Origin of the sequence: Enterocloster aldenensis, assembly GCF_003434055.1 — a bacterium.
Taxonomy (GTDB): domain Bacteria; phylum Bacillota; class Clostridia; order Lachnospirales; family Lachnospiraceae; genus Enterocloster; species Enterocloster aldenensis.
The window spans coordinates 230,686-288,356 of the sequence record NZ_QVEX01000005.1 but is presented as its reverse complement, the minus strand read 5'-3'; the positions used below and the strand labels follow the sequence as shown (position 1 = coordinate 288,356).

At 49.7% G+C, this 57,671-nt stretch carries 47 protein-coding genes, 1 tRNA gene and 1 riboswitch (2 of these 49 only partly in view); of the genes, 31 read left to right on the top strand and 17 right to left on the bottom strand.

All coding sequences use genetic code 11. From position 1 onward, the window contains the following. A protein-coding gene (locus tag DWX59_RS13090) for an aspartate/glutamate racemase family protein (RefSeq protein ID WP_117559667.1) crosses the window boundary here: on the top strand, positions 1–109 show its 3' end. Its footprint begins 563 nt before the window's first position; only the last 109 of its 672 coding nucleotides appear in the window; its start codon lies off the left edge, out of view; it ends in the stop codon at positions 107–109. 152 nt (positions 110–261) lie between these two features. Here the strand turns inward: DWX59_RS13090 and DWX59_RS13085 are convergent, their stop codons facing one another. Together DWX59_RS13085 and DWX59_RS13080 are read right to left on the bottom strand one after the other, a co-directional pair. Next, complete coding sequence (locus DWX59_RS13085; protein WP_117559666.1) at positions 262–1,653, bottom strand: MATE family efflux transporter; 1,392 nt, start codon at positions 1,651–1,653, stop codon at positions 262–264. Between the two features lie 185 nt (positions 1,654–1,838). Continuing rightward, positions 1,839–3,167, bottom strand: coding sequence for a sodium-dependent transporter (locus tag DWX59_RS13080; protein WP_117559743.1), 1,329 nt, complete (start codon positions 3,165–3,167; stop codon positions 1,839–1,841). Between the two features lie 291 nt (positions 3,168–3,458). On the opposite strand from DWX59_RS13080, the gene DWX59_RS13075 reads away from it, so the two are divergent. The 6 genes from DWX59_RS13075 to DWX59_RS13050 all read left to right on the top strand — a co-directional run bounded on the left by DWX59_RS13075 (position 3,459) and on the right by DWX59_RS13050 (position 10,376). Further along, positions 3,459–5,012, top strand: coding sequence for a nitrilase-related carbon-nitrogen hydrolase (locus DWX59_RS13075; RefSeq protein WP_117559665.1), 1,554 nt, complete (start codon positions 3,459–3,461; stop codon positions 5,010–5,012). Then, positions 5,009–6,373 carry a dihydroorotase gene (locus DWX59_RS13070; RefSeq protein WP_117559664.1) on the top strand — a complete coding sequence of 455 codons (1,365 nt, stop codon included), beginning with the start codon at positions 5,009–5,011 and terminating at the stop codon, positions 6,371–6,373. The genes DWX59_RS13075 and DWX59_RS13070 overlap by 4 nt, the downstream gene beginning before the upstream one ends. Before the next feature lie 35 nt (positions 6,374–6,408). Beyond that, complete coding sequence (locus tag DWX59_RS13065) at positions 6,409–7,509, top strand: TRAP transporter substrate-binding protein (protein ID WP_165641340.1); 1,101 nt, start codon at positions 6,409–6,411, stop codon at positions 7,507–7,509. Positions 7,510–7,571: 62 nt separating this feature from the next. Further along, entirely contained in the window at positions 7,572–8,096 is a 525-nt protein-coding gene (locus tag DWX59_RS13060) for a TRAP transporter small permease (RefSeq protein WP_117559662.1), read from the top strand. Further along, complete coding sequence (locus DWX59_RS13055) at positions 8,090–9,361, top strand: TRAP transporter large permease (RefSeq protein ID WP_165641341.1); 1,272 nt, start codon at positions 8,090–8,092, stop codon at positions 9,359–9,361. Before DWX59_RS13060 ends, DWX59_RS13055 begins: the two co-directional genes overlap by 7 nt. A gap of 88 nt (positions 9,362–9,449) precedes the next feature. Continuing rightward, the gene (locus DWX59_RS13050) at positions 9,450–10,376 is read left to right on the top strand and encodes a LysR family transcriptional regulator (protein WP_165641342.1); all 927 of its coding nucleotides are present in this window, start codon (positions 9,450–9,452) and stop codon (positions 10,374–10,376) included. 92 nt (positions 10,377–10,468) lie between these two features. Here DWX59_RS13050 and DWX59_RS13045 read toward each other — a convergent pair whose 3' ends face one another. Genes DWX59_RS13045 through DWX59_RS13035 form a run of 3 tightly spaced genes read right to left on the bottom strand, consistent with a single transcriptional unit; the run spans position 10,469 to position 11,602 of the window. Beyond that, positions 10,469–11,080: a manganese catalase family protein gene (locus DWX59_RS13045; protein WP_008723243.1), complete on the bottom strand. Its 612-nt coding sequence runs from the start codon at positions 11,078–11,080 to the stop codon at positions 10,469–10,471. A gap of 14 nt (positions 11,081–11,094) precedes the next feature. After that, the gene (locus DWX59_RS13040) at positions 11,095–11,391 is read right to left on the bottom strand and encodes a spore coat protein CotJB (RefSeq protein ID WP_117559659.1); all 297 of its coding nucleotides are present in this window, start codon (positions 11,389–11,391) and stop codon (positions 11,095–11,097) included. Next, positions 11,384–11,602: a spore coat associated protein CotJA gene (locus DWX59_RS13035; protein WP_117559658.1), complete on the bottom strand. Its 219-nt coding sequence runs from the start codon at positions 11,600–11,602 to the stop codon at positions 11,384–11,386. The genes DWX59_RS13040 and DWX59_RS13035 overlap by 8 nt, the downstream gene beginning before the upstream one ends. Positions 11,603–11,942: 340 nt before the next feature. Between DWX59_RS13035 and DWX59_RS13030 the strand changes: the two genes are divergently transcribed. The 6 genes from DWX59_RS13030 to DWX59_RS13000 all read left to right on the top strand — a co-directional run bounded on the left by DWX59_RS13030 (position 11,943) and on the right by DWX59_RS13000 (position 22,248). Continuing rightward, on the top strand, positions 11,943–13,394 hold the full coding sequence (locus DWX59_RS13030; protein WP_117559657.1) for an aspartate ammonia-lyase: 1,452 nt from the start codon (positions 11,943–11,945) through the stop codon (positions 13,392–13,394). Between the two features lie 274 nt (positions 13,395–13,668). After that, positions 13,669–14,499 carry an AraC family transcriptional regulator gene (locus DWX59_RS13020; RefSeq protein WP_117559655.1) on the top strand — a complete coding sequence of 277 codons (831 nt, stop codon included), beginning with the start codon at positions 13,669–13,671 and terminating at the stop codon, positions 14,497–14,499. Between the two features lie 108 nt (positions 14,500–14,607). Next, complete coding sequence (locus tag DWX59_RS13015) at positions 14,608–17,937, top strand: EAL domain-containing protein (RefSeq protein WP_117559654.1); 3,330 nt, start codon at positions 14,608–14,610, stop codon at positions 17,935–17,937. Between the two features lie 383 nt (positions 17,938–18,320). Next, on the top strand, positions 18,321–19,742 hold the full coding sequence (locus DWX59_RS13010; RefSeq protein ID WP_117559653.1) for an MATE family efflux transporter: 1,422 nt from the start codon (positions 18,321–18,323) through the stop codon (positions 19,740–19,742). A gap of 32 nt (positions 19,743–19,774) precedes the next feature. Next, positions 19,775–21,352: a ribosomal protection-like ABC-F family protein gene (gene abc-f, locus DWX59_RS13005; RefSeq protein WP_117559652.1), complete on the top strand. Its 1,578-nt coding sequence runs from the start codon at positions 19,775–19,777 to the stop codon at positions 21,350–21,352. Between the two features lie 131 nt (positions 21,353–21,483). Next, on the top strand, positions 21,484–22,248 hold the full coding sequence (locus DWX59_RS13000) for a DeoR/GlpR family DNA-binding transcription regulator (protein ID WP_117559651.1): 765 nt from the start codon (positions 21,484–21,486) through the stop codon (positions 22,246–22,248). Between the two features lie 96 nt (positions 22,249–22,344). Here the strand turns inward: DWX59_RS13000 and DWX59_RS12995 are convergent, their stop codons facing one another. The 5 genes from DWX59_RS12995 to DWX59_RS12975 form a co-directional block, all read right to left on the bottom strand. Further along, positions 22,345–23,310 carry a transketolase family protein gene (locus tag DWX59_RS12995; RefSeq protein WP_117559650.1) on the bottom strand — a complete coding sequence of 322 codons (966 nt, stop codon included), beginning with the start codon at positions 23,308–23,310 and terminating at the stop codon, positions 22,345–22,347. Positions 23,311–23,315: 5 nt separating this feature from the next. Beyond that, positions 23,316–24,164 carry a transketolase gene (locus DWX59_RS12990; RefSeq protein WP_117559649.1) on the bottom strand — a complete coding sequence of 283 codons (849 nt, stop codon included), beginning with the start codon at positions 24,162–24,164 and terminating at the stop codon, positions 23,316–23,318. A 64-nt stretch (positions 24,165–24,228) separates the two neighbouring features. After that, a complete protein-coding gene (locus DWX59_RS12985) occupies positions 24,229–25,335 on the bottom strand; it encodes an SIS domain-containing protein (protein WP_117559648.1) in 1,107 nt (368 codons plus the stop codon). A gap of 35 nt (positions 25,336–25,370) precedes the next feature. Next, complete coding sequence (locus tag DWX59_RS12980; RefSeq protein WP_117559647.1) at positions 25,371–26,429, bottom strand: SIS domain-containing protein; 1,059 nt, start codon at positions 26,427–26,429, stop codon at positions 25,371–25,373. Positions 26,430–26,463: 34 nt separating this feature from the next. Beyond that, entirely contained in the window at positions 26,464–26,934 is a 471-nt protein-coding gene (locus DWX59_RS12975; protein WP_117559646.1) for a PTS sugar transporter subunit IIA, read from the bottom strand. A gap of 313 nt (positions 26,935–27,247) precedes the next feature. Here DWX59_RS12975 and DWX59_RS12970 point away from each other — a divergent pair, with 313 nt between their 5' ends. Then, the gene (locus DWX59_RS12970) at positions 27,248–27,562 is read left to right on the top strand and encodes a PTS sugar transporter subunit IIB (protein WP_235845044.1); all 315 of its coding nucleotides are present in this window, start codon (positions 27,248–27,250) and stop codon (positions 27,560–27,562) included. A gap of 50 nt (positions 27,563–27,612) precedes the next feature. Continuing rightward, positions 27,613–28,923 (top strand): PTS ascorbate transporter subunit IIC, encoded by a 1,311-nt coding sequence (locus DWX59_RS12965; RefSeq protein ID WP_117559644.1) that lies wholly within the window; start codon positions 27,613–27,615, stop codon positions 28,921–28,923. A 107-nt stretch (positions 28,924–29,030) separates the two neighbouring features. On the opposite strand, the gene DWX59_RS12960 is transcribed toward DWX59_RS12965, so the two are convergent. From DWX59_RS12960 to DWX59_RS12940, 5 genes are all read right to left on the bottom strand, one after another. After that, positions 29,031–29,501, bottom strand: coding sequence for a hypothetical protein (locus DWX59_RS12960; RefSeq protein WP_235845043.1), 471 nt, complete (start codon positions 29,499–29,501; stop codon positions 29,031–29,033). Beyond that, positions 29,498–29,707, bottom strand: a complete 210-nt coding sequence (locus DWX59_RS29285) for a hypothetical protein (RefSeq protein WP_235845041.1) — start codon at positions 29,705–29,707, stop codon at positions 29,498–29,500. Before DWX59_RS29285 ends, DWX59_RS12960 begins: the two co-directional genes overlap by 4 nt. A gap of 178 nt (positions 29,708–29,885) precedes the next feature. Next, positions 29,886–30,530 carry a hypothetical protein gene (locus DWX59_RS12950; protein WP_117559642.1) on the bottom strand — a complete coding sequence of 215 codons (645 nt, stop codon included), beginning with the start codon at positions 30,528–30,530 and terminating at the stop codon, positions 29,886–29,888. A gap of 96 nt (positions 30,531–30,626) precedes the next feature. Further along, a tRNA-Arg gene (locus tag DWX59_RS12945) sits at positions 30,627–30,700 on the bottom strand. A 78-nt stretch (positions 30,701–30,778) separates the two neighbouring features. Beyond that, positions 30,779–31,657, bottom strand: coding sequence for a DUF3881 family protein (locus DWX59_RS12940; RefSeq protein ID WP_117559641.1), 879 nt, complete (start codon positions 31,655–31,657; stop codon positions 30,779–30,781). 318 nt (positions 31,658–31,975) lie between these two features. Between DWX59_RS12940 and DWX59_RS12935 the strand changes: the two genes are divergently transcribed. The 14 genes from DWX59_RS12935 to lpdA all read left to right on the top strand — a co-directional run bounded on the left by DWX59_RS12935 (position 31,976) and on the right by lpdA (position 53,480). After that, positions 31,976–33,061 (top strand): type I phosphomannose isomerase catalytic subunit, encoded by a 1,086-nt coding sequence (locus tag DWX59_RS12935; RefSeq protein WP_117559640.1) that lies wholly within the window; start codon positions 31,976–31,978, stop codon positions 33,059–33,061. A gap of 177 nt (positions 33,062–33,238) precedes the next feature. Continuing rightward, the gene (locus DWX59_RS12930) at positions 33,239–34,129 is read left to right on the top strand and encodes a carbohydrate ABC transporter permease (protein ID WP_117559639.1); all 891 of its coding nucleotides are present in this window, start codon (positions 33,239–33,241) and stop codon (positions 34,127–34,129) included. A 17-nt stretch (positions 34,130–34,146) separates the two neighbouring features. Continuing rightward, positions 34,147–34,995 carry a carbohydrate ABC transporter permease gene (locus DWX59_RS12925; protein ID WP_207660431.1) on the top strand — a complete coding sequence of 283 codons (849 nt, stop codon included), beginning with the start codon at positions 34,147–34,149 and terminating at the stop codon, positions 34,993–34,995. Between the two features lie 14 nt (positions 34,996–35,009). Then, on the top strand, positions 35,010–38,096 hold the full coding sequence (locus DWX59_RS12920; protein ID WP_166460218.1) for an alpha-mannosidase: 3,087 nt from the start codon (positions 35,010–35,012) through the stop codon (positions 38,094–38,096). 16 nt (positions 38,097–38,112) lie between these two features. Beyond that, positions 38,113–39,453, top strand: coding sequence for an ABC transporter substrate-binding protein (locus DWX59_RS12915; protein WP_166460217.1), 1,341 nt, complete (start codon positions 38,113–38,115; stop codon positions 39,451–39,453). A 201-nt stretch (positions 39,454–39,654) separates the two neighbouring features. Next, on the top strand, positions 39,655–41,358 hold the full coding sequence (locus DWX59_RS12910) for a cache domain-containing sensor histidine kinase (protein ID WP_166460216.1): 1,704 nt from the start codon (positions 39,655–39,657) through the stop codon (positions 41,356–41,358). A 22-nt stretch (positions 41,359–41,380) separates the two neighbouring features. Next, a complete protein-coding gene (locus tag DWX59_RS12905; RefSeq protein ID WP_166460215.1) occupies positions 41,381–42,898 on the top strand; it encodes a response regulator transcription factor in 1,518 nt (505 codons plus the stop codon). 9 nt (positions 42,899–42,907) lie between these two features. Beyond that, on the top strand, positions 42,908–46,078 hold the full coding sequence (locus tag DWX59_RS12900) for an alpha-mannosidase (protein WP_117559634.1): 3,171 nt from the start codon (positions 42,908–42,910) through the stop codon (positions 46,076–46,078). A 113-nt stretch (positions 46,079–46,191) separates the two neighbouring features. Beyond that, a riboswitch (glycine riboswitch) is annotated at positions 46,192–46,304 on the top strand. Positions 46,305–46,444: 140 nt separating this feature from the next. After that, entirely contained in the window at positions 46,445–47,557 is a 1,113-nt protein-coding gene (gcvT, locus tag DWX59_RS12895) for a glycine cleavage system aminomethyltransferase GcvT (RefSeq protein WP_117559633.1), read from the top strand. 28 nt (positions 47,558–47,585) lie between these two features. After that, the gene (gcvH, locus tag DWX59_RS12890) at positions 47,586–47,966 is read left to right on the top strand and encodes a glycine cleavage system protein GcvH (RefSeq protein ID WP_117559632.1); all 381 of its coding nucleotides are present in this window, start codon (positions 47,586–47,588) and stop codon (positions 47,964–47,966) included. A gap of 34 nt (positions 47,967–48,000) precedes the next feature. Further along, complete coding sequence (gene gcvPA / locus DWX59_RS12885; protein WP_117559631.1) at positions 48,001–49,368, top strand: aminomethyl-transferring glycine dehydrogenase subunit GcvPA; 1,368 nt, start codon at positions 48,001–48,003, stop codon at positions 49,366–49,368. Next, complete coding sequence (gene gcvPB / locus DWX59_RS12880) at positions 49,365–50,855, top strand: aminomethyl-transferring glycine dehydrogenase subunit GcvPB (RefSeq protein WP_117559630.1); 1,491 nt, start codon at positions 49,365–49,367, stop codon at positions 50,853–50,855. The genes gcvPA and gcvPB overlap by 4 nt, the downstream gene beginning before the upstream one ends. Positions 50,856–51,045: 190 nt before the next feature. Further along, complete coding sequence (locus DWX59_RS12875) at positions 51,046–52,029, top strand: lipoate--protein ligase (protein WP_117559629.1); 984 nt, start codon at positions 51,046–51,048, stop codon at positions 52,027–52,029. A 62-nt stretch (positions 52,030–52,091) separates the two neighbouring features. Further along, entirely contained in the window at positions 52,092–53,480 is a 1,389-nt protein-coding gene (gene lpdA, locus DWX59_RS12870) for a dihydrolipoyl dehydrogenase (RefSeq protein WP_117559628.1), read from the top strand. A gap of 18 nt (positions 53,481–53,498) precedes the next feature. Here the strand turns inward: lpdA and DWX59_RS12865 are convergent, their stop codons facing one another. Then, positions 53,499–54,143 carry a GntR family transcriptional regulator gene (locus tag DWX59_RS12865; protein ID WP_117559627.1) on the bottom strand — a complete coding sequence of 215 codons (645 nt, stop codon included), beginning with the start codon at positions 54,141–54,143 and terminating at the stop codon, positions 53,499–53,501. 268 nt (positions 54,144–54,411) lie between these two features. Here DWX59_RS12865 and DWX59_RS12860 point away from each other — a divergent pair, with 268 nt between their 5' ends. After that, entirely contained in the window at positions 54,412–55,953 is a 1,542-nt protein-coding gene (locus tag DWX59_RS12860) for an alanine/glycine:cation symporter family protein (protein ID WP_117559626.1), read from the top strand. Between the two features lie 18 nt (positions 55,954–55,971). After that, positions 55,972–57,378, top strand: coding sequence for a tyrosine phenol-lyase (locus DWX59_RS12855; RefSeq protein WP_202048801.1), 1,407 nt, complete (start codon positions 55,972–55,974; stop codon positions 57,376–57,378). Between the two features lie 75 nt (positions 57,379–57,453). Here DWX59_RS12855 and DWX59_RS12850 read toward each other — a convergent pair whose 3' ends face one another. Next, positions 57,454–57,671: the 3' end of a creatininase gene (locus tag DWX59_RS12850; protein ID WP_207660430.1), read on the bottom strand. 547 nt of this gene lie beyond the right edge of the window; only the last 218 of its 765 coding nucleotides appear in the window; its start codon lies beyond the right edge, outside the window; it ends in the stop codon at positions 57,454–57,456.

Genomic DNA, 57,671 nt, shown 5'->3' with positions numbered 1-57,671 from the left:
TACCACCATTGGAATCGCCGGGGAGATTGAGGACGAGGTGGGGATACCTGTCATTGACCCGGTGCTGGCAGAAGGATTATTTGCTTATTTTGAGTCCATCCGCAGATAGGATATTGACTTAGCAAGCACTGTCCGTGAGGCAGGATAAAAAGAAAGGACGTGTGCAGTCCCATGGCCGGGAATGGCCTGGGACTGTACCGTCCTTTCTTTTTTATACGACCGGCCATCCGGGCCTTGCCGGCAGGTCCCAACCGGTATGGATTACCCTTCTGCCTGCTGCAGCTGTTTCATCTGGGACAGCTCCCTGACCACGAACAGCGCGGCAAGGGCAGCTGCCATCAGATCGGCCACAGGCGCAGAGTACATGACACCTTCAATGCCGAAAATCAGGGGCAGGATTATGATCAGGGGCAGGAGGAAGATGATCTGCCGGGTAAGGGAGATGAAGATGCCCTTGGCCGCCTTACCGATGGAGGTAAAGAAATTGGCCGTAATGGGCTGAAGCCCGTTCAAAAAAGTGAAGAACAGGAAAATCCGGAAGTACTGCTCTGCAAAGTGGAAATATTCCTCGCTTCCCGAACCGAAAATGCCGATGATCTGGCGGGGCACCAGCTGGAAACATAAAAATGAAAAAGTTGATATGGCCGTGGCAATGCATACCGCCTTCAGGTAAGCCTCCCGCACACGCTCATAGTTCCCGGCCCCGTAATTATAGCTGACAATGGGCTGCAGTCCCTGGGAAAGGCCGATGACCAGGGAAAAGAATATCATGTTTACCTTGGTAATGATGCCTGCGCAGGCCAGCGGGATTTCGCTGCCATAGTGGGACTGCGCGCCGTAATACCGCAGGGTATTGTTCATCACAATCTGTATCACCATCATGGCCATCTGGTTAAAGAACGGGGCCATGCCCAGTGCCGCAATGGCCTTTATATGGGAAGGCAGCGGCCGCAGGGATCGCAGGGACAGGTACACGGTCTTAAAACGCGTCAGATATCCAATGACCATGAGCCCGGATACAATCTGCCCAATAATGGTTGCCAGTGCGGCCCCGGCCATTCCCATATGGAAGCCGAAAATGAAAAGGGGATCCAATATTGTATTGATGACAGCGCCTGCAAGGGTGCATACCATGGAGTATCTGGGGCTTCCGTCCGCCCGCACCAGGTTGGAACCGCCGGTGGCAAGAATCAGGAAGGGGAATCCAAGGCTTGTGATTCCGGTGTAGGTCAGTGAGTAATCCAGCACTTCCGGCGTGGCCCCGAACAGGACCATCATGGGCTTTAAGAAAATCCGTACCACCAGGCAGAGGATCAGGCCGATGGCAAAAAGCAGGAAGATGGAATTGCCTGCGTAACGCCGTGCCTCCTCCTTTTCACCACGTCCCATGGCCAGGTTAAAGTTGGCGGAACCGCCAATCCCGCACATAAGGGATACCGCAGTACAGGTGATGGTCAGGGGAAACGCCACATTGGTGGCAGCATTGCCCAGCATGCCCACGCTTCTTCCGATAAAGAACTGGTCCACGATATTGTACAGCGCGCTGACCAGCATGGCGATGATGCTGGGAATGGCAAAGCGGGCCAGAAGGATGTTGATGGGCACGGAACCCAGGGGATTATTGTCCGTATTCTCTGTTGGTGCAGATGTCATCTCATTACCTCGTCTTTCGTTGGGGATATTGGCAGGAAAACGGAGCCGTATCATGCCCCCATATCCACAGGAATAAAAGTCCCCCTGTCAGAAAGCAGGTGACAGGGAGTCACATATATAGTAAGAAGTATACTACTTTTTTTGAGACAGAGTCAATACGGTATGGGAGAAAAAGATACGGATCCTCACCCAATGCCGCCAAATGAAATACCTAGTATAAATACAAGGACCGTCAATCCGCAGAACACATATCTGGCCATAAAGGAAAAACATTTCCCGGGCCCATGCATACGTCCTTTTCCAACCTCATCCTGAACATAATCCCATCCACACACCCAGAAAAACATGATGCCGGCCAGCGCCGCCCCAAGGGGGCATATATAGATGGACACAAAGTCCATCCAGTCAGCCACCATGCCCTGGATGCAGATTCCTATGACAAACCCAGCGGACACCATGGCTGTTACGGCGGTTTTCCGGCTCATGGATAACTGCTGCTCCATGGTTGCAATCGGCGCCTCAAACAGGTTGATCAGGGAAGAGATTCCTGCAAAGAGCACGGCCACGAAAAATGCGGCAACCAGGATACGGCTTCCTGGCATGGACTTAAACAGGTTTGGAAGGAAGATGAATATCAGTCCGGGACCGCCCTGGTCCAGCCGGGAGCCGGCTGCTGCCATGGCCGGGATGATCACAAAGGCAGCCAAAAGCGCGGCCAGTGTATCAAATAACGCCACTTTCCAGGCAGCGCCCATAACATCCTCGGTATCCTCCAGATAAGAACCGTATATCAATGTTCCATTGCCTGCCAGGGAAAGGGAGAAGAATGCCTGTCCAAGGGCAAATACCCAGGTCATGGGATCCAGAAGCCCTTTCCTGTCAATCCGGAAAATATACCGGTACCCATCTGCTGCATGGGGCTGGAACGCCATATACACGGCCAGCCCGAAAAACAGGAAGAAAAACAGAGGCATGATAAGTTTATTAATCCGCTCAATTCCATTGGAAATACCCAGTACCATGATGATGAAAGTTATGGCAAGCCCTGCTGTCTGCCACCAGTTATTGCCAAAGGCAGACGCCATTGACCCGAAAGCATGGCTGAAACCATCTATGCTGTCAGGCGCAAGGACCGCACCGGTAAATGCGCCCACGCAGTATTTGAGTATCCACCCCACAATCACAGAATAACCGATGGCCAGCGCCAGGGAACCGATTACAGGGATGCAGCCAATGGCCTCGCCTAACCGTCTGTTATTCCAACGCCTGGCCGCCGCATACCCAAAGGCGCCCATGGGGCCGGAACGGGCGGCCCTTCCAAAGGACATTTCCCCGATTACCCCTGAGAGCCCTATGATAATTACAAAAAAGAAATAAGGCAGGAGGAATGTCCCTCCTCCATATCTGGATACCCTGGCGGGAAACATCCATATGTTGCCCATGCCCACGGCAGAGCCGATACAGGCAAGGATGAATCCCCATCTGGATTTCCAGGAATCCCGTTCCGGGTTTATTTGTACGCTGTTCACCTGATACCTCCCTAAAATATTGTCGGATACTTATTGTAGAACAAAATAAATGCATTATCCATGTTATGATAACCCATTTTTATTTAAATGTACGGTAAATGAGTGGAAGGGATTAGGATATGGGTTTCAGACTATGAATTTTGGTAATTATAACGATAAAATAATTGAATTGTTATAATCATTTATCTATATTGACAACAATATTCTTTATGGCTATAATTTTAATTAAATAGTAAACAAACCATAGAAAAAAGTTATTAATAAAAAGGAGGGGCAATGAAACTAACAGTCATACAACTTTTGGCAGATGATATCAACCGTTTTCAAAACACGTCCCACAGGATCCAGCAGAAAATCAGGGAGGCGTGCCAGGAAGGAGCGGATCTGATCCTTTTGCCGGAATGCGCATATCCGGCTTATATGATAGGCCTGGAGAAAGAGCCGGACTCTTTGAGCAATATACCTGATTTTTTATCAAGGATGTCGGAACTTGCAGCTGGGAACCAGGTGTACCTTGCGGTTGGGACAGCCATGTTTGAGGACGGCGTCCTTTATAATGGAGTTGCAGTATTTGACAGAAGCGGGGAAATGATTGCCAAAGCTTATAAATCCAATCTTTGGCATTTTGATGGGAAATGGTTTTCCCAGGGAGAACCGGGGTGCGTATTTGACACGGAGTTCGGGAAAATCGGCGTGATGGTCTGTGCGGACGGGCGCATACCTGAAATCGTCCGGATCCTGAGGTTAAAAGGCGCCGGACTGATCCTGGACGCAGTGAACCTGGTTGCATCTGCATGCACCCCGGACCAGCTCACGAACCAGCAGTACCAATTCATGCTGCAGGCCAGGGCCAAGGAGAACGGGGTATACATAGCGGTCTGTGATAAAGCAGGCATTGAAAGCAGCACCGTCACCTGCCTGGGCCGCAGCATGATTGTGACTCCAGACGGCGATATCGCGGCGGAATGTTCGCCGGATAAGGAAGAGATGCTTACATATGAACTGGAGCTAAAGGAAATGCCGCCTCTTAAAGGACGCAGGCCGGAGCTTTACCGTATACTGGCAGAGCCAATCCGCACACTGCCGGTCACGGCTGTGATTGAGCGTCCTTACAGACTTTCAGACCTGGAGTGTTTTACGGCCGTGATCCGGTTTGACTGTACGGATGAAGCGGATTACGTTAAAAAGGCCGTGGATGGAATCAGGCGCGCTGCAATCCTGGATTCCAGACTGGCAGTATTGCCGGAAATGAAGGAGGGCATGGGTTTTAATGCCGGGTCCATGGAGTACCTTTGCAGCCACATGCCGGATCATATCTGCGCCGTGACAGCGTATGGCACGGATGGAGGGGGAAAAAGGGCAGTGGTATTCAACGCGGATGGCATCAAGGGAGAACTTCCTGCTTCCCATATAGATGGAAGCGGGGATGCGGATGAAATCCGTGTTCTGGAATTGTTCCCTGGCTGCTGTGTGGCCGCTGTATTTGGGGAGGAGATGGAAATCCCGGAGATTGCCCGCGTTGCCATGTTAAAAGGAGCAGATATATTAATCTGGTTTGACAGGAAGAACACTGGGGATACCATGAAGATGATGCAGACACGGGCAGCGGAGAACAAGGTATTTGTCCTGCGCACCACCCCCTGCGGCAGCATGGACTACAGCCTTGGGGTGAACCCGGACGGCGGTAAGCTGTTTACCACATTCTGCACCTTGGAGCAGACTGCTTCCGGCATGATCCATACGTCTCTCAGCAAATCCAAGGAAGTGGTGCCCGGCACCAATATTGTTTATGGAAGAAATCCAAACTATTATAAGGAGCTGACAATATGAACAGAGAGTTATTAATTGCAAATGCACTGGTTGTTTCCTCAAAAAGCTGCACCCCGGCGGACATCCTGGTTTCAGATGGGAAAATAGCGGCTCTGCTGGCGCCTGGCAGCGGCTGTGAGGCAAAAAAGGTAATCGATGTAAAAGGACGTCATGTAATGCCCGGATGTGTGGACGGCCACACCCACATGATGGATCCGGGATATACGGACCGTGAAGAATTTGAGACAGGCACCATGGCGGCTGCGGTAGGAGGCATCACTACCATCGTGGACCATCACCGGACGCTTCCGGCCGTGTATTCCATTGGTCCCCTGCTTGAGAAGATTGATTATCTCAGCGAACGGGCATGCGTGGATTTTGGCCTGAAAGGAGGCATTTCCCCGGATAATGTGGAAGAACTGCAGGCCATGTGGGATGCGGGAATCACGGGATTTAAGACATTTACCTGCAATCTGCACGGGGTAAAGGCCATGCACACGGCGTTCCTCATGCGCAGCTTTACCGAGGTGGCCCGCATGGGCGGCACGGTATTGATCCACTGTGAGGATGACGGCATATGCCAGTACAATGAGGAGGTCTTAAAGGCCGCAGGCCGGACAGACTATCACTCCCAATGGGAATGGCGTTCCAAGCTGGCGGAATATGTTGCGGTCCAGACCGTTATTTCCATTGCAAAGGAAACAGGCTGCAGGGTTGTCATCGCCCATGTGAGCCAGCCGGACCTTCTGACCCAGCTTCGGGATGCCCGTGAGCAGGGGTATGAGATTTATGCGGAAAGCTGTCCCCATTATTTCAACCTTACGGTTGAGGACCTAGAGAAAAAGGGGCCCTGGGCAAAATTTACCCCGCCAATGAATACGGCTGAGAACCAGGCGCTTCTCTGGAAGAAGTTTGACCAGGGTTTTGTGACCACCATCGGTTCCGACCACTGCCCTTATCCCAAGGAGCAGAAGGTGCCGGGAGAAACGGATATATGGGATGCGCCCAATGGGATTCCGGGAATAGAGACATCCCTGCGCCTGATGCTTAACGGAGTCAGCGAGGGAAGGACAAGCATTAACAGGGTAGTGGAATGCATGTGTGAGAACCCTGCAAAAGTCTATGGACTCTTTCCGCAGAAAGGACAGATTGCAGTGGGGGCGGATGCCGATATGGTGGTTCTTGACATGGATAGGGCGGAAATGGTCAGCAATGATAAGATTGTTTCAAAATGTGGATGGTCACCATTTGACGGGAAGATTCTTAAGGGGTTCCCGGAACTGGTATTTGTGCGCGGCAGGCTGGTGGGGGATAACGGGGCCTTTGTTGGCCAGAAGGGTTATGGAAGGTTTGTAAGGCGCATTCAATCCTGTATGAAGTAGTCACATATAAACTTAATAACATGAGGAGGGTTACAATGAAAAAAAAGGTTTTGGCGGTTTTATCAGTTTCTTTAGCAATGACATTCCTGCTGGGTGCATGCGGCGGCAGCGCCAAGCCGCAGACAGAAGCACCGGCATCCCAGGGAACGGCTGCCGGGGGAAGCACTGAAGCAGAGGCTCCGTCCGGAGATAAGATTGTCATGAAAATCAGCCACGTATCATCACCGGGAAGCGCGCGCGACCTGGGGTGCCAGAAGTTGGCAGAGGTGGTGGAAGAGATGACAGGCGGCAGGGTGGAGGCACAGATTTACCCATCATCCCAGCTGGGCGGACAAAGGGACCAGGTGGAGGGCGCGCAGTTCGGCACAATTGAGTGCGTGGTGGTGCCCACCTCTTATCTGGGCGGGACCTGTCCCATGATGACCTTGCTGGATACGCCGTATCTTCTTCCGGATGATCCGGAACAGCTCTATGAACTTTATCAGTCCGACGCAATCAAATCCCTCAGGGACACCACCACGGAAAAGGGTATCCTGACCATGGCAATCTGGCAGACCGGTTATAAAGTGTGGTCAGCCAATAAGCCATTGCTTGACCCGGCGGATATGAAGGGGCTTAAGGTGCGCGTGATGAACTCGCCGATTCTTTTTAAACAGGCGGAAGTGTTAGGCGCTACCGGCATCACAATGGATTTTGGGGAGACTTACGGCGCCCTTCAGAATAAGGCGCTGGACGGACAGGAGAATCCCATTGATACGATTTATGATATGAAGTTCCATGAAGTACAGACAGATATCACAAAAACCAACCATTCAGGACTGGACCAGGTTGTGTTAATCAATAAAGCCTGGTACGACGGACTGGATGCGGACATACAGGAAGCAATCACCCAGGGCGTTAAGCAGGGAGGACGCGTCTGTCTTGAGGAAACCCTTGCATTGGCTGAAAAGGATGAAAAGTTGATTGCGGATACCGGAAAGACAGCAATCCATGAGCTGGATGATGAGCAGAAGGCTGCATGGCGCACAGCCATGGTTCCGGTACAGGAATATGCACGGACCAGCCAGGGCGCGGAAGGTGAGAAGATTTATGACGCCATAGTGGCTGCCAGAAAAGAAATTACCGGGGAACAGTAAACATCATATAACCGGGCATCTGAAAATGCTGCCCGGTTTTTTAAAATGAGGGAGAATTAAGAATGGACACTCTGGAGAAAAAAAGTGTTCTGGAGCGTATTGACTGTGCCACAGAACAAATAGAAAATGTAGTCATGAGCCTGGGCCTGCTTACTATTTCCGGGATTGTGTTTGCTAATGTGATTGCGCGCTATTTTTTTCAGACCGCATTTGCATGGTCTGAGGAGCTGGCCCGGTACGTGGTGGTCTGGGTAACCTTTTTTGGAATCAGTTCCTGCGCCCGGTATCATACACATGTGGGCGTGGATTTGTTGTCCAATTTTTTAAAGGGAAGGGCAAAACTGGTTTATCAGGCCCTTATCTGCCTGATTAGTGTGGGACTGTCCGTTTATATGACTTATATCAGCATTGGATTTACCATCATGCAGTATAAAGGCGGCAATACCAGTATTGCCATTGCAATTCCAATCTGGCTGATTTATCTGTCCACGAATATTGGATTTGGCCTGATGTCGTATGTATACCTGCGTAATTTCATGAAATTATGCAGCGGCTTCAGGACTGGGAAGGAGGGAACGGAATGTTAGCGGTCTGCGGTGTGCTTTTTTTGGGGCTTCTGATTCTTGGGGTACCTATATTCATGTCTATGATAATCCCGTGTCTGGCGGCCCTGCGTATGAATTTTCCGGGAATGGACATGGGTCTTACCATACAGCGTATGGTGGGAGGGATTGATACATTTTCCCTGCTGTCCATCCCGTTCTTCATGTACGCGGCCGATATCATGTCTAAGGGGGATATCGGACATAAGCTGGTCAATTTTGCAAATAAGCTGGTTGGACATCTGCCCGGGGGACTTGCAATTACCACGGTTGTCACATGTACGATTTTTGGCGCTATCTCAGGCGCAGGACCGGCAGCCATTGTGGCAATCGGTTTAATCCTTTATCCGGCGCTCTGCAAAGACGGATATGACCCTGATTCCGCCATTGGATGCATTACTGCAAGCAGTACGCTGGCAATGCTGGTTCCGCCTGGGATTGCAATGATCCTTTATGGCGTCTCGGCAGGCGCTTCGGTGGGAAAGCTGTTCATGTCAGGGCTTTCTGTGGGCGTGCTGATTGCCGTTGTTTTCAGCGTTTATGTCTGTATTGATGCAATCCGTAACAAAATACCGCGGCAAAAGCCAGCTACCTTCAAGGAGGTCTTACAGGCAACCGGCAAAGCATTCTGGGCATTGGGACTTCCGGTCATCATCCTGGTGGGAATCTATGCAGGGGTCATGACGCCTACGGAAGCGGCCGCTGTGGCGGTTGCATATGTGCTGGTAGTGGAGTTATTCATCTACCGGTCCATTTCATTTAAGGATGTATTTGAAATCGGCATCACATCCGGGCGCATGGTTGCCATGATATTCATCCTGATTGGCGCTGGATCCCTTTTGTCCTGGATACTGACCGCGGCCCAGGTGCCCCAGAAAATCGTGGCATTGACCTCAGGCACATCCAGTTATGTGGTCCTTCTTATCATTAACCTTTTGTTCCTTGTGGCGGGTATGTTCATGGATCCCAATTCCATTGTCATTGTACTGACTCCCCTGGTTCTTCCCATGGCGCAGGTCATTGGGCTTGATACGCTTCACCTGGGCATGATTATTGTGCTGAACTGTGCAATCGGTATGCTGACGCCGCCTTTCGGATTGAATATTTTCGTGTCGGTGGGAACCTTTAACCGTCCCTTTGAGCGGGTGGTAAGACCGCTGTGGCCGTATATTTTCATGATGCTTTTCATATTGGTGCTGGTCAATCTGGTTCCGGCAATCAGCTTGTGGCTGCCCGGCCGGATGGCCTGACTGGGAGGAGGGGGATTTTCTGAAGCCATTGATTGACAAATCAAAGGTCAGATGTTAGGATGGATGCAAGATAAGGATGGTGGGCTATTTGGATATCAAACAACTCCGGTATTTTGTAGGTATTGTAGAGGCGAACGGGTTTTCCGAAGCAGCGAAAAAACTGTATGTTTCCCAGCCTACTCTCAGTAAGGCCATGAAGCACTTAGAAGAAAACCTGGGAGTGCAGCTGATTTACATGTCAGGAAAAAAGGTGCAGATTACGGACTGCGGCAGACAGCTTTATGCCATGGCAAAGGGCGTGATAGAGCAGCATGATTCTATTTTCCGGGCCATGCATGACCTGACAAGCCTGCAAAAGGGAGTAATCCGTGTGGGTATCCCGCCTATTATTGGAACCTGCGTATTTCCAAGCCTGATAGCAGGATTCATAGGATTGTATCCGGGCATAGAGTTCCAGATTGACCAGCATGGTGCAAAACATATCCAGTTATTGGTGGACAAGGGAGAACTGGATGTGGGCTTTACCATCTGTCCGGTCATCACCGGCGCATTTGACGTGGTGCCGGTTGTGGAAGATAAGAATGTGCTGGTGGTTAGCACACAGCACCAGCTGGCCGGATGCGGCCGGGTCAGATACGAGCAGCTGCGCAATGAAAAGTTTGTGCTGCTGGGCGAGGAATATATGCTGAACAGCAACATTGTTAACGGATGCAGGGAGGCGGGATTCGAGCCCCGCGTCCTGGTAGAGGCATCCCAGTGGGACTTCATTGTCCAGCTGGTTAAGATTAACATGGGCATCTCCATCATACCGAGGCGTATCCTTGATATGTACCCGGAGCCAAGTATAGCGCAGGTGGATATTGAACACCCATCCTCCCTGTGGAGGGTTGTGATGGTTACTAAGAAGAACCAGTACCTGTCTTTTGCAGTACAGACATTCGTTACATATATGAAGGAGCAGGCAACCGCAATATTCCATCCGGACTTTGACTGTGAGATTATCCAGAACCCATAAATAACCAGGAAGGCCGGCAGGTAATTGTATCTGCCGGCCGCCTGGTTATCTTTTTATCCTGAAATGGTTATCTTTTATCCTGATGGTATATTTTATTCCTTTACAAACTGCTTGTCAAACTCAGCGTTAAAATAATAGAAGTTCTTTTCGTCCAGTTTGGATTTAATCTTTTCCAGCGCCTCCCCGAAACGCTGGAAATGAACCACTTCCCTGGCGCGCAGGAATTTAAGGGGTTCACGTACTTCCGGGTTTTCGATGACACGGATCAGGTTATCATAGGTGGTCCTGGCCTTCTGCTCCGCAGCCAGGTCCTCGTGAAGATCCGTGATGGCATCTCCCTTGGACTGGAATTCGCAGGCATTGAAAGGCACGCCGGCTGCAGCGGTTGGCCACAGGGCAGTGGTGTGGTCGATATAATACGCGTCAAACCCAGCGGTTTTTGCCTGTTCCGCAGTCAGGTTCTTGGTCAGCTGATAGATAATGGCGCAGATCATTTCCAGGTGTGCAAGCTCCTCTGTACCAATATCTGTCAGCAGTCCGCCTACCTCCTTGCATGGCATGGTGTAGCGCTGGGAAAGATAACGCATGGATGCGGCAAGCTCTCCGTCAGGACCGCCGAACTGGCTGATGATTAATGACGCTGTCTTAGGGCAGGTCTGGGTGATTTTAACTGGAAACTGTAACCGTTTTTCATAAGTCCACATGGCATGGCACCTCCTTAATTGTTTTGGATGTCCCAGGGCAGAGGTCCGTCAGACCAGGTAAAATGTTTCTGTCCGGGGTATTTTGTGTGGGATTCGGATTTGTTGTTGGTATCAGGACAGACGCAGTTTAAGGTAAGGGGTTCATATTCCTTTGCAAACGCGTCTAAAAGCTGCCTTCTCTGTGCCATCGCCTGGCTGAATTCCTCCAGTGCGCTGGTGTCTGTTGGATGGGTATCCAGATAAAGGTTTAAGTCATTGACAACAAAACTGATTTCATTAATCTGCTGAAGCAGTGTGCAGCGGTCAGACATGTTTTTCACCTCCTACTAAGAAGAATGGCAGGTCCAGACATGGGAAAATGGTTCCCTGTTTCAATGCTTTTGCAGGCTCATACGGTGTTTCCCAGGGCTGCATGGGAACGGTTGCGATTGCTAACTGGACGCCGGGGCCTGGAGCAGGAAGTTCCTTGCCGCATCCGCATTTGGATGCAGGTACGTTTGATTCACAGCTGCATAAATTCATGAATAACACTCCTTTCTGTTGAAAAAATGAGGACATGGTTCAGCCACATTCAGGCTTCATGATTAGTATGGGCGTGAAACGGATTTTTAGAGCCATTAAAATATGACAGTATAACCAGAAATAAGCGGTATGGACCTTTGAATACTTTATTAAATTAAGGAAAAGAGTCAATTTTATTATTAAATTAATTTTTAACTTAATTTAGTTAATAAAACCAATAGTTTCCCAAAGTGTTTTCTTTTGGACCGGAACGTGTTATGATCCAGATATACAGATGGGCGGCAGGGGCATGGGTGTTCCGGACGCCTGTCAATACAAGATTGCGGGAGGAAGGTATCATATGGTTACCAGGAAGGAATCTGATTCCATCGGAACAATGGAGGTGCCGGTGAAGGCGTATTACGGGGTTCAGACGCTGCGGGCAAAGAATAATTTCCATATTACGGGAAGGCCGCTCCACGGGGAGTTTATCAGGAACCTGGCCAGGATCAAGAAGGCGGCGGCGTTTACCAATATGACGGCCCATGTGCTGGATGAGCGCGTGGGGAATGCCATTGTGGCTGCATGTGATGAAATCATAGGGGGGAAGCTTCACGGGCAGTTCATTGTGGACGCCATCCAGGGCGGGGCCGGGACCTCCGCCAATATGAATGCCAACGAGGTGATTGCCAACCGGGCAATCGAGATCCTGGGCGGCACAAAAGGGGACTATTCCCTGGTCCATCCCAATGACCATGTGAACATGGCCCAGTCCACCAATGACGTGATACCCTGCGCCGGCAAGCTGACCATCCTGGGCCTGCTGCCCGGCCTTCTGGATGAACTGGAACGTCTGCAGAAATCCCTCCATCAGAAGTCCATTGAGTTTGACGATGTGGTTAAGATGGGAAGGACCCAGCTTCAGGATGCGGTCCCCATCAGGCTGGGGCAGTCCTTTGAGGCGTATGCTGCTGTGATTGGAAGGGACATCAGAAGGATCAGGGAACAGATGGATGAACTTAAGTATCTGAATATCGGCGCCACTGCTGTGGGCACGGCCATAAATGTGAATCCGGTTTACCTGTTCCACATCATCCGCAATATCAACCTTGTGTGCCAGACAGAGTGCGTCCAGGCAGACGACCTGTTTGACGCCACCCAGAATCTGGACTGTTTTGTACATACTTCATCCACCCTGCGCATCTGTGCCGTGAATCTTTCCAAGATATGCAATGACCTGCGTCTTCTGTCCAGCGGGCCAAAGGCCGGGCTGGGGGAGATTAACCTGCCGCCCAGGCAGAATGGTTCCTCCATCATGCCGGGAAAGATCAATCCTGTGATTCCGGAAGTTGTTTCACAGGTTGCGTTTAACATCATTGGCAATGATGTTACCGTGACCATGGCGGCCGAAGCAGGACAGATGGAGTTAAATGCATTTGAGCCAGTGATATTCTATAAGATATTTGAATCCATCGATACCCTTAAGGGGGCGGTGGAGACCCTGATTGACAACTGCATCCTGGGGATTACCGCCAACCGGGAACACTGCCGCAGGCTGGTGGAGTCCAGCGCTGCCCTTGCAACCGCCCTGTGCCCTGCCCTGGGGTATAAAAAGTCAGCGGATATTGCCAAGCGTTCCATGGAAACGGGAATCCCTGTAAGGAGAATCGTGCTGGAAGAAAAGCTGATGACAGAAGCACAGCTGGACCAGTGCCTGAACCTTAAGGATATGACACAGCCAGGACATCTGGTGGAGTATCATAAGATGGGAGGGAGTGCCGGCGGGGAGAAGGACCGTGCAAAGGAATTATAACACAAAAATGCCAGACACTGGGGATGTCTGGCATTTTTGTAATTGTATTGTATTGTGTATAAAGGGGGATAAAATGTGTGAAAGGGGGAGGGCCCTTTCGGTTTTCGCAACAATTCATTTGCTGTATGTGTTCTTGCTTACAGGACATATTATATGATAAATGCATTGCAGGAACCATTGTCATAAGCCAAAAAAATATTGCAATCAGCACATTATTTGGTACAATGGACATAACAGTGAAGAAGCCGTGTGAAAACGGCGGAAAGGAAACACATTGTACCAGGAGGAAAGCTTTAGGACCAACGGGGTGATGTATGCCCATACACGCAGCGATGAGGCTGATATGGAGTATAAGATGCACTGCCATGACAGTTACGAGATTTACTATATGATAACAGGCAATGTGGAATATCTTCTGGAAGGAAGGCCATATATCCCAAGGCCTGGAAGCCTTATCGTCATCCCGCCCGGGTGTTTCCACGGTTTGAAGGTGCTGGATGGGGAAGAGTACCACCGCATACGTGTGCATTTTGTAAAGGAGCTGCTGGGGGAACGGGAGCGGGAGCTGCTGCTGGGGCCCTTTGCCAGGGGCTGGTGCTGTTACGAGGAGCAGTTTCAGATGGAGTGGTATTTCCATGCCCTTGAAGAGTGCGGTTCCTATGGGAAGGATTTACAGGATATTGCAATTAGCGCACGGATGCTGTCTATTTTGACTAAGATTTTTGCAATCTGTCAGGATGGGGCAGGGGCATCCGGGGGAAAGGACGGACAGGCCAGGGATATCATCCGCTATATCAATGAGCATCTGAAAGAGCCTCTGACCCTGGAAGGGCTTGCCGGGACATTTTACATGAGTAAGAACCATCTGACCTCCATATTTAAGAGGGCAACCGGTACCACGGTGGCGCGTTATATACTATACAAGCGTATGGCAGTGGTGCGGGGTGAGCTGTCGGCAGGGATACCGGCAGCGGAGGCAGCTTCCAATGCAGGGTTTGGGGATTATTCCAGCTTTTTCAGGGCGTATAAGAAAATGTTCGGATGCGCGCCCACGGACAAAGGGGGAGCTGGACTGCCTGCGATGGATAAAAGCAGGGATTTCTGACAGCAGTCGGAAAAATTCATAAAAAACGGATAGTGCGCCTTTCATGCAATGGTATGATTAAAAATAATATTTGGCTGTCGGAATATTACAGACAGATGAGGAAAAAGAATGGAAGATAAGGATTTCACCAAATGCTTTGTATTTCATGATATGGACTGGGTACAGGATATCCTGCATATGTCGGAGCTGGGGCTGTGGAACATGGTGACAGACAAGGATATGCAGAATGTGAAATTTTATATTGACGGGACCATGGCCAGGCTGCTGGGGGCAAAGGAGAATATGTCCCCGGAGGCGTGTTTTGAGTTTTGGTACAAGCGTATCAACAGGGGAAACCATGCATATGTTAATGATGTCATGAACCGGATTGTCCATACGGGTAAGCTGTGTGAGGTCCAGTATACATGGAACCACCCGGAGTGGGGGGATATTCCGGTGCGGTGTGCGGGCAGGTCCCGCCAGCTTCCGGACGGGAGGGTCCTGATAACCGGGTATCACCAGAATATGGCGGACCTGGAACAGATGAAGCGGTGGTCCATGAATGTGAGCTGGGAAGAGGTCTTTGAGTACAATATGACCAGCGGGACGGCCCTCATCTATACGGACCGCAAGGTCACATACGGTACGGAGAAGCAGATACAGGGATTTCCTGAGGTGTGGGCGGACTCTGATATGGTGCATCCTGGATTTAAGGAGACCTTCCTGCAGGCATTCCGTGTCCTGCGGACAGGAGGGGACCATGCGCGGTGTGAGATCAGGCTTAAGAACCGGGATGGGGAATACAGCTGGTTTGCCATGGAACTGGAGGTCCTGTCCTATGAGGAGGGCTGCCCGGAGATTGTACTGGGCCGGTTTGAGGACATCACCAGGCTCAAGGAGCTGGAGAACGCCTATATCAGGCAGGCCAGGGTCAATCAGCTGCTTTTGGAAGATTCCCTGGCTCACGCTGAGGTGGACCTGACAGGGGACCGGGTGATGCGGCTTTACGGGAACTGGAAGCGCTGCCTGGGGCATATGGAGGAGCACAGTTACAGCAGGCTTCTGAACATGCTTGAGTACAAGGGCGTCAAACCGGAAGACAGGAAGGACTTCAGGCTTTACTTTGACAGGGAAAGCCTTCTGGCAAGGTTTGAGGCAGGCAGACATAGGGTGTCCATGAATTACAGGCGGCTGTTTGATGGGGACAGGCTGCGCCATGTCCAGCTGGCTGTATATATGTTTCAGGAACCTGCCGGCAATCACATATTCGGCGTATTCTGCCTGCTGGACAGGGAGGGGAGGAAGGACCCAGATAAGGAACAGGAAAGGGCAGGACAGGAAGCGCAGGGGAATGAGTTTGCCCAGCTTTTATCATCCGTAGGCGATGCAGCCTGTCTCATCGACCCTGATACATATGAACTGATTGAAGCCAACCAGGCTTATTACAGGATGATCGGTATGGCAGAGGAAGACTGCCGGGGCCGTAAATGCCATGAACTGTTTTATGGAAGCAGCAAACCATGTATGTTCTGCAATGGCTTTAACTGGGAATGGGACCGTTTCTCCCTGTGGGAAAACACAGACCCCAGGCAGGGCATAAAGCGCCTTATGAAGACGCGCATGGTGGAGTGGAAGGGAATGCCCGCGGTCCTGACCATTGGCATTGAAGCGGCCTATGAAAGCAGTAAGACCGAACCCTTAACAGGCATACCGGATACCAGGGCAGAGGTGGCCAATAAGGTGATAAGCTGCATCTATGCCATGATAGAAGCCAGGACCATGGAAGAGTCTATGAGACGCATGATGGACGTGCTGGCGGACCATTATAAGGCCGGACATGTCCTGATATACCTTCAGAAGGAAAATGGATTCGGCTATGAGTGCGCCTTCCGCAGGGATGAAAGGGACGGGCCCCCTGCCAGCGGCAGCCTGGAAGGCCATATCCAGGAATGGCTGGACCAGAACCACCAGGGCGGGGTCAGGGACATAGAAGAACCCCAGGATATACTGCCTGAGTCTTTTGAACTATATCAGGATATGGAACGGGAACAGGTTTCCAATATGGCCGTATTCCCCATTGTCTGTAAAAAGGGGGAACTGGGTTATATTGTGATGCTGGAACGCAGGGGCCAGGATTCCCTGGACCTGGTGAATATGCTTCTGTTTTTCATTGCACAGGAAATCAGCAGACGGCAGGATGCAATAAAGCTGGAGTACAGCATCTATAAAGATTCCCTGACCGGGCTGCTCAACAGGAGCAGCTATGACCGGTTCCGCAGGTCCTTCAAAGCAGACAACGTTGTTTCCATTGGCGTCATCATAATTGACATCAATGATTTGAAGTCGGTTAACGATATAAGGGGGACCGAGGCAGGAGATGCGCTGATCCGCCAGGCAGCAGGAATCATAGGGCGGCGGTTCGGCGGCTGTGCGGTATTCCGGCTAAACAGCAATGAGTTTGATATTGTGATGGAAAATATTTCCTATTCTGAGTTTGAGCACAGGTCCAGCTCCCTTGTACGGGAATTGAACAGCAGGCAGGATATGTCTGTTTCCGCGGGCAGGGTATGGGATGACAGGCAGAAGAACCTGGACTGGGCCATGAAGCAGGCCGGGGAACTGATGCGGATTGACAAGCAGCGGTATTATGAGACAAAACCCGGCATGACCGGTTCCGGCCGCCTGGATTTAATCAAAGGCCTGCTCCGCAGCATCGAAAGCGGGGAGTTCAGGGTGGTACTGCAGCCAAAGCTGTATCTGAAGACCGGTACGTGTGCCGGGGCAGAGGCATTGATACGGTATTATCATCCTGAGAAGGGAATCATCATGCCCTCCGGGTTCATCGGCGTACTGGAACGGGAGAACCTGATAAGTTATGTGGACCTGTTTGTGTTTGAGGAATGCTGCCGCCTGCTGGAACATTGGGGCCGTATGGGCTGCAGGGAAGAGGTCCTGTCATTTAATTTTTCCAGGATGACCCTGCTGAATGCGGATATTGTATCCAGCGTGGCATCCATTGCGAAAAAATACGATGTGTCTCCCAATAAGCTGGAGATAGAGGTGACAGAGAGCATAGGGGAACTGGGACGGGACATGGTCTACAAGGCCCTGGCGGAATTTAAGAAGCTTGGCTACCGGATATCCCTGGATGATTTCGGCACCAAATACAGCAACATGGATATCCTTTCCGATGTGGAATTTGACGTGCTGAAGCTGGATAAGAGCCTGGTGGATAAGATTGACCGGGACAAGGTCAGCGGCCAGATTGTCAAGCATATCATTTCCATGTGCCATGACATGAAGATACAGACCATTGCCGAAGGCATTGAGGAGGAACTGCAGGAAGCGTATCTGAAGAAATGCAGATGCATGATCGGACAGGGATACCTGTATGGGAAGCCCATGGAGGTAGAGGCGTTTGAAAAGGATTTCCTGATGAGGAAGCTTGACAGGGTTTAGGAGAGTGGTTATAATATCATATGACATATAAGGAAAATACACAAGGAAAGGGTGGGTGCAATGTTATTTGGTAAGTTCTGCATTGATGATAGCTCCGCACAATTTAACATGATAAAACATTGTACGGAGCCTGAGAATACGGAAATGATGTTTGGCAGGGATATTGTCCCAACGTTCCAAAGCAATGGCTTTGGGATTTCATTTTCGTGTTTTCCAATAGGGATTTATTAGATATTTTAAGTATCTATTTAATTTTTTGGGGCGGCAGACAATGTTTGGTCTGCCGCCTTTTGTTATGGATAAGGTTACTTAGCCGGAAAGCAGAGGGCGCACTGGATTGGCGCAGTCCCTCTGTTTTTTTATTATGAAAGGTAGGGTTAACAATGAAAGATAAACAGGACCTGACAACAGGAAGCGTACCGGGAAAGCTGGCTGCCTTTGCGCTTCCCTTGCTCTTAGCCAACCTGCTGCAATCCTTTTACAGCATTGTTGATATGCTGGTGGTGGGCAGGGCAGTGGGAAAAAACGGGCTTGCCGCTGTAAGCAATGCTTCCATGATAGGATTCATTATCAACTCGGTGTGCATCGGTATTACCATGGGAGGCACGGTGGTGGCTGCCCAGTATAAGGGATTGGGTGATGAGACGGGGCAGAGGGAGACCGTGGGGACCTTGTTCTCAATTGCTTTTATTGCCTCAATTATTGTTACTGTGGCAGGGCTTCATGTATATGAACCGCTTTTCCGGGTGCTGAATGTTCCTTTGGAAGCAATGGCGGACGCCTGCAGTTATATGGAAATCATCTGCTGGGGCACTGTATTTGTGTTTGGCTATAATGCTGTGTGCTCCATTATGAAAGGGTTAGGTGATTCAAAAAGCCCGCTTTATTTTGTTGCGGCCGCAGCCGCGGTTAATGTTGCACTGGACATCATCCTGGTGGGTCCGCTGGGATTAGGGACAAAAGGAGCTGCTTATGCCACTGTTTTTTCACAGGGCATTTCCCTTGTGATTTCCGTGGTACATTTAAAGAAAAAGAACTTTATTTTTGATTTCAGGCCCAGCCATTTTACCATGATAAGGGATAAGGCAGCCGCTATTTTAAAAGTGGGGCTGCCCACAGCCATCCAGATGGCTGTTGTCAATATTTCCTATCTATTGATTACAGGCATGCTTAATAACTTTGGTGTCCCGGTGGCCGCGGCGTCCGGCGTTGGGTTAAAGGTCAATACACTTGCCGGCATGCCCTGCTGGGCAATCGGGCAGGCCGTAACAGCCATGGTGGGACAGAATATGGGCGCCCAAAAGATTGAAAGGGTAAAGAAAATAACCAGGGCAGGACTGGGCCTGAATCTGTCAATTACGCTTATTGTGGTCATCCTGGTACAGATTTTTGCAAAGCCGGTCATCATGTTATTTGACCCGGTCAGCACGGATGTGATTGAAGACGGAATCCTGTATTTGAGGATATGCTGCGGGGCAAACAGCCTGATATACGCGGTCATGTATACATTTGATTCCTTTGCCATCGGAACCGGCTCTGCAAACATTGCCATGGTCAATGCCCTGTTGGACGCGGTCATTGTCAGGCTTCCCGTAAGCTGGCTGTTGGCATTTGCCGCAGGAATTGGATTTCCCGGCGTGTATATCGGGCAGGCGGTTTCACCTTTTATCCCTGCGGTGGCCGGATGGTTTTACTTTAGAAGCAGGGGATGGGAAAACAGAGGGCTGATCCTTAAAAAGACGGAGCAGGATAAGAGGCAGGCGGATGGATTAGAAGAGAGAACAGTAGAGAGAACAGACAGGTAAGCCATGGACTGAGGAGGTTGAAAGATAGAATTATGAAAGGCATTAAAATGAACCTGGCTTTTGGGAACAAAATAATATATGAGGATGCGGATTTTGACATCAGCAGATATGATAAGGCAGGCGTTGTTGGAGTCAACGGGGCGGGAAAGACAACGCTGTTCCGTATCCTGCTGGGTGAGCAGGAATTAGACAGCGGCAGTATCGTGGCGGGAAATTTGCGGATTGGCCATCTGCCCCAGGAAGTGGTGATTGGGGAGGAAACCGGAACGGTCCTGGATTATCTGCAGGAAGGGCGCCCGATAGGCAGGCTGCAGGAAGAGCTGAACCTGGTTTACCAGAAACTGGAATCAGCAGGGGACCAGGAGCAGATCCGGCTGCTAAAACGGATGGATCAGCTGCAGTCACAACTGGAGTATTATGATTGTTATGAGGCGGGACATATTTTGCTGACCATCATTGAACGTATGGGGATTGATATTGATTTACTGGATATGCCGATTAACCGGTTGTCCGGGGGCCAGAAATCCAAGATTGCCTTTGCCCGCGTCCTGTACTCAAAGCCTGAAATCCTGCTTTTGGACGAACCCACCAATCATTTGGACGAAGGAACAAGAGGGTTTGTAACTGATTTTTTAAGGAATTACAAAGGCATGGTTTTGATTATCAGCCATGACACAGACTTTCTGAACCAGGTTATAAATAAAATCCTGTTCATTAATAAGTCCACGCACAAGATATCCGTATATGATGGGAATTATGATATTTACAAGAAGAAATACGAACAGGAAAAACGTCTGCAGGAACTTGTGATTGACCGGGAAGAAAAGGAGATAAAAGAACTGGAAGGGTTTGTACAGAGGGCAAGACAGGCAAGCCGTACCAATCATGCCATTAAGCGCATGGGTCAGGAGCGGGCGCTGCGCCTGGAGAAGAAACAGGATGCGCTGCACAGGCGCGAAGGGGTCTGCAGGCGCGTTAAAATGGATATCCGCCCCCTGCGGGAGGGTGCCGGTATCCCACTGGAAGTAGAAGGACTGTGGTTTCATTATCCAAACCAGCCGTACCTGTACAGGGACCTGAATTTTCATATTAACGCAAAGGAACGCTTTCTGGTGGTTGGCGAAAACGGGGTTGGAAAGTCCACATTGTTAAAGCTGATGATGGGTATCCAGACGCCTGACAGAGGAAATATCCGGTTCCATCCCAATACAGATGTGGCCTATTATGCCCAGGAACTTGAACAGCTTGATCTGCAAAAAACAGTTCTGGAAAATGTCAGTGCCCAGGGATGCACGATGAAACAGCTGCGTTCTGTTTTAAGTAATTTTTTATTTTATGAAGACGATATCAATAAAAAGGCTGAGGTCCTGTCACCAGGTGAGAAAGCCCGTATTGCACTGTGCAGGATCTTGCTGCAAAAGGCCAACTTCCTTATCCTCGATGAACCCACCAATCATCTTGACCCTGAAACCCAGGAGGTTATCGGAAGGAATTTCAGGCGGTTTGAAGGGACCATCATGGTTGTCAGCCACAATAGGCGGTTTGTTGAGCAGATTGGGATTAACCGGGTGCTGAGGCTGCCGTCGGGCAGGGTTGAGGATTATACGTGAGGGTATACTTCTTTCTAGAAAACAGCTTGTAATTTGTTGCGGAATGGGTTATTCTATATATGACAAATGCAAACAGAGTTTGCAATTTTTTGTAATAATTTGCAAGTATTAAACTGTGAGGGGTGCTTACTATGATTGCAACAGAACGCGCCAGCTATATTTTAAATAAGCTGCGGGATAAAAATACCGTTTCACTTAAGGAAATAGCATCCGAGCTGGATGTTTCAGAAGCAACGGTCCGCCGTGATTTTGAACGGCTTGACAAAGAGGGCTTTGTTGTCCGTGTCCGTTCAGGAGCCAAGCGCGTGGAACCGGTTGTGCCAGATCATGTTACACCGCTTGTGACCAGTGAGAAACTTACTGAATACACAGAGGAAAAGAACGCCATTGCTAAATTTGCAGCTGGTTTTGTTCATGACGGGGACTGCGTATTCCTTGACGGCGGTACCACCATTGCTCCCATGATTGATTTCATCCAGGATAAAAAGATTAAGATTGTTACGCACAATCTTCTGATTCCGCGAAGGTTAAAGAAGATGAATGTTGATATCTTCCTCCTGGGAGGCCACTATACACAGTTTCATGAGAGCACAATGGGGGTATATACTGAGAAGATGGTGTCCCAATTCCATTTCGACCATGCGTTCTTTGGGTGTTCAGGAATTGAACTTGTGCACCAGATGGTATACAATGATGATATTGATACGGTTCCCGTTAAGGAAGTTGCAATGAAGTATTCAAATAAGAACTATCTGCTGGCTGATTCCAGCAAACTTGGGAAGACAAGTTTCTGCCGTTTTTCCAACCTGAGTGCATTTGACAGCATAATAGTCAGCCCTCCCCAGGAGCAGGATATACTGCTACCCCCTAATTTTATTGTGGTACAAAATGATTAACATAGACGTTCTGTGAGGCTTAAGGACCAAAAACCGTCAGGACCAGGCATATCATTGCCTGGTCCTGACGGTTTTTGGCAGTCTGCCCATGCATGTTTATTTGGATAGGGCAGCCAGGATTGCGTTTACCGCATCGTTGCTTGTGAGCTTGAATTCTATTTTCAGTAAATCCACTGTGCCGACCTGTCCAAATACATCATTCACACCGATCTTTAACAGTGGTACGCCTGCACCATGCCGGGCCAGCACGTCAGCCACGGCGCTGCCGATTCCGTTTATCACACTGTGGTTCTCATACGTAACTACCAGCTTTTTGTCCTGGGCTTCTCTCCAGATAAGCTCCTCATCAAAGGGCTTTACGGTAACCGGGTCCACCACTTCCACACTGATGCCCTTTTCCTTCAGGGACTCGGCAGCATCCAGGGCATCGCTCATCAGATATCCGCTGCCTATTAACAGTACGTCAGAACCAGGTACCAGTACCTGGCCTTTTCCTAACCCGAATACCGTGCCTTGTTCATATACTTCACGCACATTTTTGCGGTAAGCGCGGATGTAGTGTATGGCGCCGTCCCGGCGTGATGCACATTCGCGGACCATCCAGTCCAGCTGTACCTGGTCGCAGGGATCGCATACAATGGCGCCTGGAATGGTGCGCATGACCGCAAGGTCTTCGAAGCAGGAATGGCTTCCTCCGTCAAATCCGGAACAAAAGCCGGGGTCGGACCCGAAAATATTTATGGTATTTTTCTGATAGGCGCAGGAAATATAAAGCTGGTCAAGGGCGCGGCGCGTTACGAATGCAGACATTGTATGTACAAATGGAGTGTATCCGCGCAAAGAAAGCCCGGCAGCCACACCAAACATGTTCGCCTCACAGATACCTGTATCTATAAAGCGGTCAGGGTGGCTTTCCTTAAACCTGAGGAAAAATGATGCGCCGCCAAGGTCTGCATCCAGTATCATGATCCGGTCATCTGTTTCAGCCAGTTCTTTCAGGGTGGCCCCAAACTGGTTGCGCAGCTCGCCGCCCGGTTCTTTTGTCCTATTTTGTTTCAGCATAGCCCTTACTCCTCCTCCGTGATTTTTTTAAGTTCTGCAATGGCAGCGTCAATCATGGCGCGTCCTTCTTCGAATACCTTAGGGGAATGGTTGTCCGGCATATCCTCGTAGTATTTTACGCCCTGACCTTTAATTGTATCCAGGACAATGCATACAGCCTTGTCCTTTACCTGTTTTGCTTCTTCGATGGCATTGTCTATGGCTTCCTCGCTGGAACCGTCTGCTGTTTTGCACCAGAACCCGAATGCCTTCATTTTTTCTTCATAGCTGAAAGGTTTAAGGACATCGTTACAGTATCCGTCGTGCTGGCGTTTGTTATTATCAATGAATACAATACAGTTATTTAAGCCGTTATGGGCCATGAACTGGAAGGCCTCCCAGTTCTGTCCTTCATTGAGTTCGCCGTCGCCAATACATACGTACACATACTGGTCATTGATGCCTTCATGTTTAAGACCGTAGGCAATACCCGCAGCAATGCTGGCGCCCTGTCCCAGAGAACCTCCGGTCACGTCAATGCCAGGTGTTAACAGACGGTCAACATGGCTTGGGATATGCGTGCCGATATTATCCATTGTGAGTAGTAGCTGTTTGTCAAAGAATCCTTTTTCAGCCAGTGCTGCTTCCACTGCCGGGGCTGCATGGGCCTTGCTCATGACCAGGTAATCACGTCCCTTCCAATCAGGATTGGCAGGGTCATATTTCATTTGTTTGCCATATAGTACGCTGATAAGTTCCGTAACGGACAGGCATCCGCCAATATGTCCCATACCCCGCTGTTTAAACATTTCCAGCTGATCAATCCTGAGCTGTGCCGAGAATTTCTTAAGTGTCTTCCGTTCTGCTGCTTCCATGAATCATACCTCCTTAAAGTGGATTTTAGAATACGGTGCGGCCATGGCCGTGGGATGGTGGTTATTAAGTGCAGTCATAGGCTTTATATGTGTCGGATTTGCCTGACAGCATTGTTTTAAAATCCTGCAATAACGGATGCTGATGCCAGGTATAGTTTGTTTCGGCCACATAATAGGCTGTCAGCTGTACAAATGCAAGGCTGTACAGCGGGCTGAACAATTCGTCCTCCACTGCGGGCACACGCATGACCCCTGTCCCTTTAAGGTCCGGGTTGTTTGAAAGGGCAAATACGCGGTCTGTTATTTTCTGCGCGGCCTGCCACTCCTGCCGGATGCGTGTGCTCGTTTCATCACCCGGGTCTAAAAAGAAGAGATTATAATTAGGCGTCAACTGAATCTGGGGGCCGTGGATGGATTCGTCTATCTCATATCCCACTGCCAGGATATGTACGGTCTCCCCGATTTTTACTGCTCCTTCCAAAACAGTGCCATAGTTTGCCCCGGCGCCGATAAGGTACACTCGTTCCATGGAAAGGAGCTTTTGCTTGTTTGCCTCGAAATAAGCGGGATATGCCGCAATCAGGGCATCGTAACTGTCCATGCAGGCCATCATCTGTTTTTTATCCGCAATCACGTCTTCATCACTGAGTATGTTCTGGGCGCGGGCCGCATGAAGGGCAAACAGCATTAAAAAGGCTGTCAGGGTTACGACTCCTTTTGTGACAAAATCCAGTTTTTCACTTCCCAGTCCAAAGTCTATGACCTCATCTGCCTCATTCTTGAAATCCGAATGGATATTGCCTGTAAGCCCGATGGCCGGAACGCCCAGCTTCCGGCACAGGCGCAGTGATTCAATTGTATTTGTACTGCATCCGCTCTGGGATATGCATACCACGAAATCCTCTGGCGTCATGTCGTGTTCATAGTGGTTAAATGTGAATGGCGTAACGATTTTTACTTCTGCGCCAAGCCGGCTCTTCATGTAATAGCGGGCGCAATGGCAGGCGTTGCAGCTTGAACCGCAGGCAACCAGCCATATGGTCCTGTATGGGTGGATTAGGAAGAGGTCCACCATGCGTCTGGTCAGATTTTTGCTGTCCCCGATATTGGCGCGTACCTGGTCAGGCGTTTCCTTGATGTAGCGCAGCATGGATATCTCTGTTGTGCTCATGATTCTCAATCCTTTCTGTTTTCTGCAAAGGGATACTAAACAGTAACTGTCTTCTTACTCACGCCCTTGGGGGCGTCGGGGTTAAAGCCGCGGCTTAGGCTGCACAGGCAGGAGAACATCTGCGCAAAAACAGCGGCTGTGAATACGGCCTTTATGCCATCGTATTCCGGGGGCAGGAGCACGCTTGTATCACCAAGGGCCGCAAGTTCCGGCTTATTTGTTATGACCGTGCACCAGATACCGGTTTCTTCCTTCAGGCGTTTAAGCAATGCCTGGCCGCAGTAATCTGTTTTTTTATCGGCCAGGAAAAACATGTATGGGACGAACCGCTGGGCTGTGGCAATGGGGCCGTGACGGTAATCGGCCGAACCATAGCAGCGGGCGTCCAGATAGCTTGTTTCCTGTATTTTTAATTCAGCTTCATTCGCCAGGGCGTCCATTAACCCGCGGCCCACCAGCAGAAGGTGTTCGGTCTCCCTGTAAAAGCGCACCACATCCCGTACCTGGGCCTCCAATCCTGTAAGGGCTGCGGCCACGATTTCCGGGGCTTTATCCAAGGTATCCAACAATTCCCCATCACCGGATATGTATGCGGCAATCATGGTAAGTATGGTCACCTGTGTCATATATGACTTTCCGGCAGTGACGCTTTGTTCCGGGCCGCAATGGTTGTTAAGCCTGTAGCTGCCGGCCTGCGTCATCAGGGAATCCTCCACATTTGTAATGCCTACGCAGACGCCGCCCTGCCTGTCGCATTCCTTCATTACCTCAAAGAGGTCCTGGGCCGCGCCGGACTGGGATACCGCTATCATTAGGACATTGGAGTAATCCGGGGCTGACTTATATGCCGTGACCACGCTGGGGGCGCTGATGCTGACTACCATGCCGCATTTTGTTTCCAGCAGATACCGCCCTACCAGGTTTGCATGGTCGCTGGAACCGCGCCCTGCCAATACTGCTGTTTTGATTCCGCGGGCCTTGACCTTCTCGCCAACCTTCCGGCAAAGGTCGCGGTTTGCCGCAATACAGTCAGCAACAGCCTTTGGCTGTTGGAAGATTTCCTTCCAAAAAATGGAACCGCTTGTGTCAATCATAAAGTATCCTCCTTCAAAATTTATTTTTGTGCTATTATACGAACGGCATCCGGCTCAGGGCCTTGTCCAATTCCAGCAGGTCGTCTTCGCTTTTTACATGTGACAGCTGTTCCAGTATCTGCCCATCTGAAAGAATGGTAAATAACTGGCGCATATTTTCCAGGTGCTTTTCATCATCCACGGCTGCTAGTGTGAAGAAAAGCGTGGCGTCTTTTTCCCTGTCCGCGGGGTCAAAGGATACCGGCTTTTCAAATTTTGTGAAGGCAATGGCAGTCTGGGTGACACCTGGAGAACCTTTTGTTGAGTGCGGAATGGCCAAGCCCGGTACAATTACAATATAGGGACCAAATTCTTCTACGCATTGAATGATACGTTCTTCATAATCCGCCGTTGCACAGCCTGTTTTTTTAAGTGGGATGCAGCTTTTGCGGATTGCGTCACGCCAGTCCACGGCATCGTTAAAAAAGGCGCAGCGTTTGGCATCTACAATATCTTTAAAAAGCATGGTACCTTTCTCCTTTCGCTCAAGTTTTAACATTTGATGAGGCCATTATAAACTTTTTTGTGAATAATTGCAAGATATTGCAAGAAATATTTTTTGATTTTTATTTTACTGTTAATGGCCAGGGGGATTTTTGCATGATTTTGTTCATAATGATGAAAAAAATGCTCTTTCAATCTAAAAATATATTGACATTTTTAAATAAAGGTTTATGATAAAAGATAGGAAATGATTGGTTTTGAAATAAAAAACTTTAAAGTTGTAAAAAAGAACAAATATCTTGCAACTTCTAGCAAGGTATGCAGTTTGATTTCATATGGAAAGGGGGTGTGAAGATACGATGATTAATATTCTGATGGTTTGCGGCAATGGCTGCGGGAGCAGCTTGGTGTGCCAGATGGCGGTGGAGGCAGTTTTAAAAGAATTGGGGGTGCAGGCGCATGTTGATCATAGTGACATGCTATCCGCTTCTTCTAAGCAGGCGGATATCCTGATAGCTGGAATCAACTTTAAAACCCAATTTGATACGTTTAAATTATTCCCCAACAAAATCTATCTTAAGAGTCTGGTAAACAGACAGGAGATTCGGGAAAAACTGCAGAAGGTTTTACAAGAGAATAACTGGTTATAAATATGCGGTAGTATTTAGAAGGTATCCTGTATGGACAAAAGGAGGTAAGTATGGGTATATTAACATTTATCATTGACAACATCCTGATAAATGCAGCAATGGTATTGGGGATTGTTGCCCTGCTGGGGCTGATTTTACAAAAAAAGTCCGCCGGCGCCTGCTTTAGCGGCACATTTAAAACAATGATGGGATTTATGATCCTGTCCGCTGGTTCAGGCGTTATCGTGGGGGCGCTGGAACCTTTCGGCACATGGTTTGCGGCCGGCCTTGGAATCCAGGGGTCAGTGGCATCCATTGAAGCGGTGCTGGCCGTTGCAATGCAGAATGATATGATAGGCCGTGATATTGCATTGGCATACGCAGGCATTTTTGTGGTAAACCTGGTTATTGCGCGGCTGACCAGATGGAAGTATGTATTCCTTAATGGAGAGGCCCCGATTTATATGGCCATGGCCAGCATACTGTTTGGCGTGGGCCTGTGTGGTTTTAGCCACATGAGCGCCGTGCTTATAGGCGCCGTACTTGGCGGGATATGCTGTATCTTATTTCCTGCACTTGCACAGCCCGTTGTCCGTAAGATTACAGGCAGTGACGATATTGCCCTTGGGCATTTTTGTACATTGGGCTACCTGCTCAGCGCAGGTGTTTCAAAGCTGACCGGTGATGTTACAAAATCCACCGAGGATATAAAATTCCCGGCTAAACTTTCTTTTTTACAGGATACATATCTTGCCGTGGGCTCTGTGATGGTTCCGCTGTATGTCATCATGGCGGTATTGGCCGGGCCGGAGGTGGTTGCGGAAGCTGCCGGGGATAAGAATTATATTGTATTTGCCATCATACAAGGTATCATGTTCTGTGCCGGCCTGTTTGTTCTCCTTACAGGTGTCCGCCTGCTTATTGCCGAGCTGGTTCCCGCATTTGCAGGAATCGCTGAGAAGGTGGTTCCTGGTGCGCGTCCGGCATTGGACTGCCCGGTGCTTTTTACGTTTGCACCGAATGCCATTGTGTACGGTTTTGTATTTACCACAATCGGTACAGTGGTAGGGATGTTCCTATGGCCTGTATTTGGACTGCCTATGGTTATTCCCGGAATTATGTCTAATTTCTTTGCCGGAGGTACGGCCGGTATTTTTGCCAATGCCACAGGCGGCAGGCGCGGTACAATTATTGCATGTATTGTACATGGCTTGTTCATTTCCTTATTGCCGGCACTGGTTGCCCCCTATCTGGGACAGATTTTTATTGAGGGACTGCCGTCACTGGCGGCCTACACAATGACAGATGTGGATTGCGTTTCCATGAGCCTGTTCTACTCCTGGGTGCTGAAGTTCCTGGCCGGCCTGTTTGGGATTGGCTGAATCTGTTTGTCAGCGGTTAAGGATGCCCTATCAGCTGGAAGATATATGAAAGTAAAAAAAGCCGGAGACCCTGAAAATTCCAGGTCTCCGGCTTTTTTCATGCAGTTTTATTTCAGATATACCTGTGATAGAACCGTCAAAATATCCTCGAAGCGGATGCCGGGGATTTTCAAGGTCTTTAGATTGACTGGCTCACTGCGCAGACTGTCAATAAAAAGGGCAATGTCATGCTGGACAGGCTTAGGCAATTCACATTGCTCAGTACCGGTTAGGAGTGTTGCCAGCCGGATGATATCATTTTTGTGTTTGCGGATATCCTTTTCATCAACATGCTGTCCATCAGCCCTTCTGTCACGGTAATCCAGCCATGCTTTTGCCTTGAATGGAATCAGGTATGTATGTGATAATATCGAGATATCAGAAAGAACTATTTTACCATTGAGCAGCATGGAATAATATTCTTCGTTCAGTAGGATGGCTGATAGACTTGAAATATCGTCTCCTAATGGTAACGGTATACATGGGCCGGCATCCTCACTACGGAGCGTATTTTCTGCTTTAGAAAATAATTCAATCATATAAGGGAATCCTGCACAAACTGCCAGAACCTGCGGCCAAATTCTGGAGTAAGCGCCTCCGCAACCAGCACCATATCTAAATCCTTCGTTGTACGGAATGCCGTGTCCTGCTCTTCAAAGATAATATCGCAGGCCGCACCTCCGATTAAAACATACTGTTCAGCATATTCCTTGAAATACTCCTTAAAAACATTAAGTCCTATCAAAGATGAATTCCTCCATAATTTCTTTAACTGCACCTTCAATACGTGGATCGTCTAATTCCTCTTGGGTAAGCGACAGCACTGCGGATAAGGGATCAATAACAAATTCCTCAGTCCCTTCATAATGACAGATATATCCCATGACCTGTATGACGGCTGTCGGAAGCTCCCCCATCGGCACTTACGGCAGATTTTCTGGGTGCAGGTCCTTTACTGCTTGTTTGGTTATTGCATAAGTCCCAAAGGAATTATCTGCCAGCATGGAAAAATGGCTGATTGCCGTAAGCCCGCTTATCGGCAGTGGCCAGGGCGGTAGGCAGTCAAGTGAAAATTCCTTTTCCACTGGATTGCGCAAAAACGGCCGCACAGTTTCCCAAAGCTCACCTTTGGTTTTGGTCCACCGAAAGTGTCGTCCGGCTTTTCCGTTATCATCAATCATACCAAGCTGAAATGCTTCCAACTCATCAAAACAGCGTGTTACCGACATTTTACTTACATTCAAAATTTTAGCCATCTTTGTGACGTTAGCATCGACAATTCCCTTATAAAGAATCGTCAGCAGCATTTTCTGCTTGGCATAAGCAGAAATCGTTTTAAGCTGGAATGCACATTCCAGCCCGGTGGTTTCCATTAGCTTTGTTCTATGCTTCCGCATGGCTGCAAGATTGACCTTCTCTATTGGCGCCGCTGATAAGAAACTCATGTCTGCTATTTGCAGGACCTTCCAAAGATAAGTCCTTCTCAAAAACAGTGGGAGGGTTTCTGCGCCGTTAAATTCTTTTTCCTCGCATGGGATATGCAGTAGATTTTTTATTACATTTTCCATATGCCATATAAAAAAATAAGATTTGTGGACTGCTAAAGACCCACAAAAAACATAAACGCCGGAAATCTTATAAAAAGGTTTCCGGCGTTGCACCAATGTTCCTGAGCGGATTCGAACCGCTGGCCTTCCGCTTAGGAGGCGGACGCTCTATCCTGCTGAGCTACAGAAACATATGCATCATATGCATTTTACTGCGGGCCGTAATTCATACGGCCCGCAATATATAATAACCTATATTGGGAAAAAAATCAAGCCTCAAATTTCAAAGTTCCCTGCATCCACACCTGGCCTTTAAAACGGCGGCCTGTTTTGGGCTCTCCTAAGAGGTCCTGTTTGTTGATTATCACATGGAAAACCATGTCATTACAGTCCAGGGTCAGATTGTAAATCTCCTCGCCTGTTATCCTGTTTTTGTTCAAATCAACCGCTGTTATCCCGCCAATGACCGAATACTGGTCGCATTCAACACCGCAGGGCATGAAGCAGGTTTCTATGATGGAGTACACATCCTCATGGGCAATGCGCCTGGACACCATGGAATAGAGGTCGATGTCTTCAATGGTCAGCGTCTCGATGGCATCCTCGTCCCCGCGCTTGGCTGCTTCCAAGAGACTGCTGCGCTTGCGGGCGGCCATCCTGGAATCCTCGGCCTGCTGTTCTGTTTTCTGGATGGGAAGCAGGATCCGGCCCTGGACACACAACCCTGTCAGGGCTGCGCCGTGAGGAAGGACTGCCTGGCGCCCGGCGTGCCGCATACGGTACTCCATGGAGTTTTCTATATAGAAAATCAGGGAAATCCCCACCCTGTATTCGTCCAGCAGTCCGGCGTATGTCTCCCGCTCCGTATGGCGCTGGACGGAACATTCCGCATCAGAGCTTACATCTGTGCTGGTAACATAAGGAAAGTAATACTCCCGGCTGAAGGTTCCCTTGGGGCTCATCTCACCAGCCATGGCAACACCCATGCCAGGGGCTGTCTCTGCCCGCAGTTCGCAGAACGTACTGCCTTCCCGTTCAGATAGCTGTCCTATGCGCTCAGCCTCTTTTGCCAGGCGCCGCAGCAGTTTTTCCATATCCTGTTTCTTCTGGTACATACTGAATCCAATGGTCCGCATAAACTTATGCATGTTGTCACCCTCTTTCCTGAATCTATCATCATAAGCAATATTGTTTATCAGACAACAAAGAGGCAAAAGGAACACCTTCGCCTCATCATCTTTGCCCATTATATACTACTTTATAGCAGATTACCAGTATTTTTTCTTAGGACAGGCTAAATTATGCGCTGAATTAAGAGAATGGAGGTTTTTTTGATGGATTGTACCGTTGCATAAAAAGCAGAATTTCATATGCTGGAAATAAACCTGGGCATTATGGGACAAAATGGATGTTCCAAAATGGCCTGGCGGCAAAACAATAAAAGATAAAGGAAGGGGTAGAAGAACATGTCAGATTCATATGGGCCATTAAAACTTAGGGGGGAGCGTGTGTGGAGGACCTATACAGGGGGCAGGGAAATTGGACGTATCCATGGCGAACAGGGGGCAAAGGACGGCCATTTCCCGGAAGAATGGATGTTTTCCACAACAAGGGCGCTGAATGCAGGCCGGGAGGAGATAGAGGAAGGAATCTGCCGTCTGGATGAAGACAGGGAGATATCCCTCAAGCAGCTGATCCTGTCCAATCCGGAGGAAATGCTGGGAAAGGGACATGTGGGCAGATGGGGAGCGTCAACAGGCGTCCTGATTAAAATGATAGACAGTGAGGAGCGCCTGACCATACAGGTCCATCCGGACCGTGAGAAGGCCGGACGCCTTTTTAACAGCCGGTTCGGCAAGACGGAATGTTGGTACATACTGGGCACCAGAAGCGACGGTCAGGAGCCTGCCTGCATCTATCTGGGGTTTAAGGAAGGAATCACCAGGGAGGAGTGGGTGAGATGTTTTGAGCGGCAGGACTATGTTAAAATGTTAAGCCTGCTCAACAGAATCCAGGTAACCCCCGGGGAAACGTATCTTGTTAAAGGGGGAGTTCCCCATGCAATCGGAAGCGGCTGTATGATAATTGAAATCCAGGAACCCACGGATTACACCATACGGGTGGAGAAGGTAACGCCGTCCGGGTTCCGGATAGATGACAGGATGTGCCACCAGGGTCTGGGCTTTGAGAAGATGTTTGACTGCTTTTCCTATTGCGGTATGAGTGAGGATGAGGTAAGGGGACATTTCGGCATCCGCGCAGAGGACGTGGAATGGAGCCAGGGGATTAAACGCAGGATTATCGGATATAAGGATACTCCCTGTTTCCAGATAGAGAGGATGGATGTAAAAGGCGCGTGCAGCTTTCAGGGGGATGGGGTATACGGCTGCCTTTATGTGCTATCAGGGAAAGGCATATTAAAGAGCAGTGTCCATGAATATACAGTTGGAATCAACGACCAGTTCTTTATACCTGCTGTCTCTGGGGAATACACCATAACAAGTACCGGCAATGAGCCGGTATCCCTGCTGATGATGCGCGGCCCTCAATAGGATTATACCTATCAAATAACCAAAAACTGTGCATTTTGCATATTTATTATTTAAAAACCACAAAAAACTATAAAGTTTGTAGAAAAAGAAGAAAAAGTGAGGATTTGTACTGTTGTGATAATGCCACAAAAAACCTAAAATAACAGCAATAGGTTTGATAAGGGGGTAAAGCGACTGATGAGTCAGAAAAAAATACAGACCAGGGCCAATCTGATAGGTTATATCCTGATTTTACCGTGGATTATAGGAATCATCTGTTTTCAGCTCTGGCCAATCATACATAGTTTCCTAATGTCATTTACGAATTATAACCTGCTGAACGAGCCATCCTTCATTGCCCTGGACAATTACGGGAAAATGTTTCAGGACGATGTGTTTTACCAGTCGGTCAAGGTTACCTTTAAGTATGTGTTCATAGCGGTGCCTGCCAAGATAGTCTTTGCCCTCTGTATTGCTTTGATACTGAACATGAAGATTAAGGGGATTGGGATTTTCCGGACGGTTTACTATATCCCGTCCATCCTTGGTTCCAGTATTGCGGTTGCAATCCTGTGGAAGGCCCTGTTTGTAAAGGACGGTGTGATTAATGCACTGCTGGCCCAGGTGGGCATTCAAGGGGTATCATGGCTTGGCAATCCCAAATACACGCTCTTTACCATTTCCCTGTTGACAGTGTGGCAGTTTGGGTCATCCATGGTGGTGTTCCTGGCCGGCCTGAAACAGATTCCCTCCTCACTGTATGAAGCGGCGAGTATGGACGGCGCAGGCAGGATGGCTAAATTCATACATATAACGCTGCCGGGAATCATGCCGATGATGTCATTTAACATACTGATGCAGACCATTAATGCATTCCAGATGTTTGCGGCGCCGTATACTATTTTTAATGGAAGAGGCGGTCCTTTAAATTCCGCCATGCTTTATGTGATTTATCTGTATCAGCATGCTTTTAAATATTTTAATGTGGGATATGCATCAGCCTTATCCTGGGCCTTACTGGTCATGATTGCCGGCACAGCGCTTATCCTGCATCTGCTGGAAAAGAAGTTCCTGAATTATGATGATTAGGAGAGGAGGGGAACCGATTGAAACGGAGTACATTAACGAAATTCATTGTATATATCCTGATCAGCCTCCTTGGCCTGATTATGCTGTATCCTCTGATATGGATGATATTTGCGGCCCTTAAGCCCTCATCGGAGGTGCTGTCAAGCCCGGACCTGCTTCCCAGCCAGTTCCGGTTTGACAATTTTGCAGCCGGATGGAAATTGGTCAGGCCGTATACCTTTGGTAAGTTTTTCATGAATACATTTTTTGTGGTCATCAACTGTGTGGTGTGCAGCCTTGTCATCAGCCTGTTCGTGGGATATGCCTTTGCAAGGGTGGACTTCAGGTTTAAGTCATTCTGGTTCAGCGTCTTATTCCTGACAATCATGCTTCCGGCCACAACAACCCTTGTGTCCCGGTATGTGGTATTCAGCAAGATTGGGTGGCTTAATACATATCTGCCCTTTATCATTCCCACGGCCCTAGGGGTTGGAAATGGAGGAGGGTTCTTCATCTATCTGGTGGCCCAGTTCATCAAAGGTATACCAAAGGAACTGGATGAGGCTGCCAAGATAGACGGATGTTCCACGTTCAGTATCATTGTAAGAATCATTTTCCCGCTGTGCAAACCGTCCCTGTTCTCTGTTGCTATCTTTGCATTCATGTGGAATTGGGATGATTTCCAGAATCAGCTGATTTACCTGACAAAGGTTGACCTTTATACAGTTGCCCTGGCAATGCGGACAACCATTGACGCCACCGGGGCAGACAACTGGGGAGCGGTCATGGCCATGGCATTATGTTCTGTGCTTCCGGCAATCGTGATGTTCTTCTGCCTTCAGAAGTACTTTGTGGATGGGGTCAGCACATCAGGACTAAAAGGATAAAAGAGGAGGCCTATATGTTAAAGGTTGAAAAGAAAATCCAGTCAGAAATTAACCGTCTGGAGCAGATGCTTTACAGGCACAGGACGCCTGTGAAAGGATGGATGGCAAAGCAAGGTTATTACCGCCATCCCGAAGAATATGAAATGATGGATGGGGAATGGGAAGAACTGGCGGAAGGAATCCATGTGGGCAGTCCGGATCTGACCGTATTTCTCAAAAACCATATTGTACTGGACGCCGGTTATAAAGGCGAGACCGCAGTGCTCCTGCTTAAGGTTGGAGGCGAGGGCTGCGTTTCTGTCAATGGAAACCATTATAATGGACTGGACTTTAACCGGAATATGATTCTGCTGTCCGAATGTGCGCAGGGTGGGGAAGAATATAAGGTTGAGATTGAAACGTATTGCAAGGACCTGATTTTAGACAGCGACAATGTGTTTAAGACAGATGTTGTGATAACCCAGTCAGAGATTGCCGCCATTAACAGGCCGGCATGGGATTTCTATTTTGAAGTTAAGACGGGATTTGACTTTATTGTGGGCTGCGGTGAGGAGTACACAAGACAGCGTGTCCTGCATGTAATTTACCAGGCCCTGCTGAAACTGGATTATTCAGAACAAGATACCTTTGATGAGAGCGTGAAACAGGCCCTCAGTGAATATGTGAAGGCCATTGCCGGATATAATCAGATTAAGATTCCTGTAAAGATGTATTTTGCAGGACACTCCCATATTGACGTGGCATGGCACTGGACCCTAAAGGAAACAGTAAGGAAGGTGAGCCGGACATTTTCCAGCATGCTGCGCCTGATGGAACAATATGAAAGCTTTAAGTTCTGCCAGAGCATGCCGGTCCTTTACGAGATGGCCCAGAAATACTACCCGGAGCTGTTTGCCCAGATAAAAGAACGGGTAAAGGAAGGGCGCTGGGAAACGCTGGGAAGCATGTACCTGGAGCCGGACTGCAACTTGATCAGCGGCGAATCATTTGTACGGCAGATTATGTATGGAAAGCGGTTCTACCAGAAGGAACTGGGAAGCGATTCCAATATCTGCTTCCTGCCCGATGTATTCGGATATTCTTCTGCAATGCCCCAGATCCTTAAGAAGGCAGGGACGGATTATTTCTTTACCACAAAGCTGACCTGGAACGAGACCAATGAATTTCCATACAGCGTATTCAAATGGAGAGGGCTGGACGGCACGGAGGTCCTGTCAGGGATGATGTCCATGTGTACGCAGCGTGGGCTGGGGCTGTACAATGGGGACCTGTCCGCAGCTGGTGTAAGGCAGTCCATGGATCATTTTAAGAACAAGGAAAATGGAGACCCACTTCTCTATCTCTATGGACATGGTGACGGAGGCGGCGGCGTCACAAAGGAAATGCTGGAGTCGGTAACAAGGCTTAACAGGGTTCCCATGATGCCTGAGGTTACGGTTGGGACCGTAAAACAGTATTTTGACGAACTGGACAAGGAGAAGGATTATCCTGTATGGGCAGGGGAACTGTACTTTGAAAAACACAGGGGTACCTATACCACTGCCGCCAATAATAAAAAGAACAACCGTAAGAGCGAACTTTTATTCCGTGACGCGGAAATTGTATCTGTATTCCAGTATCTGGAAAATGGCACCTACCAGGGCGCGGACCTGGAGGCAGGATGGAAGAAGATTTTATTGAACCAGTTCCATGATATCCTGCCGGGAACCTGTATACGCGAAGTCTATGAGGAGTGCGACCGGGAGTATGGGGAGATTGCAGGAATCGGGCAGGAGAGCATCCGGCAGAACCTCAGATGTATAGCCCAGCCGGATGAAGCGGCGGTAACCGTATATAATACCCTGTCCTGGAGCCGCAGGCAGGTGGTATCCATTGACGGCAGGGGATATGAGGCTGTGGTGGACGGAAAAGGAGCATATCCGGTGCAGGCCCTGAAAGAGGACGGTACCATTGACTTCCTGGCAGAGGATGTGCCGGCCCTGGGGTACAAGGTATATTACCTCACTCACAGGACAGACGGCCCGGCTGCCCAGTCAAAGGCCGCGTTAACACAGGAAAATGGAATCACGCAGATAAGCAATGACTGGCTTCAGGTAGGGATTGACGGGGGCGGTGAACTTGTCTCTGTATTTGATAAGACAACGGGACGCCAGATACTAAAGGATGGAAGGAAGGGCAACCGCCTTAAGCTTCAGGAAGACATCCCGGTGGAGTGGGGGTCTGCATGGGAGGTAACCACAAAGAGGGAGGACAAGGCCCCGTTCCCATTTACCGGAACCAGCCAGTGCATAAAAGAACACAATGACTTATATACGGTCCTTTCCGTCAGGAAGTCGGTCCATCATTCTTCGGTGGAGCAGGATATCATCATGTACCATCATGCCCCGCTTATGGAATTCAGGACCAGGGTGGACTGGGATGAAAGGCAGAAGATGCTCAGGGTGGAATTCCCCGCGGATATACATACGCTGACAGCCAGATATGATATTGCCTTCGGCAATGTGGAACATCCAAACCATTCCACCACCAGCTATGATGAGGCGCGGTTCGAGGTGTGCGGACATAAATGGGGCGATATCTCGGATGGAAGCCACGGCGCGGCCCTGATGAATGACTGTAAATACGGTTATACCATCCAGGATTCCGATATGGTGCTGAGTCTTCTAAGAAGTGCGGATTTCCCATCGGATTCATGTGATAAGGGAGTCCATACTTTCTCTTACTGGTTCTATCCCCATGACGGCGGGATAAAAGAAGGCAGGGTGGCTCAGGCCGGATATGAGGCCAATGTCCCTCTCCTGGTACAGGCTGGAAAAGCTGCCAGGGATGAACATTCCTATATCCATACCAACTGTGATAATATTGTCATTGATACCGTGAAGAAATCAGAGGACGGGGAAGAAATCGTGCTCAGGATATTCGAGACATACAATACGGTCAATGATGTGGTCCTGACGATGGGATTTTCTGTGGATTCGTGTGAGGAGACAGACCTGCTGGAGCGCCATCTGGAGGATCTCCCTGTCACAGACGGGCAGATACGGTTTACCATTCATCCGTATGAAATAAAAACGTACAAAGTAACTTGCAAACATAAATAAAATGGAGGTTGGGGTTATGAAGAAATGGTCGAAACTGCAGGTAGCAGCAATGGCAGCCGGTGCGGCAATGGTATTATCAGCGTGTGGTTCATCCACACAGGCCACCACCGCGGATACGGCAGCAACGCAGGGGAAAACGGCAGCGGACACAAAGGAGGCTTCAGGGGAGCCGGTGGAACTGAGGGTATCCTGGTGGGGCAGTGATGCAAGGCATGAGGCCACGTTAAAGGCGCTGGATCTGTTCATGGAAAAACATCCTGACATTAAGGTGACCGCGGAATACCAGGGATTTGACGGTTATCACGACAAGCTGATGACCCAGATTTCTTCCGGCACGGAACCGGATGTGTACCAGCTGGACAACAACGTATATTTTGCAAGTCTGGCGGCCAATGATAAGCTGGGTGACCTGACGCCTTATATCGGGAACCAGCTGAAGCTGGACGATTATCCGGAAAGCGCATTGACATGGGCCCAGTATAACGGTGTGCAGTACGGTGTGCCAAGTGGATTGAACGGACCTCTCTTTATCTGGAATAAACAGATATTCGATGAGGCAGGGGTAGAATATCCCACCAATGACTGGTCATGGGATGACTTTGAGAAGGCATGTCAGGAGATTTATGACAAGACAGGCAAGTATGGCATGAAAGAGCCCTCCTATTTCCTTACGATGACAATGGTACGCCAGGCCGGACAGTGGTTTGCAACCGAGGAAGGGGGACTTCAGGATTTCTCAGCCGCGCTTGGGGATGTGTATGGGCAGTATAATAAGTGGAGGGAAACAGGAGTATTCCCGCCGCTGGACATGACGGTTGGGCAGGAGTCCCAGCAGGATAACCTGTTCTTAAGCTGTGATGCTGCATGTGAGGTTAACCATATTGCAACAATGCCGCAGGACCATGCGGCTATGGCCGACCAGACAGAACTGGGAATATCACTAGTTCCAGGAACCAAACAGAACGGAGGAGCCTATATGCTGGCATCCATGCCATGGACCCTTGGCAAAAGCTCCAAGCATCCCGAGGAAGCAGCCACATTAATTGATTTCCTTATCAATGATAAAGATGCGGCTAAGATACTTATGACGGTACGCGGGGTTCCGGCGCCTGATTCTGTCCGTGAAACAATTGCACCTTTACTGGAGGGAGATGCCCTCCTTGTGGTGGATGGCGTTAACCTCCTGATTGAAAATACGCAGAGGATTGATTATGAGTGGCTTGTTCCTGGAAGCGCGGTGATTGAGAATACCATAATGGACGAGCAGTATGCAACCGGATATGGACAGAAAACACCGGAGGAGGCAGGGGCCGCTGCCTATAAGACAATACTGGAATCCGTGAATAACGCCAAATAAAATCCGGCAGGTAGTGGGGGATTCCATAATATGATATACTTTTGGAAGGTGTTGCAGTCTGGGCTGCAGCACCTTCTAATACAAAAGGATAGGGCGCTGCAGCGTAGACACGCCGTGTGATCTGAAGGGGAGTACGCCATGAAGGGACAGCCATTTAAAATTTCTATTAACAGGTTATGGGTTATAAGCAACTGTCTGATCATGGCTGCTTTTTTTTCTTTGAATTCCTTTTTCAGCCAGAGCAGTTATAAAAAGGTGCTGGAGCAGCAGTTTAAGGTAAAACAGTACCAGATGTTAGTATATATCAGCGATACGCTGGAGCAGTCCATGCAGTCCATTGAACTTTTGTCCAGGTCAACGGTGAACAATTACAGTATTATCAATAATATCCTTAACTACAAAAAGAATAAGAATTCCTACGAGCAGATGGTGTTCCAGAATAACATGAACCAGAACCTGTCTTCCGTTGCATATTCCCTGGGTGACATCATATCCGTTAACATCCTGCTGGACGATGAGGGGCTTAAGACAACCAAGATAAACGGGGTGTACGATTATGGGCATTATGTGACGGGCAGCGGGCTGGACGGCATACGGGACCTGTCCGAGGGATGGGTTCCCACCAGGAAGAACGATTTGCCGGTCCAGCCGTATATTCCGTATATCACGTCCTATGTGCAGCGCATTTATTCCGGTATGTATTATGGGGATGCAATCGGACATCTGGTGATTAACCTGAATGAGGATATGTTTTATAAACAGATGGAAAGCTACCGCCAGGAGGAAGGTTCCGATATCCTTCTTGTGGATGGGAACGGCACGGTACTCAGCGGGACCGTGAGGGATATCCTTGGGATGGACCTAAGCGGGACAGCGTATGGTGTCTATGGAGAACTGTCATCCGGCCATACGGAACTTACGGTTGAAGAGGGACATAAAATCGTGAGCAGGCGTAAACTGCAGGGAAGGGACCTTTATGTGCTGGCAATCACTGATTATGACAGGGTGGTAGCCCCCATCAGGCAGACACAGAAGGTGGTTTTCTTCTGTTCCCTTCTGTTCATGGCGCTGTTTGGCCTTATCAGCGGATTACTGGCTTATAAGATATCAAAGCCCATACTGAGCCTGTCCCGTGAGGTGATGGATTTTAAAGGAGGGAAATTCTGCAGGATAAATAGTTCCAGCAGGATATATGAGATTGATGTGCTGTGCACACAGTTCAACCATATGACGGAAGAGATACACAAGCTCATAGAGAGCCTCCTTAAACAGGAAAAGCTGAAACAGAAAAAGGAACTGGAAATCCTTCAGGCGCAGATTAACCCACATTTCCTGTATAATACGCTGGAAGCAATCAACTGGATGGCGCTGAGCATGAAACAGAAGGAAATCAGCAACATGGTGGTACTTCTGGGGAGCTTCTTAAGGCTTAGCCTTAACAAAGGCAAGAACATATATATGGTCAGGGACGAACTGAACCACCTGAAATGCTATCTGGATATCCAGAACATACGCTGCAAAGGAAAAATCCTGTTCTCATCTGATATAGACGAGGCTGCGCTGGATTACCGCATGATAAAACTCCTGCTCCAGCCGTTGGTGGAAAATTCCATCCTCCACGGCTTTGATTTCAGGGGAGGGGCAGGGCAGATATGGCTCAAGGTCTATATGGAGGAGGAGTACATTTATTTTACCATTACGGATGACGGGTGCGGTATGCCGGAGGAATTAGTGACGCGTATATGTGACATGCAGTCCGATGTGGGGCATGGCATAAAAAATGTGATGAAACGGATTTCCTTGTATTACGGCAGCGGATGCGGGCTTACCATACAGTCAAAGGAGAAGGTAGGCACCACCATAGAAGTGAAAATACTGAATAATGTTCCCGGACAGCAGATATAGAAATGTAAAAAGGAGGATGGACATGCTTTACAAACTTGCATTGGTAGATGATGAAGACTGGATTCTGGATGGGCTTCAGAATGCCATTGAATGGGATAAAATCGGTTTTCAGATAGCCGGAGCTTTTACGAATGGAAGAGATGTGCTGGAAGCACTGCTTGAGAATCCTCCGGATGCCATCCTCACGGACATAAAGATGCCCATGCAGGATGGGATATCCCTGGTAAAGAAGCTGCGGGAAGCGGGCCTCAAGGATTTGGAGGTGGTATTTTTAAGCGGATACGATGATTTTGAGCTGGCCCAATCATCCCTTAGGCTGGGGGCCGTGGATTATGTGCTTAAGCCTTCTGCGCCGGAACAGATTATAGAGGTATTTACCAGGATTAAGAACCGGCTGGATGAGCGGCGGGAGAGGGAAAAGGAAAAACAGGCGGCTACCGGGCTGGTGCAGGCCGGTGTGCAGGTGTTTAAGGACGCGGTATATAACCATATAATGAGCGGGAATGAGACTGGATATGAGAGGCTGATGACCCTGTATTCTGAATTTGTGGAGCGGGAAAAAGGAAACCCGTTCATGGTGGTCTCGGTTGCCCTGGAATCCACCATATCTGAGCACATGCCCAGGTCGGAGGATGTGCGGACCATTGAGTATCTAAGGCAGATGGTGGTGGAATTCCGGGAACACCATAACAAGGGGATTTATCTGATTAAGAATCTTTTTTCTTATTCCTTTGTATTTTCCGGGTATGACGAGGAAGTGGCGGATAACCTGACGGAAAGTATGAAGCGGAAACTGAGACGGGATACGGGCGAACATTTGATTAGCGCGAAAAGCAATGTATACAGGGATTTCCAGATGGTAAAAAAGGCGTATGATTCCTCCCTTGACAGGCTGTTCCGCCTGGACATGCCGGATCCGGTGCAGATGCTTTACTTTAAACTCGGCAATGACGCCGTGCTGAAGGCAGCCATAGAGGACAGGGACCAGCAGATTGTGCTGTGGAGCCTGAAAAACTGGATGGTAAAGGTGGATGACACGGAGCCGGAACACAGGTGGCGTATGATGAAACGTCTTCTTTATAATCTCAGCCTTATTTTCCTGCAAAACAGCATTTCCTCCCAGGAAATCTGCAATTTATACCAGTCAATCAGGGAAGGGGATTGTGAATCCGTAAAAGAAGCAGTCATTTCCTTTGTCAAGTCTGAACTTCTGGCATCCAATAACGCAAACAGCAGGAATGCCCATCTGTGTAAGGCAGCGGCCAAATATATCAGCCGGAATTATACGGAAGAAATCACGCTTAACGAACTGGCGGAACAGTTCTATATATCGCCTAATTACCTGGGAACGTTATTTAAGAAGAATATGGGCATGGGAGTCAAAGAATACCAGACAGCCATACGTCTGGAACAGGCGGAGGCACTGATTGCCAGCGGCAAATTTAAATTATACCAGGTGGCGCAGATGGTTGGATATTCAAACTATGAATATTTCCGTAAAATTTACTTTAAGCATAAAAGCAGGAACCCATCAGAATAAGGAGAAGATATGATTTTTATTAAGGAGAGGATTGGCAGGCTCATAAAGGATGTGGAGGCGCTGGTATATCCGTATGAGGTCAAGATAGATTCCTATAAAATAAAAAAGACCTGTGATCGGTTTTGTGATATCAGTCAGATTGATACATCGGACTGGGAAGAGCTTCACAAAGAAGAAATCTGGGGCGGGAACCAGGAATATTTTTGGTTTGAAACCTTTATTACAATACCGGATGAATGGGACGGCAGGTGTGTTGCCTATGAGGTGATGACAGGCAGGGAGGGCCAGTGGGATGCGGTTAATCCCCAGTTCTCAGTCTTTGTGGATGGACGGTTAAAACAGGGGTTTGATGTGAACCACAGGGAGACCATCCTTTCAGAGCAGGCCCGGGGCGGAGAGCGGCACCACATCGTACTGTCCGCATTTACCGGGGACCGGAACTTTTATTTAAAGCTGGATTCAAGGCTTAAGGTCCTGGACCGGAAGGTGGAGTCATATTACTATGACCTGAAGGTCCCCTATGACACGGCCCTGTTGCTGGATGAACCGGACCGTGAATATATGGCGGTAATCAAAAGCCTGAATGATTCCCTTAACCTGTTGGATTTGAGGAAGGAGGGCTCGGATGCATTCTATGCCAGCCTTGCCGTGGCCCATGACCGCCTGAGGAAAGATTTATATGAAAAACAGTGCGGTCAAACAGAGGTGCATACATATTGCGTGGGGCATACCCACATTGACTGTGCCTGGCAGTGGACGCTTAAAGTCACCAGGGATAAGGCAGTGCGCAGCTTTTCCACGGCACTGGAACTGATGCGCAGGTACCCGGAATTCATATTCATGTCCAGCCAGCCACAGTTATACCAGTATGTAAAAGAGGAAGCACCGGAAGTCTATGAGGAAATAAAAAGACGGGTGCGGGAAGGGCGGTGGGAGACAGAAGGCGGCATGTTTGTGGAAGCCGACTGCAACCTGGCTTCCGGCGAGTCCCTGATCCGCCAGTTCCTGTATGGAACCCGTTTTTTTAGGAGGGAATTCGGGACAGAGAATGTGATTTTATGGCTGCCCGATGTGTTCGGGTACTCCGCAGCCCTTCCCCAGATTATGAAGAAATGCAAAATCCGATATTTCATGACAACCAAGCTTAGCTGGAATGAATTTAACAAGATGCCCTACGACACGTTCATGTGGGAGGGCATTGACGGAACGGCCATACTCACCCATTTTTCACCAACCAGGGATTATCATACAGGAGGCAGGGAAGACGGGAATGAGAACAGCCATTATACCACCTATAACGGGTTCCTGTGCCCTTCCCAGGTAAAAGGGGGATGGGAACGGTATAGTCCCAAGTACCTGAACAAAGAAGTACTTATGTGTTTTGGGTACGGGGACGGGGGAGGCGGGGCGACCAGCCAGATGCTGGAGAACCAGAGACGGATTTCCAAGGGGATACCGGGCTGTCACGCCACGGTCATGAGCACGGCCAGACATTTCTTTGAGACATTAGAGGAACATGTGTCGGGCAGTTCCTGGCTTCCAAAATGGACAGGGGAGCTATACCTGGAATACCATAGGGGGACCTATACTTCCATGGCAAGGAATAAACGGTATAACAGGAAGGCGGAATTTGCCACCCAGGACACGGAGTTCCTGGCCGTGTGCGACGGGCTTATATCTGGAGCCGCCTATCCCAGGGAAGAACTTGATTCTGTCTGGGAAGCTGTTTTAAGGAACCAGTTCCACGACATCCTTCCAGGCTCATCCATCAAGGAAGTATACGATGACTCAAAAGAGGAATACGAAAAACTTCTTGCAGTAGACAGCCGTCTCATGGAAGCCTCCCTTAAGCGCCTGGTATCAGCCATAGACGCGCCGGAGGGGGCGCTGGCCGTATATAACTTCGGGCCGGAAGTTAAAGCTGAAGTAGTGGAATTTTATTATGAAGGCGGCTGGCCCGTGGTTTATGACGGGGAGAGAAAGGTGAGTGTCCAGAAGTCAGGGGAATGCACCTATATCTTCACTGCATCCGGTCTGCCGGAGCGTGGATATAAAACCTATGGACTTGGGGAATCAGAGGTGGGGGATGGGAGCAAAGGGAATCCCATGTTTTCCGTATCAGAACACCATTTGGAGAACCGGTATTTTTCAATCAGGCTTAACTCTAAGGGGCAGTTTGCAGGTATCCTTGATAAAACGGCTGGCCGGGAACTGCTTATGCCGGGAAAATCAGGCAACGTAATCATGAGTTATGAAGACCGTCCCCATAAGTATGATGCCTGGGATATTAACAATTACTATGAAGAGAAATCCTGGGAAGTGGATCAGGTGGAATGTATCGAGGTCACTGAACATGGGCCTGTGCGGGCCTGCGTCACCGTAACACGCAGATATCTTGATTCCACGATTAAACAGTCCATATATCTGTATCATGATATACCCAGGATTGACATCAGGAACCAGATAGAGTGGAAGGAACACCAGATTTTCCTTAAGACCTTATTCCCTCTGGATATCCATACCAGCGAAGCCGTATTTGATATCCAGTACGGAAATGTCAAAAGACCCACCCATGCCAATACTTCCTGGGACTTTGCCAGGTTTGAGGTGTGCGTCCACAAGTGGCTGGACCTGGGAGAAGATGATTACGGGGTAAGCTTCATCAATGACTGCAAGTATGGCTGCAGCGTCAGGGATTCGGTTGTGGGGCTGTCCATGTTAAAGTCAGGGACCTTCCCCAATCCACAGGCTGACCAGGAATATCATGAATTCACATATTCCATCTACCCGCATAAGGGGAGCTGGAAGGAAGCGGGAAGCGTTCATATGGCGTATCAGATGAATAACCCTCCGGCAGTGGTGAGAAAGGAACAGGGCGGCGGATTCCTGGACCCGGTCTTTTCCTTTTTTTCAACCGACTGTCCCAATGTCATAATCGAAGCCGTAAAAAAGGAGGAGGATGGGGAGGGAATCATCCTCAGGCTGTATGAATGCTTTAACCGGAGGACCAAAGTAATCCTGCGGTCCGGTCTGGGGGCTGCAGAGGCGTATGAGTGCAGTATGCTGGAGGAGATTGAGCAGGCATTGGCTGTGGAAAAGGGCCAGGTAAGGTTCACCATTAAGCCCTATGAGATAAAAACCATCCTGCTAAGATGCTCAGGTCATGGAAATTATCGTTAAATTTTAAACATCTTTTATCTATTGACTGACAATGCAGCCTGTGTTAGTATGAACTTAGCAAGGGCGCGGCGGCATCGCGGCACCAGCTTTTGCAGACAACTGCATACCATCGGTTGATGGATTCGGGAGAGACTGTCCGGGGCTGGGAATGGATTTCCTGCCATGTCTGGGGACAGCGCCGAAGGGGAAGCGGAGAACTCTCAGGCAAAAGGACCGGATACCGGACGATACTCTGGAAAGCGATGAAGCACCGACGAAGCCCAATCTTTCAGGTCCAAAGACAGAGCGCATGAACAAGGTTTTTGTTTGTGCGCTTTTTTAATGGAGTGAAGGGCAGCGGAGAATAAAAAAGGAGGGGAATCATTTATGGGCACAGAAGTGACGGAGGTTGTTGAACGCAAGACGCCGCTCTATGACACACATGTGAAATACAAGGGAAAGATAGTCCCGTTTGCAGGGTATCTGCTGCCGGTGCAGTATGACACCGGTGTGATTGGGGAACACATGGCGGTACGTACCAGATGCGGCCTGTTCGATGTATCACACATGGGTGAGATTATCTGTAGGGGAAAGGATGCGCTTCAGAACCTGAACATGCTGCTGACCAATGATTATACGGTCATGGCAGAGGGACAGGCGCGATACAGCCCCATGTGCAACGAAGAGGGAGGCGTGGTGGACGACCTGATTGTCTATAAGGTAAGGGACAACTGCTACTTCATTGTTGTGAACGCTGCCAATAAGGATAAGGACTATGCCTGGATGAAGGCCCGCCAGTTTGGGGATGTGGTGTTTGAGGATATTTCCGACCGCGTGGCCCAGCTGGCCCTTCAGGGGCCAAAGGCCATGGATGTCCTTAAGAAGGTGGCCAAAGAGGAAGAAATCCCGGATAAGTACTATACCTGCCGGTTTGACTGCATGATTGGGGATATCCGGTGTATTATCTCCAGGACAGGATACACGGGAGAAGACGGGGTGGAGATTTACATGGCGCCTGAGGACGCCCCGGGGATGTGGGAGCTGCTTATGGACAAGGGACAGGAGGAAGGGCTGATCCCATGCGGCCTGGGGGCCAGGGACACCCTGAGGCTGGAGGCCTCCATGCCGCTGTACGGGCATGAGATGGACGATTGCATTTCACCAAAAGAGGCTGGACTTGGGATTTTTGTAAAGATGGACAAAGAAGATTTCATCGGGAAAAAGGCCCTGGTGGAAAAAGGACCGCTGACCAGGAAGCGTGTTGGCCTTAAAGTGACAGGCAGAGGCATTATCAGGGAGCACCAGCCGGTGTATATAGGAGACCAGCAGATCGGGATGACCACGTCCGGCACCCACTGTCCTTATCTTGGGTATCCGGCGGCCATGGCGCTTGTGGGTATCGGATATAAGGAGCCGGGAACGGCTGTGGAGGTAGAGGTGCGCGGACGGCGTGTGGCCGCGGAAGTGGTGAAGCTTCCGTTTTACAAACTAAAAAAATAAAACCAGAAAATTTGAGGAGGTATTAAGAATGAATATTCCGGAAGATTTAAAGTACGCAAAATCACACGAGTGGGTAAAGATGCTGGACGAGGAGACGGCCCTGATCGGCCTGACCGATTATGCCCAGGATGCCCTGGGGGACCTGGTGTTTGTGAACCTGCCGGAAGCAGGGGATGAGGTGGAAGCAGGTGAGACGTTTGCGGATGTGGAATCCGTGAAGGCTGTTTCAGATGTATTTTCACCGGTGACAGGCACTGTGGCGGAGGTTAACGAAGGACTTCTGGACGCACCTGAGTCCATTAATGAAGCGCCCTATGAGGCATGGTTCATTAAAGTGGAGCATATTACGGATACGGAAGAACTGATGGATGCCCCGGCCTATGATGCATACATCAAGACCCTTGATTAAAATAATCCATTCCGCCAGAAATGAGGTGTAGCTTATGGGGACGTATGTGCCTGATACGAAGCAGGAGCAGCAGGAAATGCTTCGTGAGATAGGATTCAACAGTTTCGATGAAATGTTTTCCCATATCCCGGAGGAGGTAAAGCTGAAGGACGGCCTGGATCTTATGCCGGGTCTCAGCGAGCAGGCTGTAATCGGGAAGATGGAGGACATAGCCGGCAAGAACGTGGTGTTCCGCCACATCTTCCGCGGGGCAGGTGCTTATAACCATTACATACCGGCCATTGTATCCAGCGTGATATCCAAGGAGGAATTTGTCACTGCCTATACGCCTTATCAGGCGGAAATCAGCCAGGGCATCCTCCAGTCCATATTTGAGTACCAGACCATGATATGCGAGCTGACGGGCATGGACGCATCCAATGCATCCATCTATGACGGCGCAACGGCAGCGGCCGAGGCAGCAGCCATGTGCAGGGACAGGAAGCGGAGCACGGTCTATGTTTCCGGGGCAGCCAATCCCGGGGTCATTGAGGTGATTAAGACATACTGCTTTGGCAGCAATACAAAAGTAATCATTGTGCCGGAGGAATGTGGTGTCACGGATGCAGATGCCCTGGCCCGCATGATGAAGGAGGACGCCCAGGCAGCCTGCTTTTATGTGCAGCAGCCAAACTACTTCGGCAATATGGAGGATGGGGACCTTCTGGGCCGCATTGTACATGATGCAGGCGCCAAATATATCATGGGATGCAATCCCATGGCGCTGGGGATCATGAAGGCGCCTGCCGGGTACGGCGCCGATATTGCGGTGGGCGACGGTCAGCCCCTGGGCATGCCGCTGGCATTTGGGGGCCCCTACCTGGGATTCATGGCAGCGACCGCGGCCATGGCAAGGAAGCTTCCGGGCCGTATCGTTGGAGAGACAAAGGATGATAAGGGCGAGAGGGCATTTGTACTGACCCTCCAGGCCCGTGAACAGCATATACGCAGGGAAAAGGCCAGTTCCAATGTCTGCTCCAACCAGGCATGGTGCGCCCTCACTGCTTCGGTGTATATGACGGCCATGGGCGCGGACGGCATGGCAGAAGCCGCAGCCCAGTGTATGTCCAAGGCACATTATCTTAGGGATGTGTTAAAGGAAGCCGGACTTGAACCAAAGCATGACCGGGAATTTTTCCATGAGTTCGTGACAGTCAGCCCTGAAGGCAGGTGCACGGACAGTAACCATATCCTCCGCGCACTTGAGGAACACGGAATCCTTGGGGGCCTTAAGCTGTCTGACAGGGAGATACTCTGGTGCGCAACGGAAGTCAATACCAGGGAGGAAATGGATGAAACCGCATCCATTGTCCGAAACGTGCTTCACGGTGAATGCAGGCATAAGGAGGTGTGCGGTTCATGAAACTTGTATTTGAAAAGGGCTCGGCCGGAAGAGGCTTAAACCTTATCCGTGGGTGTGATGTACCCAGGGTATCCCTGGATGGGGAACATAAAAGGGAGGCGCCCCCCCGTCTGCCCCATATGTCGGAAAATGAAATCAGCCGCCATTACACACAGCTGGCAAAGCGCTCCCATGGCGTGAATGACGGGTTCTACCCCCTGGGTTCCTGTACCATGAAGTACAACCCCAAAGTCAATGAGGAGGCTGCTGCGCTGAAAGGATTCAGATGCGTCCATCCGCTGCAGCCCGCAGACACGCTTCAGGGCTCCATGGAGGTCCTTTACCTGGCGGAGAAGTATCTTTGCGAGATTACAGGCATGGACGCCATGACCTTCCAGCCCGCGGCCGGCGCCCATGGGGAATTTACCGGCCTGCTGTTAATCAAGGCATACCATGTACACAGAAAGGATGACAGACGTACCAAGATCATTGTCCCGGATTCAGCCCACGGCACCAACCCGGCCAGCGCGTCCATGTGCGGTTATGAAGTAATCAGCATACCGTCCAGGGAAGACGGGTGTGTGGATTTGGAGCAGCTGAGGGCGGCGGTTGGGGAGGACACGGCAGGACTTATGCTGACCAACCCCAATACAGTTGGATTGTTTGATAAGAATATCCTGGAGATAACAAGGATTGTCCATGAGGCAGGCGGGCTGTGTTACTATGACGGCGCGAACCTGAATGCGGTCATGGGAATCGTGCGCCCGGGAGACATGGGCTTTGACGTGGTACACCTGAACCTGCACAAGACATTTTCCACGCCTCATGGCGGCGGCGGACCGGGCAGCGGCCCCGTTGGCTGTAAGGAATTCCTGATGCCGTATCTGCCGGGGGTCAGGGTGGCGGCGGATCCGGCAGGAGAGGCAGCTATAGATAAGACAGGAGACGGCGCAGGGGATAAGGCCCCGGCCCGGTATATCTTTGAACGGGCGCCCGAGTCCATCGGGGATGTGAAGCAGTTTTATGGCAATTTCCTGGTGGTCGTAAAGGCCCTGACCTATATCATGAGCCTTGGCAGGGAGGGGATACGGGAGGCGTCCTCCAATGCGGTATTAAATGCAAATTACATGAAGGTAAAACTTTCTGATGTATATGACATGGCTTACAATGAGACCTGCATGCATGAGTTCGTCATGAGCCTGGAGGGTATGAAGCACAAAAATGGCGTCACGGCCATGGATATAGCCAAGGCACTGCTGGATTACGGCATCCATCCGCCCACCATGTACTTCCCGCTGATTGTCCATGAGGCCCTGATGGTGGAACCCACGGAGACAGAGTCAAAGGAGACGCTGGATGAGGCCATCCAGGTGTTCCATAAGATATATGAGACAGCCATGGCGTCGCCGGGAGAACTTCACAGCGCACCCCACACAACGCCTATCGGAAGGCCGGATGAGGTAACGGCTGCGCGTAAGCCGGTGCTCCGGTACACATGGGAAAGCTGACCGGACCAATATAGAAGACCTGCCTGGGCAGCCGGGAAAGCTGTCCGGGCAGGTTTTCTGGGATATGGGGCGGCACTGGCCGCGCCCGGTGTAAAAACGCCGGTACATAGCCCCTGTCATGTACGCCGGGAAGCACTGGCAGGTCATGGGGTAACATACCATACGGAGTATTTGCGCGGAAGGAGGCAGAATGATTAACAGGCTGATCTGGCTGGAGACAGATAATACATACCCTTACAGGAACCTGGCCATGGAGGAATACATGACCAACCATGTGCCTGACGGAACCTGTATCCTTTTCCTGTGGCAGAACCGGCATACGGTGGTGATTGGCAGGAACCAGAACTGCTGGAAGGAATGCAGGGTGGATTTCCTTGAGGAAGAAGGAGGATACCTGGTGCGCAGGCTTTCAGGCGGCGGGGCAGTGTTCCACGACCTGGGCAACCTGAATTTTACATTTATTGTAAGAAAAACGGATTATGACGTGGAACGCCAGCTGCAGGTGATACTGGAGGCAGTCAGGAGGCTGGGAATCCAGGCAGAGAAAACCGGGCGCAATGATATTACGGTTGAGGGGAGAAAATTTTCCGGCAATGCATTTTACCAGACAGGAGACTGCTGTTACCATCACGGGACCCTGCTGGTCCATGCTGACAAGGAAAATATGTCAAGATACCTGAATGTGCCGCGGGAAAAGCTGGAATCCAAAGGAGTATCCTCTGTAAAGTCAAGGGTGGCCAATCTGGACGAGTTCTGTCCCGGTCTGACAGTGGACAGGGTGAAGGCTGCTTTGGCGGAGGCATTTTCCCAGGTATATGGACAGGTTGCTGAGAAGATGGAAGAGAAGGAACTCCCGGAGGATGCCATAGGCCCGCTGACGGAAAAGTTTGAATCCTGGCAGTGGAAATACGGCAGGAAGATTCCTTTTGAACATGAGATGGAGCAGCGCTTTGCCTGGGGCGGGATCCAGATGCAGTTTCATGTGGACGGGGGCAGGATACAGGAGGTTAATGTGTTTTCCGATGCCATGGACCAGGAACTGATTGGGAATCTGTCAGAGAGACTAAAGGGCTGTCCGTACGATGGGAATGCCATGTGCGAGGCAGTTAAAGAAGCGGGAACAGAAGGCGGGATAAGACAGGACATCCTGTCCCTCATAAAGGAATCCATGTAACAGAAGGTCTGGTGCCGCCTGGCGCCAGGATATAGAGCAGGAGTGAAAGAGAGGTTAATGATATGGCAGACAGATGGAATCTGGTGGTTATAGGCGCAGGACCGGGCGGGTATGAGGCAGCGGTTGAAGGGGCCAGGAAGGGTATGAGGGTGGCGCTGGTGGAGAACCGTGAACTTGGCGGGACCTGCCTGAACCGGGGATGTATCCCCACAAAGACCATCCTGCATACAGCGGAACTATATCATGAACTTCAGTCAGGGCCATCCATCGGCCTTCGGGCAGACCAGGCAGCCGTTGACATGGCCATGGTGCAGCAGCGCAAACAGGAGGTCATTAATCAGCTGAGGGCCGGAATCGCTGCCCTGATGAAGACAAATAAAATTGCGGTTTACAGTGGGACAGGAACAATAGTGGACCGTTGCCACGTATCGGTCCGGTCGGAAAGCGGTGAACCGGTCCTTCTGGAGACTGACCATATACTGATTGCCACGGGCTCTGTGCCGGCCTGCCCTCCGATTCCAGGAGCAGACCTGCCGGGGGTGGTGACCAGCGACGGTCTGCTGGATAAGCAGGACATGTTCGGGCATTTAATCATCATAGGCGGCGGTGTGATTGGAATGGAATTTGCCTCAATCTACAGTTCCCTTGGACACCCTGTGACCGTAATCGAGGCCCTGGACCGCATCCTGCCCGGAATGGACAAGGAAATAGCCCAGAACCTTAAGATGATTTTGAAAAAGCGGGGTACGGACATCCATACAGGCGCCAGGGTGGAGGAAATCCTTAGGGCAGGGGACGGCAGGGGACTGGCCTGCCGGTTCGTGGAGAAGGACAAGGCATGGGAGGTTACGGCTGACGGCATCCTGATTGCCACGGGCCGCAGGGCCTATACAGGCGGGCTCATATCAGAGGAAAGCAGCCAGGACATCAAGGATATGGCAATGGAACGCGGCCGTATCGTGACGGATGGGAATCATGAAACCAGCGTTCCCGGCATATATGCCATTGGGGATGTTGCCGGAGGCATCCAGCTGGCCTATGCGGCCACGGCCCAGGGGCGCAGCGCAGTGGCCCATATGGCAGGTGAGGAGGCGGGCATCCGTCTGGATATCGTCCCCTCCTGTGTCTACACCAGTCCGGAAATCGGCTGTGTGGGAATCACCGTGGATGAGGCAAAGGAAAAGGGCATATCTGTCATCACCAGGAAATACCTGATGTCAGCCAATGGAAAATCCCTTCTCTCCCAACAGGAGCGCGGTTTCATAAAGGTAGTTGCGGACAGCAAAAGCCACTGTATCCTGGGCGCCCAGATGATGTGTGCCAGGGCCACGGATATGATTAGCCAGTTTGCGGTGGCCATTGTCAATGAGCTGACGCTGGAGGACATGGCAAAGGCCATATTCCCCCATCCCACATTTAGCGAAGGGATTTCGGAGGCTGTAAGGCAATAAGAAGCTCTATTCCCAGAATTAATCTGGTTCCCCATCAATCAAATGCACACCATACCGGTAGTGCTCCTCTGTCAGCTTCTCCGCCAGCTTATAATCCCCATCCTCATAAGCTTCCGTAATCAGCCTGTGCTGCCGGATAGAGGAGGTCCTGTGCTCCAGGGTGCGGACCGCGTGCCGCATCAGCAGGAACCGTATCAGGTTGTATCTCTTGTAGGTTTCCTTTAAGAAACGGTTGCCGCAGTAATCAAAGAATGCCTTGTGGAAGCGGTAATCCGCGTCAAAATATGCCTCGTCATCCTGGGCCTCGGCCATAGCTTTTAGGTTGCGGTAAAGTTCCTCCGTTACCTGCCGGGTTTGGCTGCTGCGCGCAGAAAGGGCCACGGCCTGGCAGGACAGGGCAAGGATGAATTCATTCAGCTCCCCGGAGTATTCAAAATCAAAACTGATCAGCTGGGCGCCGGTTTTTGTCACCTCGCCAATCAGACCATCCTGGTTCAGCTTATTGATGGCATCCCTTATGGGAGTGGAGGAAACCTGAAAGCGTTCCTGCAGCTCACGGTTCGTGAGCTTGGCGCCAAGGGGTATGGTTCCTGCAAGGATGTCCTCTTTTAAGATGTTGTAAATCTGTTCACTTAATGTGAGTTTTATAATGTTTTCAGCCATAGACGTTCCGTATCCACCATCTTCCCTTCATAATTACGCCTATTCTACTACACATTTGGGTCAAATGCAATAAAACTATGGGAATGTGCATAACAGGATGTGCATAATATCAAAATTATTTTAAAATCCCCCTTGACTATTGGTTAAAATGCTGTATAATAAGAATCACAAGTGATGCATCACGCATCACGCATCATAAAACCGCGGAGAGATGCAAAGACAAATCATGGACGTAAATTGTTAAACAAACAAATTATGACAGGGGGGAATGATTATTTTTGAGCGGATATTACAGATGATTGTGAAGGTAATCACATCATTGAACGAACTTTTATGGGGGGATTTGTTTATCCTTGAGTTTTCCAATGGAGAAACCCGGTTTGGCATATCGCTGCTGGTTATTATCCTGATACCTGCAGGTATTTATTTTACCTGTAAGACACGGTTTCTGCCCTTCCGGCTGTTTCCGGAAATGGTCAGGGTTACGCTGGAGAAAAAGAGCAGTAATGAAAAGGGTTCAATATCAGGCTTACAGGCGCTGATTATTGCCACCGCTACCAGGGTTGGCATGGGGAACCTGGCAGGAGTTGTGGCCGCCATATCCTTTGGCGGGGCAGGAGCGGTTTTTTGGATGTGGCTGTCGGCATTGATTGGCTCATCCAGCGCCTTTATTGAATCAACCCTGGCTCAGATTTATAAAGAGAAGGATCCTCTTTATGGCGGGTTTAGGGGAGGTCCGGCCTATTTCATGGACCGCATGAGGATTATTACCAAGGTTAAGCGGGAGGATATTTTTGTAAAGGATGTACATAATGAGGCTGAATATGTTGCAAGTGACAAGCAGACCTATTATACAAGAGGCTGCAAATTCACATTCCTGGGCCTGGCATTTGCATTTTCCGGCCTTCTGTGCTGGGCAGGAATCAGCCAGGTGGTTGCCAATTCCGTAACATCCTCCTTTAAAAATGCATTTGGTATTCCTCAGCTGGCTACCACGATTGTCCTGGTTGTCATGTCTGCACTGATTGTACTCAGGAAGAATGCCACGGTAAAGGTCCTGGATAGAGTGGTTCCGGTCATGGCCTGCGCGTATTTTGCCATAACACTGTTTATTATCTTAAAAAATATTACTTATTTGCCGGTGGTGCTTAATAACATTTTTTCACAGGCATTTGGGTTAAAGCCCATTGTTGGGGGCGGCCTTGGGGCAGTGGTCATGAATGGGGTAAAAAGGGGTCTGTTCTCCAATGAGGCAGGAAGCGGTTCCGCATCCTGTGCTGCCGCTGCTGCAGAAGTCAGCCATCCTGTGAAACAGGGACTGATCCAGTCATTGGGAGTATTCATCGATACCCTGGTAATCTGCAGCTGTTCTGCATTCATCATGCTGCTGGCTCCCGGGGAGGCCATTGAGGGACTGGTGGGAATGGATCTGCTGCAGGCGGCCATGAATTATCATATGGGCAAGTTCGGGGTTGTTTTTATAGCCATCATCCTGTTCATGTTCAGTTTTTCAACCTTTATCGGCATCCTTTACTATGCAAGATGTAATGTGGCTTATATTTTCGGGGATACCTGGAAAGCCCAGACTGGCTATAAGCTGTTTGCGCTGGCAATGCTTTTTATAGGCGGGGTTGCCGCATACACATTTGTGTGGGATCTGGGGGATTTAGGGGTTGGATTAATGACAATCTTTAACATGCTTGCCATTATACCCCTTTCAGGCCAGGCAATTTCAGCCCTCAGGGATTATGAGCAACAGTACATGATGAAAGACAAAAAAGTTAACAGAAATGAAAAAATCATTATATAAAATAAGGAGGATTTAAATATGGATATGATGAATTTCGCACCGGAGCCATTTAAAATCAAAATGGTGGAGCACATGGGCAACCTGAACAAGGAAGAGAGGAAGGCAGCCATCAAGGAAGCCGGATATAACACCTTTTTACTGAAATCAGAAGAATGTTTCATCGACCTTCTGACCGATTCCGGGACCAATGCAATGAGTGACAGGCAGTGGGCAGGACTGATGTTAGGCGATGAAGCCTACGGCGGTTCCAAGAACTTCTACCACCTTGAGGCAACGGTACAGGAGCTGTTCGGATTCAAGTATGTGGTACCCACCCATCAGGGACGCGGCGCAGAGAATATACTTTCCACACTTACCATTAAGCCAGGCGATTATGTACCCGGCAACATGTATTTCACAACCACACGTTTCCATCAGGAACGCAACGGCGCAACCTTCCGCGACGTCATTATCGACGAGGCCCACGACCCCAATGCAATCCTTGATTTCAAGGGCAATATTGACCTGAATAAGTTCCAGGCCCTGATTGACGAAGTGGGCGCTGATAAGATTCCATATATCTGCCTTGCGGTGACCGTTAACCTGGCAGGCGGACAGCCGGTTGCCATGGCCAACATCAAGGCAGTATCCGAACTGGCACACAAGCACGGCATCAAGGTGATGTTTGATGCCACAAGATGTGTTGAGAACGCGTATTTCATCAAGACAAGGGAAAAGGGTTATGAGGACAGGACCATTAAGGAAATCGTCCATGAGATGTTCTCCTACGGCGACGGCTGCACCATGTCCGGCAAGAAGGACTGCCTGACCAACATCGGCGGCTTCCTGTGCATGAATGACAAGGACTTATATGTACGTGCCTGCGGTACTGTTGTACAGTTTGAAGGCATGCCTACCTACGGTGGAATGGCCGGCAGGGATATGGAAGCAATGGCTATCGGTCTCAGGGAATCCATGGAATTTAACTATATCAGCCACCGTGTGAACCAGATCCGCTACCTGGGCGAGAAACTGGATGCGGCAGGCGTGCCAATGGTAAAGCCTTACGGCGGCCATGCAATCTTTGTGGATGCACGCGCATTCCTTGACCATCTGGTCCAGGAAGAGGATTTCCCGGCCCAGGCCCTGGCAGCGGCTGTTTATGAATATTCCGGCGTGAGGACCATGGAGCGCGGAATCATTTCCGCGGGCCGTGACCCAAAGACCGGCGAGAACCATGTTCCGAAGCTGGAGACCATCCGCCTGACCATTCCGAGAAGGGTATATACCTATGCACATCTGGACTATGTGGCTGATGCAATCATCCAGCTGTATCAGAAGAGACATGATATCAGCGGACTTAAATGGGTGTATGAGCCGGAGGTGCTGCGTTTCTTTACCGGAAGATTTGAGCCGAAGAATGGCGAGTTGATTAAAGGGTTTTAAAGTTCATTTCATCATCCGGCATGCTATCCGGTATCAAGCGTTGAAAAAGTCAGGCATATAAGCTGCCTGACTTTTTCAACTACAGTAAGGAGTTAAAATATCTATCAATCGCTTTAACACTGCGTCTGAAAGAATTTTCCCCTTTTCCGCGGATGAAGAATAGGCAGTTGCCAGAACGCCGGTACCAGGTATCGTGTCCTTTTCAATGGGATATTTGATATAACAGCAAGGTATGGCGCCTTTTGTATCAACCATCCGTTCTTCATGAACTAAATCAGGTGCAAAATACATCA

What these genes read in the sequence shown, in the direction of transcription:
- DWX59_RS13085 (WP_117559666.1), bottom strand. Translation starts at nt 1,653, where the DNA reads ATGACATCTGCACCAACAGAGAATACGGACAATAATCCCCTGGGTTCC.
- DWX59_RS13075 (WP_117559665.1), top strand. Translation starts at nt 3,459, where the DNA reads ATGAAACTAACAGTCATACAACTTTTGGCAGATGATATCAACCGTTTT.
- DWX59_RS13070 (WP_117559664.1), top strand. Translation starts at nt 5,009, where the DNA reads ATGAACAGAGAGTTATTAATTGCAAATGCACTGGTTGTTTCCTCAAAA.
- DWX59_RS13065 (WP_165641340.1), top strand. Translation starts at nt 6,409, where the DNA reads ATGAAAAAAAAGGTTTTGGCGGTTTTATCAGTTTCTTTAGCAATGACA.
- DWX59_RS13060 (WP_117559662.1), top strand. Translation starts at nt 7,572, where the DNA reads ATGGACACTCTGGAGAAAAAAAGTGTTCTGGAGCGTATTGACTGTGCC.
- DWX59_RS13055 (WP_165641341.1), top strand. Translation starts at nt 8,090, where the DNA reads ATGTTAGCGGTCTGCGGTGTGCTTTTTTTGGGGCTTCTGATTCTTGGG.
- DWX59_RS13045 (WP_008723243.1), bottom strand. Translation starts at nt 11,080, where the DNA reads ATGTGGACTTATGAAAAACGGTTACAGTTTCCAGTTAAAATCACCCAG.
- DWX59_RS13040 (WP_117559659.1), bottom strand. Translation starts at nt 11,391, where the DNA reads ATGTCTGACCGCTGCACACTGCTTCAGCAGATTAATGAAATCAGTTTT.
- DWX59_RS13035 (WP_117559658.1), bottom strand. Translation starts at nt 11,602, where the DNA reads ATGAATTTATGCAGCTGTGAATCAAACGTACCTGCATCCAAATGCGGA.
- DWX59_RS13030 (WP_117559657.1), top strand. Translation starts at nt 11,943, where the DNA reads ATGGTTACCAGGAAGGAATCTGATTCCATCGGAACAATGGAGGTGCCG.
- DWX59_RS13015 (WP_117559654.1), top strand. Translation starts at nt 14,608, where the DNA reads ATGGAAGATAAGGATTTCACCAAATGCTTTGTATTTCATGATATGGAC.
- DWX59_RS13010 (WP_117559653.1), top strand. Translation starts at nt 18,321, where the DNA reads ATGAAAGATAAACAGGACCTGACAACAGGAAGCGTACCGGGAAAGCTG.
- abc-f (WP_117559652.1), top strand. Translation starts at nt 19,775, where the DNA reads ATGAAAGGCATTAAAATGAACCTGGCTTTTGGGAACAAAATAATATAT.
- DWX59_RS13000 (WP_117559651.1), top strand. Translation starts at nt 21,484, where the DNA reads ATGATTGCAACAGAACGCGCCAGCTATATTTTAAATAAGCTGCGGGAT.
- DWX59_RS12995 (WP_117559650.1), bottom strand. Translation starts at nt 23,310, where the DNA reads ATGCTGAAACAAAATAGGACAAAAGAACCGGGCGGCGAGCTGCGCAAC.
- DWX59_RS12990 (WP_117559649.1), bottom strand. Translation starts at nt 24,164, where the DNA reads ATGGAAGCAGCAGAACGGAAGACACTTAAGAAATTCTCGGCACAGCTC.
- DWX59_RS12985 (WP_117559648.1), bottom strand. Translation starts at nt 25,335, where the DNA reads ATGAGCACAACAGAGATATCCATGCTGCGCTACATCAAGGAAACGCCT.
- DWX59_RS12980 (WP_117559647.1), bottom strand. Translation starts at nt 26,429, where the DNA reads ATGATTGACACAAGCGGTTCCATTTTTTGGAAGGAAATCTTCCAACAG.
- DWX59_RS12975 (WP_117559646.1), bottom strand. Translation starts at nt 26,934, where the DNA reads ATGCTTTTTAAAGATATTGTAGATGCCAAACGCTGCGCCTTTTTTAAC.
- DWX59_RS12970 (WP_235845044.1), top strand. Translation starts at nt 27,248, where the DNA reads ATGGAAAGGGGGTGTGAAGATACGATGATTAATATTCTGATGGTTTGC.
- DWX59_RS12965 (WP_117559644.1), top strand. Translation starts at nt 27,613, where the DNA reads ATGGGTATATTAACATTTATCATTGACAACATCCTGATAAATGCAGCA.
- DWX59_RS12960 (WP_235845043.1), bottom strand. Translation starts at nt 29,501, where the DNA reads ATGATTGAATTATTTTCTAAAGCAGAAAATACGCTCCGTAGTGAGGAT.
- DWX59_RS12950 (WP_117559642.1), bottom strand. Translation starts at nt 30,530, where the DNA reads ATGGAAAATGTAATAAAAAATCTACTGCATATCCCATGCGAGGAAAAA.
- DWX59_RS12940 (WP_117559641.1), bottom strand. Translation starts at nt 31,657, where the DNA reads ATGCATAAGTTTATGCGGACCATTGGATTCAGTATGTACCAGAAGAAA.
- DWX59_RS12935 (WP_117559640.1), top strand. Translation starts at nt 31,976, where the DNA reads ATGTCAGATTCATATGGGCCATTAAAACTTAGGGGGGAGCGTGTGTGG.
- DWX59_RS12930 (WP_117559639.1), top strand. Translation starts at nt 33,239, where the DNA reads ATGAGTCAGAAAAAAATACAGACCAGGGCCAATCTGATAGGTTATATC.
- DWX59_RS12920 (WP_166460218.1), top strand. Translation starts at nt 35,010, where the DNA reads ATGTTAAAGGTTGAAAAGAAAATCCAGTCAGAAATTAACCGTCTGGAG.
- DWX59_RS12915 (WP_166460217.1), top strand. Translation starts at nt 38,113, where the DNA reads ATGAAGAAATGGTCGAAACTGCAGGTAGCAGCAATGGCAGCCGGTGCG.
- DWX59_RS12910 (WP_166460216.1), top strand. Translation starts at nt 39,655, where the DNA reads ATGGCTGCTTTTTTTTCTTTGAATTCCTTTTTCAGCCAGAGCAGTTAT.
- DWX59_RS12905 (WP_166460215.1), top strand. Translation starts at nt 41,381, where the DNA reads ATGCTTTACAAACTTGCATTGGTAGATGATGAAGACTGGATTCTGGAT.
- DWX59_RS12900 (WP_117559634.1), top strand. Translation starts at nt 42,908, where the DNA reads ATGATTTTTATTAAGGAGAGGATTGGCAGGCTCATAAAGGATGTGGAG.
- gcvT (WP_117559633.1), top strand. Translation starts at nt 46,445, where the DNA reads ATGGGCACAGAAGTGACGGAGGTTGTTGAACGCAAGACGCCGCTCTAT.
- gcvH (WP_117559632.1), top strand. Translation starts at nt 47,586, where the DNA reads ATGAATATTCCGGAAGATTTAAAGTACGCAAAATCACACGAGTGGGTA.
- gcvPA (WP_117559631.1), top strand. Translation starts at nt 48,001, where the DNA reads ATGGGGACGTATGTGCCTGATACGAAGCAGGAGCAGCAGGAAATGCTT.
- gcvPB (WP_117559630.1), top strand. Translation starts at nt 49,365, where the DNA reads ATGAAACTTGTATTTGAAAAGGGCTCGGCCGGAAGAGGCTTAAACCTT.
- DWX59_RS12875 (WP_117559629.1), top strand. Translation starts at nt 51,046, where the DNA reads ATGATTAACAGGCTGATCTGGCTGGAGACAGATAATACATACCCTTAC.
- lpdA (WP_117559628.1), top strand. Translation starts at nt 52,092, where the DNA reads ATGGCAGACAGATGGAATCTGGTGGTTATAGGCGCAGGACCGGGCGGG.
- DWX59_RS12865 (WP_117559627.1), bottom strand. Translation starts at nt 54,143, where the DNA reads ATGGCTGAAAACATTATAAAACTCACATTAAGTGAACAGATTTACAAC.
- DWX59_RS12860 (WP_117559626.1), top strand. Translation starts at nt 54,412, where the DNA reads ATGATTATTTTTGAGCGGATATTACAGATGATTGTGAAGGTAATCACA.
- DWX59_RS12855 (WP_202048801.1), top strand. Translation starts at nt 55,972, where the DNA reads ATGGATATGATGAATTTCGCACCGGAGCCATTTAAAATCAAAATGGTG.